We start from the raw sequence: 41,221 nt of genomic DNA on the forward strand, positions 1-41,221 counted from the left end.
GTGCGTTTCAAACCGGATGCGGTGAATGATCTGGTGGACATGCTGGGCTTGCCCAATTGGCCATTGCCTCGTCCGAAACCGGTGCTGTGGCTGGCGATCGATGACGGCAGCGGCCCACGTCTGGTGGGCTTGGGGCAGGCCAATGCCGCACGTTCGGTGCTGGACCAGGCCAAGGCGCGTGGGTATTCGTTGGGCTTGCCGGCCGGAAACGCCGCGGAGATGGCGGCGGTGGGTGCCATCTGGCGAGGCGACAGCACGGCGATTTCCACGCTTTCGCGGCGCTACAGTCCGCCAATCCAACTGGTCGGGAAGATGCGGCGCCTTCCCGGACAGTGGCAGGTGGACTGGATGCTGGTGGACGGCGGCAAGGTGCTCAATCGTTGGCAACCCAGTAGCGCGGATGCGCGGCGAGCCATGGCCGGAGGCGCCGACGGCGCCGCCGATGCGTTGTACCGGCGCTATGCGCGGGCCGGCAGTGGCGGTGGCGGCGGCATGTACCGCATCCAGATTGCCGGGCTGCGCGATGGCAACGACTACCTGCGGGTGGCTGGTTACCTCGGCGGGATGTCGATGGTCAAGCGCATCGTGCCGGTGGCGGCCACGCCTGATCGCCTGGAGTTGCAGCTTGAGCTGAACACCGGGATGGCGAATTTCGCTCGGTACGTGGGACGCGGGGATGTCCTCGTTGCGGTTCCATCCGATCCGACGGACACCGGCGCGACGGACGGTCCCTCGCGGTTCCGCCTGTCCGGAGACTGAAGCATGTCACATGCCGAGGACCTGGCGACGATCGCCAGTTTTTACCGACGCCTGCAGTGGGGCGTGCTCGCGGCCGGGTGCTTCTGGCTGGTCTGGATCCTCTCACCGGTGCTGGCGCCATTCGCGTTCGCGGCGATCCTCGGCTGGCTGGGCGATCCGATGGTGGATCGGCTGCAGTCGCGCGGGATCGGTCGGCATACCGCGGTGATCCTAGTGTTCACGGCGATCATCCTCGTGCTCACATTGGCGATCCTGTTGCTGATTCCGGTCCTCGAACAGCAAATCTCAACCCTGATCGATTCCATCCCACACTACCGCGACTGGTTCATCGGCACCTTGGTGCCGTGGATCGAAGACCGGGTACATTTCCAGTTGCATACCTGGCTGGACATGGATCACTTGCTCGCGTTGCTCCGTGAGCACTGGCAAAGCGCCGGTGGTGCCGCAGCGGTGGTGCTAGGTTACGTATCGGCTTCGAGCTTCACCCTGATCGGTTGGATGGTGAACATCGTGCTGCTGCCGGTGCTGACCTTCTTCTTCCTGCGCGATTGGGACCTGATCATGGGGCGCGTGGGTTCGCTGGTCCCGCGCGATCACTACCAGACCGTGCGCCGACTGGCGCTGGAGTCGAATGCGGTGCTGGGGGGCTTCCTGCGTGGCCAAATGATGGTCATGCTGATCCTCGGCATCATCTACGGTGTCGGGCTGTGGATCGTCGGCCTCGACCTCGGCATCCTGATCGGGCTGATCGGCGGTCTGCTGACCTTCGTGCCCTATCTCGGCCCGGCGTCGATCATCGTACTGGGTGGCTTGGCGGCGCTGGTCCAGTTCGGCGACTGGCAGCATCTGGTCGGGGTGGCAGTGGTGTTCTCGATCGGGCAGACCGTCGAAAGTTATTGGCTGACGCCGAAACTGGTCGGCGACCGCATCGGCCTGCACCCGATGGCGGTGATCTTCGCGGTGATGGCCGGCGGTGCCCTGTTCGGCTTCCTTGGCATGCTGTTGGCGCTGCCGGTGGCGGCGGTGGCCAACGTGCTGCTGCGCTACGCGCAGGACCGCTATCGCCACAGCGAGTTGTACGCCGGCGAGACGCCGGTGGGGCTGGTGGACGTCGAGGGTGTCGTGGGCGCACCCGAGCCAGTCAGGACGGAGGGCGTCGGAACAGATGCAGTCGGGACGGAGGCGGCGACAGATGTCGAGTCGGCGCCCCAGGACGACCGGAATGGCCTTGGCTGAGACCGCGGGGCCACAACTCCCGCTTGCGCTGCGTGCACCACCGGACCAGCGCTTCGATCGCTTCGTCGATGCGCCAGTGGGCCTGCTCGAGCAACTGCGCGCGCTGGCCGAGGGGGCACTAGGCCAGTCGGTGTTCCTGTGCGGGCCGCATTCCAGCGGCAAGACCCATCTGTTGCTGGCTGCCTGTGCCGATGCCGAGGCAGCGGGTCGCCGCGCCGTCTATGTGGGATTGCGCGACCTGCGTGGCAAGGCCCGCGCCCTGTTGCAGGCTGTCACCGCGGACCTGGTCGCGTTGGATGATCTGGAGGTGGTTGTTGGCGAGCGCGAAGACGCGCTGGCGCTGTTCGACCTCTACAACGCGCAGCAGGCCAGTGGCAGCGGGCTGTTGTTGGCGGCCGCCGATTCGCCGGATGCGCTGCCGGTGGCCTTGCCCGACCTGCGTTCACGGTTGGCCCAATGCACGCGCTGGACGTTGCCGACGCTGGATGATGGCGGACGCGTGCGGATGTTGCGCCTGCGTGCGGCTGCGCGTGGGCTGGAGTTCGACGATGCGGCACTGGACTGGATGTTGCGCCGTTGCAGCCGCGATCCCGGCAGCCTGGCTGCGTTGTTCGAGCAATTGGATCGCGCCTCGCTGGCGGAAAAACGGGGACGCCTGACGGTGCCTTTCCTGCGCCAGGTGCTGGAAGCCCAGGGATCGCCGGAGCGCAGCGGCGCGGCATGATCGGCGAAGGTGCGTGAGCCGCGGGGGCAGGATCAGGTCGATGTCGGATCGGATGACGGTCAGCCTGCGCCTTCCCGCAGCAGCACCTGCAGGGCCTGCGCCGCGCGCGACAGCGTTCGGCCGGCATGGGTGACGCAGCCCAGTTGACGATGCAGCCGGAGCCCGCTGACCGGCAACACCTGGAGGCCGTGATCCAGCATGCTGCGCGGCAGGACGCTCCAGGCCAGCCCGGTCGATGCCAGCATCTTCAGCGTTTCCAGATAGTTGGTGGTCATCCGCAGCTGCAGGCTGAGGCCATGGCGGGCGAAGGCATCGGCGATGATGCGATGGGTGAAGGTCTGCGGTTCCGGCAGCACCGCCGGGTGCGCGGCCAGTTGCGCCGGTTTCAGGCGCTTGCGTCGGATCAGGGGGTGGTCGGCACCGGCGACGCAGCAGAGTGAATCCTCCCACACCGGTGTTGCCCGCAGCGGCGCCGGCAGGGTCCAGCGCGTGGTCCCGAGTGTGGTCAGTGCCAGGTCGACGCGCGCCTGGAGGACCTCGTCCAGGGCCTGCTCCGATTCCATGAAGCGCAGCTCAAGGGCGACATTCGGGTACGTCGCCGTGTACCTGCGCAGCACGGTCGGCAGGCGATGCAGGCCGATGTGGTGGCTGCAGGCCAGGCGCAGGCTGCCGCCGACCTCGGCCTTGAGATCCTGCAGGGCATGCCGCGCCGCGTCGGCGTCCGCCAGCAGCGCGCGGGCCTTCGGCAGCAGGATCCGGCCGGCTTCGGTCAGGGAGGACTGTCGGCCGATGCGGTCGAACAGGCGTGCCTGCAGCCCGTCTTCCAGTTGCGCGATCCGCTTGCTGATCGCGGGTTGGGTCAGGTGGATGTGGTGGGCGGCGGCAGAAAAGCCACCGCAATCGGCCACGGCGATGAAGGCAGCAAGGTTGGCGAGTTCCATGTGCATTCCAGTTCGGAATCGAATCGATGAAAAATATCCATTTGAGCGATGGAATGAAAGCTGCCAGTCTGGGCGCCTGAATCCGCCACTGGTGCGCCATGCCCGGCCAAACCCTCTACGACAAGCTGTGGGCGATACACGAAGTGGTGCGCCGCGACGATGGCGCGTCGCTGCTGTACATCGACCGCCACATCCTGCATGAGGTGACGTCGCCGCAGGCGTTCGAAGGCCTGCGCTTGGCCGGGCGCACGCCGTGGCGCGTGCAGGCCAATCTCGCCACGCCCGACCACAACGTCCCGACGACGCAGGCGGAGCGCGCAGGCGGACTGGACGCGATCGTCGATGCGGTTTCGCGACTGCAGGTGCAGACGCTGAACGAGAACTGCAACGACTTCGGCATCCTCGAATTCAGGATGGACGATCCCCGCCAAGGCATCGTCCATGTGGTCGGCCCCGAGCAGGGCGCGACCCTGCCGGGGATGACCGTGGTCTGCGGTGACTCGCATACCTCCACCCATGGCGCATTCGGCGCACTGGCGCACGGCATCGGCACGTCGGAAGTCGAGCACGTCCTGGCCACGCAATGCCTGGTGGCACAGAAGATGAAAAACATGCGGGTGGAGGTGGAGGGTGTGTTGCCGCCCGGTGTCACCGCCAAGGATGTGGTGCTGGCGATCATCGGCACGATCGGGACGGCCGGCGGCAATGGCCATGCACTGGAATTTGCCGGCAGCGCCATCCGCGCTCTGTCGATGGAAGGCCGCATGACCCTGTGCAACATGGCGATCGAGGCCGGCGCGCGGGTCGGCATGGTGGCGGTCGATCAAACCACGCTGGACTACGTGCGCGGACGCCCGTTTGCGCCGCAGGGCGCGCAGTGGGATGCGGCAGTGGCGCTGTGGCGGGGGCTGGTGTCCGATGACGACGCGGTGTTCGACACGGTGGTGAGGCTCCGCGCCGAAGACATCCAGCCGCAGGTCAGCTGGGGCACGTCGCCGGAGATGGTGCTGCCGGTGGATGCACGCCTGCCGGACCCTGCGCACGAGGACGATCCCGTCAAGCGCGGCTCGATCGAACGCGCACTGCACTACATGGGGCTGCGCGCCAATCAGGCGATCACCGACATTCGGCTGGATCGCGTGTTCATCGGCTCTTGCACCAATGCGCGGATCGAGGATTTGCGTGCCGCCGCCGCCGTTGCGAAGGGGCGCAAGGTCGCGGCATCGGTCAAGCAGGCCTTGGTGGTGCCGGGCTCGGGGCTGGTGAAGGCGCAGGCCGAGCGCGAGGGCCTGGACCGGGTTTTCGTCGAGGCCGGGTTTGAATGGCGTGCGCCGGGATGTTCGATGTGCCTGGCGATGAACCCGGACCGGCTGGAGCCGGGCGAGCATTGCGCCTCCACCTCCAACCGCAATTTCGAAGGCCGCCAAGGCCCCGGTGGCCGCACCCATCTGGTCAGCCCGGCGATGGCCGCCGCGGCGGCGATTGCCGGCCGCTTCATCGATGTACGGGAGCTGCCATGACGCCATTCACCCAACATGCTGGCGTGGTGGCGCCACTGGATCGCGCCAATGTGGATACCGACCAGATCATCCCCAAGCAATTCTTGAAGTCGATCAAGCGCAGCGGCTTCGGTCAGAATCTGTTCGACGAGTGGCGTTATCTGGATGTCGGCCAGCCGGGGCAGGCGTGCAGCACCCGCCCGCTGAACCCGGAGTTCGTCTTGAATGCGCCGCGCTTCCAAGGCGCCAGTGTCTTGCTGGCGCGGGAGAACTTCGGTTGCGGTTCCAGCCGTGAGCACGCGCCGTGGGCATTGGCCGAATACGGCTTCCGTACCATTCTTGCCCCGAGCTTTGCCGATATCTTCTACAACAACTGCTGCAAGAACGGGCTATTGCCCATCGAGCTGGACAAGGACGTGATCGACGTCCTGTTTGCCCAGTGTGCGGAAACCAAAGGCTATGCCCTGGCGATCGACCTGGCTACGCAGACGGTCACCCGTCCCGACGGTGTCGTGCACGGGTTCGAGGTCGATGCCTTCCGCAAGCACTGCCTGCTGGGTGGGCTGGATGACATCGGTCTGACCCTGGAAGCGAGCGCTGCGATCCGTGCCTTCGAAGCACGCCACCGCACGGCTCAGCCGTGGTTGTTCGCCGAATGTCCGTCAGCCTGAGGTCGTAGGCGCTACCGGTTCCAACGGCCATGACGCCGCCCGCAGGCGGCGTCTGCAGGGTGCAGCGGCGAGCAGGTTCAGTCGCGAAGTTCGCACACGCGGCAGTCCTGCAGGCGTTCGAGCACGGCTGCCGTCGCGGTCTGGGTGCCCACGGCGGTTCCCGCGGGAGCCAGATCGGCGGTGAAGACGCCATCGTCCAGTGCGTCGCTGACCGCCTGTTCCACGCACCGTGCTTCCGTCTCCAGCCCCAGTGAATGCCGCAGCAGCAGGGCGGCACTGAGGATGGTGGCGTAGGGGTTGGCGATGCCGCGGCCTGCGATGTCGGGGGCGCTGCCGTGGATGGGCTCGTACAGCCCGGCCTTGCGTGCACCCAGCGATGCCGAGGGCAGCAGGCCCAGCGAGCCGGCCAGCATCGAGGCTTCATCGGTGAGGATGTCGCCGAACATGTTCTCGGTGACGATGACGTCGTAATCGCGTGGGCGTGCCAGCAGGTGCATCGCCATCGAATCGACCAGTTGATGCTCCAACCGCACATCGGGAAATTCGTCGTGCATCACCCGGGTGGTGACGTCACGCCACAGGCGCGAGGTTTCCAGCACATTGGCCTTGTCCACCGAGGTGAGTTTGCCGCTGCGTGCGCGCGCCAGCGCGGCGGCGTGGCGCACCACGCGTTCGACTTCGGTGACGCTGTAGCGGCACAGGTCGGTGGCGTCATCCTCGCTGCGGGTCTTGTCGCCGAAGTAGATGCCACCGGTGAGCTCGCGCACGACCAGCACGTCCACGCCCTGCAACAGGTGCGGTTTGATCGGGGAAGCGCCCAGCGTGGCCGGATGGGGCTTGACCGGGCGCAGATTGGAAAACAGCCCCAGTGCCCTGCGGATGGCCAGCAAGCCTTGTTCTGGGCGCACCTTGGCATTGGGGTCCGACCATTTGGGGCCACCGACGGCGCCCAGCAGGACGGCGTCGGCGCGCTGGGCGGCGTGCAAGGTGGCGTCCGGCAACGGGGTGCCGGTGGCATCGATCGCGGCACCGCCGATCAATTGCGTCTCGAACCGGAAGTCGTGGCCGTAACGTTCGGCCACGCGTTGCAGCACGGAGACGGCGGCTGCCGTCACGTCCGGGCCGATGCCATCACCCGGCAAGACAAGAATATTGGCGTTCATCAGTTTCTCGTGGTCAGGGATCAGGCGAAGGCGGGGATGCGCTGCATGGCATGGCTGCGCAGCAGGCGGTTGGCAACATCCAGCCAGGCGATGGCGGAGGCTTCCAGCACGTCACGGCTGGTGCCCTGACCGCTGAAGGATTCGCCTCCGATCCGTGCGCTGAGATTGGCTTCGCCGCGGGCGTCACGGCCGGTGCCCATGCTGTGCACTTCGTAGCTCTCCAATTCGAAATCCACGCCTGTGGCCTTTGCCAGCGCCGCGAACAGGGCGGCGATCGGGCCGTCGCCCTGGGCATCCCGTTTGACGGTGTGGTTGTCTGGATTGGACAGTGCCACGTGCGCACGGGTGTGCTGGCCTTCGTCGATCAGGCTCATCGAGTCGATTCGCCAGCCGGCGTCATCGGGGTTGCCGGTGACCAGCCGCAGCAGATCCGCATCACTGACCACATGCTGCGTATGGGTCAGGGCCTTGGCGTCCGCGATGAGTTGATCGAGTTTCGCGTCGTCCAGCACGAACCCCAAGGCGCGCAGGCGGTTGACCACGGCGGCGCGACCACTGTGGCGGCCAAGGACCAGTTGCGAATCCGGCCAGCCGACGTCGCGTGGGTGCATGATTTCGTAGGTGTCGCGGTTCTTCAGCATGCCATGCTGGTGGATGCCGGATTCGTGGGCGAAGGCATTCAGGCCGACGATGGCCTTGTTGCGCTGCACCTGGTTGCCGGTGATGCGCGACAGCAGGCGCGAGGTCTCCAGCAATTTCGGGGTGTCGATGCCGGTCTCGACGCCGAACCAGCCACCGCGCACCTTCAATGCCATGACCAACTCTTCCAGCGCGGCATTGCCGGCGCGTTCGCCGATGCCGTTGATGGTGCATTCCACCTGGCGTGCACCGCCTTCGATGGCAGCCAGCGAGTTGGCGACGGCCAGACCCAGGTCGTTGTGGCAGTGGGCACTGAAGACCACACCGTCGGCGTCCTTGACGTTGGCGCGCAGGTACTGGAACAGCGCGCGGATTTCATCGGGGGTGGCGTAGCCGACGGTGTCGGGCACGTTCAGGGTGGTGGCGCCTGCCGCCACGGCGACGTTGAAGACCTCCACCAGAAACTCACGCTCGGTGCGGAAGGCGTCTTCGGCGGAGAACTCCACGTCATCGACATGCGTGCGTGCCAGGGTGACGCCCCGATGGGCGTGTTCGATCACCTGCTCGCGGCTCATGTTCAACTTGAACCGGCGATGCAGCGGGCTGGTGGAGATGAATGCATGGATACGTGGCGACGCGGCCCCGTCCAGCGCGCGGGCGCAGGCTTCGATGTCGCCGGGGTGGCAGCGCGCCAATGCCGCGATGGTGGTGGCTCGCACCTCGCGGGCGATGGTCTGCACGGCGCGAAAATCCGCAGGCGAGCTGTTGGGGAAACCGGCCTCGATCACGTCCACGCCGAGGTCGGCCAGCGCGTGGGCAAAGGTGATTTTCTGCGCGCTGCTCATGGTGAAGCCGGGCGATTGCTCGCCGTCGCGCAAGCTGGTATCGAAGATGCGAACACGTGGGCCTGGAACGTTCATGCGGGGAGTTCTTCCTTGCGGTTGATGCGCGCCGTGCGCGGCATCGAATGGGTGGCTGTGGCGAGTGCAGGCAAGAGGCCGGCGGGCAGCGCGGTGTGCGTGGCCGCCGGCGGTGTAAGTCGGTCCTGCTTGCGCTGCCGTGGCTTGCGCGGCGGACGTGGGCGCACGTCCTGCAGCAAGGTGGCCAGCACGCTGGCATCCAGATTGCCGCCGGAGACCACGGCGCATTTGCGCTTGCCCACGACGCGCTTGCCGGCCGCCAGCGCCAGTGCCCCGGCGCCCTCGGCGATGACGTGTGCTTCCAGTGCCAAGCGCACCAAGGTTTCGCGCAATTCTGCTTCGCGCACGATCACGACATCGTCGAGCAATTCACCCAGCACCCGGCGGGTCAACTGGCCGGGGACCTTCACCTTCACGCCATCGGCCAGGGTGGTGACCGGCTCGATGATGCGGTCGTCACCACGCAGGGCGCGCGCCATCGCATCCACGCCTTCGACCTGGGCGCCGACCACGCGCACACCCTGCGATTTCAACGCCAGCACCACGCCGGCCGCGAGGCCGCCACCGCCGATCGGCACGATCACCACGTCCGGCGACACGGCGCTTGCGATCTCCAGCCCCACCGTGCCTTGGCCGGCGATCACGTCGGGATCATCGAAGGCGGACAGCAGGCGGTAGTCGTGTTGGGCGGCGAGCTCGGCGGCGAAGGCCTTGGCTTCGTCGTAGCTTTCACCGTGCAAGCGCACGGTGGCGCCCCAATGGGCGACGCCGGCGATCTTGGTCTGTGGCGCGCAACGTGGCATCACGGTGATGGCCTGTCGGCCCAGCCGATAGGCTGCCCACGCCAGGCCCTGCGCATGGTTGCCGGCACTGGCAGCGATGGTGGGACGCAAGTCGCCTCGTTCGCGCGCCGCCAGCAGTGCATTCAGCGCGCCGCGCACCTTGTAGGAACCCGTGCGTTGCAGGTTCTCGAGCTTGAGCCAGCAACCGAACCGCTCGGCGTAGTGGGTGGGCGTGACATCGAGATACCGACGCAGGCGTGCCTGCGCGGCGAGGACGTCACTGGCGGTGACGGTGGTTACGTCCGGGTCGGCGGTGTCCATCACACCGGCGTCAACCAATGGCGATACGTCGGATACTGTCCGCGCAGCACGCGCGCAAACCGTGCCGACAGCGTGCGGGTCACCGGGTTGTCGCCATAGCGTTGACCTTCGATCTCGGCAATCGGGGCCACTTCCGCCGCAGTACCACAGACAAACACCTCGTCAGCCTCCAGCAGTTCGTCCAACATGACCGTGCGCGCTTCGGCGCCGCTCAGGGCCAGCAGTGCGTCGCGGGTGATGCCGGGCAGGGCATCCGGGTGTTCGACGGCGGTGATCTGTCCGGCCTTCACCATGAAGACATTGGCGCCCGTGCATTCGACCACGCGTCCACTCCGGTCGCAGAACAGGGCTTCGTCGAAGCCGCGCGCCTTGGCCTCGCGTTTGGCGAGGATGGAATTGACGTAGCCGCCGCACAGCTTGAGCGGCGGCAGCGAATCGCAGGGATTGCGCCGCCACGGCGAGACGCCGACGCGGGTACGCTGGCCATGCAGGTGCACGGTGCTGGCGGTGGTGGCCACCATGAGATGTGCCCGGTGCCCGGCCAAGTCCAGCCCGAAGCCGCCTTCGCCGGCCCAGGCCAAGGGCCGGATATAGGCGTCGCGATGGCGATTGGCACGCAGGGTCGCGAGCACGGCATTGGTGACCTGCGCCGGATCGAAGGGCAGGCCCAGCAACTGGGCGCCCTTGCGCATCCTCTCCAGGTGTTCGGGCAGGCGGAACACCGCCGCACCGCCATCCGTGGTGGCATAGGCGCGGATGCCTTCGAACACGCCGCTGCCGTAGTGCATGGCGTGGGTGTCCAGCCCCGCTTGCGCGGTATCCAGGCTCACCAATCGACCGTTGAACCAGGCCCAGCGATCGTGCGTTTGGGTGTCGACGGGGGCGGCCTCGACGTCATCGGCAGGTGCCGCAGGCGTGTTCAGTTGCATGGGCGCACCTCGACGGCCAGGCAATCGACCAATTTGGCCAACTGCTGTTGCAGGAGCTCCGGCGCGCGCTCGCCCTGCATGGTCATGCGCAGGTGCCAGCGATCGCCATCCGGCTGGGCTTCGCCTTCCACCGCCACGGGTTGGAAGCCGCGTCGTTCGGCCGCGCCAAGCACGCGGGTGAGGGCGCCTTCGACGAGGCGCAGGGTGAGGTCAAGCTGGTAGCGCATGGGCAGGTTCTCGCAAGGTTGGGTTGGAATCGAGCATCTGGGCGTTGTTGCGGTTGGGCGGCACCAGTGGCCAGACATTGGCGGCGGTGTCGATGGCGACGTGCAGCAACGCCGGGCCCTTGGCCGCGAGCAGCGCGGCGAGGGCCGAATCCATGTCCTCGGCGCGTTCGAGGTGCAGGGCTTCGATGCCGTAGGCCTGGGCGAGGGTGAGGAAATCCGGGTTGTCTCGCAGGTCGATTTCCGAATAACGCTGGTCGAAGAACAGCTCCTGCCATTGCCGCACCATGCCAAGGGCCTGGTTGTCCAACAGCACGATCTTCACCGGCAGGTTGTAGCGGCGCAGGGTGGCCAGTTCCTGGATGTTCATCTGGATCGAGCCGTCGCCGCTGACGCAGATCACCTGCGCGTCGGGGTTCTGCAGTTGCGCGCCGATCGCGGCCGGCAGGCCGAAGCCCATCGCCCCCAGAGATCCCGAGGTGAGGTGCTTGCGCGGATGATCGAATTGCCAGTGCTGCGCCACCCACATCTGATGCTGGCCGACATCGCAGCTGACGATGGCGCTTGGCGCCAGTTCCGACAGCCGTTTCAGGAGTGCAGGGGCGTACACCGCATTGCCCGGCGCGTCATAACGCGCGGCGTGCTGTTGCGCGCGTTGCCGGCATCGTGATCGCCAGTCCCTGCGCGCCGCCGCGTGGCGACCATGCACATGCGCCGCGCAAGGAAGGGTCAACGTGACCAGGGTCTTGCGCAGATCGCCGCGCACGCCGGCATCGGCCACCCGCAGCTTGCCGATCTCGCAGGCGTCCAGATCCATGTGGACGACGTGCGCATGCGGGGCGAACTCGGCCAGCTTGCCAGTGGCACGGTCATCGAACCGTGCGCCGACCACGATCAGCAGGTCGGCTTCCTGCACGGTCAGGTTGGCCGCACGCGAGCCGTGCATGCCCAGCATGCCCAGGTTCAGCGGGTGCGTGCCGGGCAGGGCGCCCAGGCCTTTCAGGGTCAGCACCGTCGGGATCTGGGTGGCATCGACGAAGGTGCGGAAATCCGCCACTGCATCCCCCAGCGCGATGCCGCCGCCACCGTAGATCACCGGTCGCTGCGCGATTGCCATGAGCGCCAGCGCTTCATGCAGCGAGGCATCCCTGGGGACTTCCACGGCATCGGTGGGCTGCGGCGCATGGGCGGGCAGGTGCGAGGCATCGGCGTTCTGCACGTCCTTCGGCAGGTCGATCAGAACCGGCCCCGGGCGGCCGCTGCGGGCAATGCGGAAGGCTTCACCCACGATCCGCGGCAGCTCGTCGACATCGCGCACGATGTAGCTGTGCTTGACCATCGGGAAACTCATGCCGAACACGTCCAGTTCCTGGAAGGCGTCGGTGCCCATCAGCGGCGTGGCCACCTGCCCGGTGATCGCCACCATCGGCACCGAATCCACCAGCGCATCGGCGATGCCGGTAAACAGGTTGGTGGCACCGGGGCCGGAGGTGGCCACGCACACGCCGACGCGCCCGCTGGCACGCGCATAGCCGTTGGCGGCGAAGGCTGCGCCCTGTTCGTGGCGGACCAGCACATGCTTGAGCTGGGGCACGTCGTGCAGGGCATCGTAGAACGGCATGATCGCGCCGCCCGGATACCCGAACAGCGTATCGACGCCTTCGACGACCAAGGCGTGCGCCAGCCAGTGGGCACCGTTCATCACGCGGCCTCGCTGTGTTTGGATGTATTGGCGGCCTGCGACGTGCCCAGCCATTTCATGTTGGCGCGCAGCTTCTTGCCGATGGTTTCGATCGGGTGGTCCAGGTCGGCCTGTTTCATTGCCTTGTAGTGGGCGTTGCCGGCGGCGTATTCGGCGATCCACTGGCGGGCGAAGGTGCCGTCCTGGATCTCGGCCAGGACTTTGCGCATCTGCGCGCGGGTGTTGTCATCCACCACGTAGTTGCCGCGCGTCAGTGCGCCGTATTGCGCGGTCTCGCTGATGAATTCGTGCATGCGAGTCACGCCGCCTTCGTAGAACAGATCCACGATCAGCTTCAGTTCGTGCAGGCATTCGTAGTAGGCCACCTCCGGCTGGTAGCCGGCTTCGACCAGGGTTTCCCAGCCGGCCTGCACCAGCTTGGTGGCACCGCCGCACAGCACCGCCTGTTCGCCGAACAGATCGGTTTCGGTCTCTTCCTTGAACGTGGTCCTGATCGCGTTCTGGCGGGCCCCACCAATGGCGGCGCAGTAGGTCAGGGCCAGTTGCTCGGCCTTGCCGGACACGTCCTGGTGCACGGCATACACCGAAGGCACGCCACGGCCGATCTCGTATTCGCGGCGCACCAGCGCGCCCGGGCCCTTGGGCGCCACCAGCACCACGTCGAGATCGGCACGCGGGCTGATCTGGCCGTAGTGGACGTTGAAACCGTGCGCGAACAGCAGGCAGGCGCCTTGGTCCATGTTCGGCTCGATCACCTCGCCATACAGCTGCGGCTGGACCATGTCGGGGGTCAGCACGGCGACGATCTGCGCGCCTTTGACCGCTTCGGCAGGTGTCTTGACGGTGAAGCCATCGGCCTTGGCCTTGCGTTCGGTGGGACCACCCGGTCGCAGGCCGATGGTGACGGCGAAGCCGGAATCGCGCAGGTTGAGTGCGTGCGCGCGACCCTGGCTGCCGTAGCCGACGAGGGTGATGGTAGGTGTGCTGTTGGTCATTGCGGGAGTTCCTTGGTTGGGCTGGTTTTCGGAGGGGAAAAACGAAAAACCCCGCACCTTTCGATGCGGGGTTTCGAGATTCTGGCGTTGAACTTTTGCGACTTACACGCCGGATCGACCCGCACCTGTGGGCGAGGTAATGAGTACGAGTACGAGCACGCGCGCCGCCGGATCGGCGGTCGCGGAAGTTGTGGGCAGGGGCATGTGGCGCTGCAACATATTTACAGGGGAACATGCCATGATCGGGTTTGTCAACTGTTTTTTTCGCGGGCCTCCTCAGCCCCGAGGTCACTGTTCTTCGAATCGCTGAAAGCAAGCAGGATCAAGGCTTGCAGCGATCCTTCCACCATTCGCCACCGTATCCACAAGGCGCGCTCACGATGCCCGACTACCGCTCGAAGACTTCCACCCATGGCCGCAACATGGCCGGCGCCCGCGCGCTCTGGCGCGCCACCGGCATGACGGATTCCGACTTCCACAAGCCCATCATCGCGATTGCCAATTCCTTCACCCAATTCGTGCCCGGGCATGTGCACCTGAAGGACATGGGGCAGTTGGTCGCGCGCGAAATCGAGCGCGTCGGTGGCGTGGCCAAGGAGTTCAACACGATTGCGGTGGACGACGGCATCGCCATGGGCCACGACGGCATGTTGTATTCGCTGCCCAGCCGCGAACTGATCGCCGACGCGGTGGAATACATGGTCAATGCGCACTGCGCCGACGCGCTGGTGTGCATCTCCAATTGCGACAAGATCACCCCCGGCATGCTGATGGCGGCGCTGCGCTTGAACATCCCGGTGGTGTTCGTGTCCGGTGGGCCGATGGAGGCCGGCAAGACCGCGCTGTCACCGCGCAAGCTCGACCTGGTCGATGCCATCGTGCAGGCCACCGATGCCAGCGTCAGCGATGCCCAGCTGGATGCGGTGGAGCGCAGCGCCTGCCCGACCTGCGGCTCGTGCAGTGGCATGTTCACCGCCAATTCGATGAATTGCCTGACCGAAGCATTGGGCCTGTCCTTGCCCGGCAACGGCACTACGCTGGCCACCCACGCCGACCGCGAAGCCTTGTTCAAGCAGGCCGGGGTGACCGCGGTGGAGCTGTGCCATCGCTGGTATGGCGCCGGTGATGCCAGTGCGTTGCCGCGTGGCATCGCCACCTTCGAAGCCTTTGAAAACGCGATGATGCTGGATATCGCCATGGGCGGTTCCACCAACACCATCCTGCATCTGCTGGCCGCCGCGCAGGAAGCAGGCGTGGACTTCACCCTGCGTGACATCGACCGGCTGTCGCGCAAGGTTCCGCAGTTGTGCAAGGTGGCACCCAACAGCGAGACGTACCACATCGAAGACGTGCATCGCGCTGGCGGGATCATGGCGATCCTCGGCGAGTTGGCGCGCGGCGGATTGCTGCATGCCGGAACCGCGACCGTGCATGCAAAGACGCTGGGTGAAGCCATCGCGCGCTGGGACATCACCCAGACCATCGATGCCAAGGTGCACGAGTTCTACAAGGCCGGGCCCGCCGGCATCCCCACCCAAGTGGCTTTCAGCCAGGCCACGCGCTGGCCGTCGCTGGATACCGACCGCGCCGCGGGCTGCGTCCGCGACATGGCGCACGCCTATTCGCAGGAAGGTGGATTGGCGGTGCTGTACGGCAATCTCGCCGAGGATGGCTGCGTGGTGAAAACCGCCGGCGTGGATGCATCCATCCATGTGTTCGAAGGTCGGGCGCGGGTGTACGAAAGCCAGGACGCGGCGGTGGCAGGAATCCTGGGTGATGAAGTGCAGGCCGGCGATGTGGTGGTGATCCGCTACGAAGGCCCCAAGGGTGGGCCGGGGATGCAGGAGATGCTGTATCCCACCAGTTACCTGAAATCCAAAGGCCTGGGCAAGGCCTGCGCGCTGCTGACGGATGGGCGTTTTTCCGGCGGCACGTCGGGACTGTCGATCGGGCACGCATCGCCGGAGGCGGCGGCCGGCGGAGCGATTGGCTTGGTACAGGACGGTGACCGCATCCGCATTGATATCCCGCAGCGTTCCATCGAGCTGCTGGTGGCCGATGACGTGCTCGCCGCACGTCGCCTCGCCCAGGACGCGCAAGGCTGGAAGCCCGCGCGGCCGCGGGCGCGCAGGGTGAGTGCAGCACTCAAGGCCTATGCCCTGCTGGCCACCAGCGCCGACAAGGGCGCAGTGCGGAATCTGGCGCTGTTGGAGCCGTGATGGAAGGGCGTGCAGAATTCCGTGTCAACGGAGCAGCCCTCAGCGCCGCAGTGCGGCATCAAGGTCCGCCAGCCGCTGCGGCGTGCCGACGTCGGTCCAGCGGCCTCGGTGGTGCTGGCCGCTGACGGCGCCACGCGCCATCGCCGCGCGCAGCAGTGGCGCGAGCTTGAAGCGGGGTGGCGTTTCGTCGGCTCCCGGTGCGGCCGCAATCATGTTGCGCCAGTTGTCGAGTAGCCCGTGCCGATACACGCCGATGCCTGCGAAGGTCAGTCGATGTGCGCCGTCCGACTGCACGCTGCCATCTCCTGCAAGTGCGAAATCGCCACTTGGGTTGTGTTCCGGGTTGTCCACCAGCACCAGATGCGCATCGCCCTGCGGTTCACGGGGCAAGCTGGTGTAGTCGAGATTGCTCCAGATATCGCCGTTGACGGCGATGAAGGGCGCATCGCCGAGCAGATGGCGTGCGTGCCACATGCCGCCGCCGGTTTCCAGCGGTCGGGGACCTTCGTGGGAATAGTGGATGTGCAGACCCCAGCGCGTGCCATCGCCCAGCACGTCCGGGAATTGCTCGGCAAGCCACGAGGTGTTGATGACGACGTGTTCGACGCCGAGGGCTGCGAACTTGTCCAGGTGCCAGACGATCAGCGGCTTGCCGGCCACGCGCAGCAAGGGCTTCGGTGTGGTGTCGGTCAGCGGCCGCATCCGCTCGCCGAGGCCGGCGGCGAAGATCAGCGCGTTCATGCGCCGCTGCCGGGCTTCATGCGGGAATAGGTCGGCAGCACGCGGGTGTTGATCAGGTGTGCCAGACCGGCCAGCTCCGGGTAGCGCGGCATCACCGCAGCGAGATAGCCGAAGAAACGCGACACGTCGCCGAGGTAATGCAACTTGCCGTCACGATGGTACAGGCGGGCGAAGATGCCGATGACCTTGAGGTGGCGCTGCACGCCAATCAGGTCGGCATCGCGACGGAAGCGTGCGTGATCGGGCACCGGCAGGCCGCAGGCCTCGGCACGTGCGTGGTAGTGGTCCAGCCATTCCCCGACCTGCGCCTCGGGCCAACTCAGGAAGGCGTCCTTGTAGAGGCTGACGACGTCATAGGCGATCGGCCCGCGCACCGCGTCCTGGAAATCCAGCACCGCCGGCCCGCCCTTCACCGGCATCAGGTTGCGCGGCATGAAGTCGCGATGCACCAGGACTTGCGGTTGCGCCAGCGCGGATTCGATCAGGAAGCGGTAGCAGGCCTCCAGCGTGTCGCGTTCGGACGGCGTCAGCGCCAGTCCGAGGTGGCGACCGCAGAACCAATCGTCGAACAGACGCAATTCGCGCGCCAGCATGGCGGCGTCGTAGGTCGGCAGGTCGGCGGGAGGCGGGATTTGCTGCAGGTTGAGCAATTGGTCCAGCGCGGCGTCGAACATCTCATCGGCGTTGCCGCTGTTGACGGTCTGCAGGTAGGTCCAGGGCCCGAGGTCTTCCAGCAACAGGAAGCCGGCCTCGACATCGCGTGCCAGCACCTGCGGCACCCGCACATCGCCGGCCTCCAGCAGGTCACGCAGGCGCAACCACGGGCGTACGTCTTCCTTGTCCGTTGGCGAATCCATCACGATCCGCGCCACCCCGCTGCCGGAGCTGCGCCAGTAACTGCGGAAGCCGGCATCGGTGGATGCGCGGTCAAGGCTGGCCTGCGGGTCGTCGAGCGCGGCACGGGCCCAGGCCAGGCGCTGTGCGGCGCGTGGATCGTCGATTTCGGGAATGGCGGTCATCCCCACAGGGTAAACTCCCACCCTGCATTCAGCGAGTCCTGTGGAAAGGGCTGAACAACGCCATTCAGTCGTTGTCAGCCCACGCCGAGCCCGGTCAAGGCCCGGATTCGGCTCACACGAATCGATCACCTGCATGATTGATTCGTGGCCAGCCATCCTTGTTGTTACAAGCGTGGCTGGCGGGAATCCCTGAACGCGTCATCGATTCCCTAGCGAGGTGTGCGTGGCGAAGTTGCAAGCTGTCCTGTTGTCCGGCGGTTCCGGCACGCGGCTCTGGCCGCTGTCGCGCGAGGCCTACCCGAAGCAATTCCTGCCGCTGGCGGGGGATGCCACCATGCTGCAGGACACCTGGCAGCGGGTGGCGGCGATCGCCGACAGCGCGCCGATCGTGGTCGCCGGCGAGGAGCATCGCTTCCTGGTGGCCGAACAACTGCGCCAGATCGGTGCGCCGGTGCCGTCCATCCTGCTTGAGCCCGTCGGTCGCAATACCGCCCCGGCGATCGCGGCGGCGGCGCTGCAGGCGATGGCCAGCGGCGAGGATCCGCTGTTGCTGGTACTGCCGTCCGATCATGTGGTGCGTGATCCCGAGGCCTTTCGCGCTGCCGTGCAGGCGGCCAGCCCTGCGGCGGAGGCTGGCGCACTGGTGACCTTCGGGATCGTGCCGAGCGCGCCGGAAACCGGCTTCGGCTACATCCAGGCAGGCGCTGGCGAGGGCGTGCGCAAGGTGCTGCGCTTCGTCGAGAAGCCCGACGCTGCCACCGCGCAACAGTATCTGGACGCCGGTGATTTCTTCTGGAACAGCGGCATGTTCCTGCTGCGCGCCTCGCGCTACCTGGAGGAATTGCGACGCTTCCGGCCTGAGATCGCCGACGCGGTGCGCAAGGCCTTCGATGCGGCGGCCCGCGACGGTGATTTCATCCGTCTCGACAAGGCCGCGTTTGCCCAGTGCCCGTCCGACTCCATCGACTACGCGGTGATGGAAAACACCGACGCGGCGATGGTGCTGCCGGTGGACTTCGGCTGGAGCGACGTCGGTTCGTGGTCGTCGCTGTGGGGCGTGAGCGCGCAGGACGCCAGCGGCAATGCCTGTCGCGGCGAAGTCATCGCGGTCGATAGCCGCAACAGCTATGCCTGGTCGCAGCGGATGGTCGCGCTGGTCGGCGTGGACGACATCGTGGTGGTGGAAACCGCCGATGCGGTGTTGGTGGCGCGCAAGGATCGGGTCCAGCAGGTCAAGGACGTGGTGGCGCAGCTGAAGGCGCAGCAACGCTCGCAGGCGGTGTTGCACCGCGAAGTCCATCGTCCCTGGGGCAGTTACGACTCGGTCGATGTCGGCAGTTGTTTCCAGGTCAAGCGGATCAAGGTCAAGCCCGGTGCGCGGCTGTCCCTGCAGTCGCATCGGCATCGCGCCGAGCACTGGGTGGTGGTCAGCGGCACCGCGCGGGTGACCCGCAACGATGAGGTCTTCGACCTGTGCGCCAACCAGTCGGCCTATATCCCGATCGGGGCCACCCACCGGCTGGAGAATCCCGGCCACGAGGTGCTGGAACTGATCGAAGTGCAGTCCGGCGATTACCTGGGCGAAGACGACATCGTCCGTTACGAAGACCAGTACGGGCGCGCTTGAGCGTTGCCATTCGTGGGTCATGGGCATGATGCGCCGGGCGCAGCGTGCCGCCGAATTTGATCTGGAGTCCAAGCAATCGATGGAACGCAATCCCTACCTGCCGCCCGAGGCGGACGTCCACGACATCGCCCGCGGCGACTGCTGGCGTGAATCCGGCGGTACCGTCTACGTTGCGCGCGGCAGCGACCTGCCGCAGCGTTGCGTCAAATGCAACACGCTGCTGGTCCAGCGGCCGAAGCGCAAGACCTACTACTGGCATGCGTCCGGTTGGTACCTGCTGATCCTGCTGAACATCATCCTCTATGCGATCGCCGCGATGATTGCGCGCAAGAAGATCGAGATTTCAGCGGGGCTGTGCGACCAACATCGCAAGCGCCGATGGCTCAAGGTGGGGTCCGCGCTGGGCCTGTTCGTCCTGATGTTCGTGGCTGGCGTGGTGATGTTCGGTGGCGAAACCTCGGGGATTTCGGTGGCCTGTTTCGCCGGCTCGGTGGTCGCCTTTGTGGCGGGCGTGATCTTCGCGCGGGTCATCTATCCGGTCGAAATCACCGAACGCGGTGGCCGCTTCAAGGGCTGCGGTCCGGAGTTCCTGGCTTCGCTGGCCGCGGTCACCCGCGGGAATCGCTGATGCGGAGTCGTTGATTCGGGGTCATGCAGCCCCTGGCTCACACGAATCAATCACTTGCGTGATCGATTCGTGGCCAGCCATCCTTGGCTGGCAGGAACCTCTGAATTGTTCGGAGCTTCCCCAAATCCGACCTGAAGTCGCATCGGCAGCACCGGGCTGGCGTGGAACTTCCACATGCCTCGGCCTGTCTGCGATTGACTTGCGAATGCGAATCGATATTATTTGTGCGGCGCGCGGGATCGCGATAGGTTCGCCTCGCGATTGCCCGCTACCCATGCAGGCTCTTGCCAATTCCAAGGAAATCGCGTGTCCTCCATCCGCCTTGTCCCAGTACGAGTGATCGCTGCCTTCGCCATGCTCTATGCCATGTTGCTGGCGTTGCCTGCCTTCGCTGCACAGTCTTCGACACCCGCGCAAACGGACCTGGGCGTGCTCGTGGTGACGTCGGATCGCGGCTTCCTCGGCAACGCCGAAATCGGGGATGCCTTCGCGGCATTCGCGCAGGGCCGCAATGCCGAATTGCTGTATGTCACCGACGGCCGCAGCGAGGCCGTGCTGGATGCCAGGCTGAAGGCGTTGCGCGAGCGGGGCGCACGCGCGGTCGCCGTGCTGCCGCTGTTTGTCTCCACGCAGGAAGCCCGCTGGCAACTGGCCTAGGGCTGGTTGCAGGCGCGCAAGGCGCAGGGCCTGGCCTTGCTGATGGCCAAACCCTACGGCGCCTCCTATCTGGCGGTCGAGGACCTGTCGGCGCGGCTGCGCGATACGCACACCGATGCGCAGCGCCTGTTGTTGGTGGGGTATGGCGCCGGCAGTCCGGGCGCGGCGGAAACGATGCGTGCCGAACTGCGCCGGATGGGCGCGGTTGCCAGCACCCTGCCTGCCGATGCCATTGATGCGGTGGTGTATCCGGAGCGCGGTGCGCAGGAATCGGCGGTGTTGCGCAGCCGCTTCACCGATGCGGTCAAGGCGGCACACGGTGCCGTGATCGTGCCGGTCGGGTTCACGCCGCGTGCCGACACGATGATGGATTTCAATGGGTGGTTCGCTTCCGATGTGCCCGCCGATGCCACCCTGGTGGCTTCACCGCAGGCAACCACTGATGCCTTGACGCAATGGATGCAACGGGCAGCGGCACAGGTCGCACTGCAGCAGGCAACAGTCGATCCTGCGCAATTCGGCGTGGTGGTGCTGACCCATGGCACGGACTGGTTCTGGAATGACGCCATTGAACAGGCGCTGGCGCCGCTGGCGTCCCGGCAGCCGATGGCATTTGCCTTTTCGATGGCTGATCCGCCAACGATCGAGCGTGCCGTGCGCGAGTTGGAACATGCGAATGCACGGGCGGTCGTGGTCGTGCGAGCCTTTGGCATGGCCGATTCGTTCCGCAGCGACGTGGATCGAATGCTCGGACTCGATGTGGAAAGCGGTGCCGCGCCGCCGGCACACAGCGACCACGCGATGGGCGGGATGGCTGGAATGCACGGCATGGGCGGCATGGACATGGGACACCACGGCGCCAGTGCGGGCATTGCGGCGGCGCCGCGAATTCGTTCTGCGCTGCCGATGGTGACGGTGGGCGGTGTCGACGCTGACCCGCTGTTCGCCAGGGCGCTGCTGGCCAATGCCCGCAGCGTGTCCACCGCCCCGGTCAAGGAGACCATCATCCTGACCGCGCATGGACAGGGCGATGACGCCGCCAACCAGCGTTGGCTGGACCTGCTGAACAGCTTGGCCAGCCAGATGCGCGCCATCGGCGGTGATCATTTCCGTGCCATTCGCGTGGCTACCTGGCGTGAGGACTGGCCGGACAAGAACAAGATCGCCGTGGCCCAGGTGCGCGCGATGGTGGAAGAGGCCGGTCGTGATGGTGGCCGCGCCCTGATCGTGCCGGCCCGGATCAATGGGCGTGGCGCCGCCGACCGCTATCTGGCCGGGCTGGCGTTCGGCTGGGGCCAGGGCTTCGTGCAGACGCCATATTTTGCGCAGTGGGTCGAACAGGAAATCGGCAAGGGTGTTGATGCGTTGCACGCACCGGTGCCCGCCGTACCGGCGGCCGCCCCCGAAGACGAAGGCAAGCCGCATGCGCACCATTGACGGCGGCCAAGCTCAGGCGAGGCCACGCGCGGCGGAGTCAGTGGACGCGCAATACGCGTAGGTATGTCGTGGCCGTCGTGCTTACAATCGGACGTTTACCCGGTTGATGCCCGACATGATCCGCGCCTCCTCGTTTTCCCGCGAACAATTGCTTGCCAGTGCCCGTGGCGAACTGTTCCCGACCAGCACCGCCCGTTTGCCCGCCGATCCAATGCTGATGTTCGATCGCATCGTCGAGATCAATGACGATGGTGGAAGCCATGGCAAGGGCTTCGTGCGCGCCGAGCTGGACATTCATCCGGACCTGTGGTTCTTCCAGTGCCACTTCCTGGGCGACCCGGTGATGCCAGGCTGTCTTGGGCTGGATGCGATGTGGCAGCTGGTCGGGTTCTACCTGACCTGGCTGGGCTCGCCCGGCCGCGGCCGCGCGCTGGGCTGCGGCGAGGTCAAGTTCACCGGCCAGGTGTTGCCCAGCGCCCGCAAGGTCAGCTATGAAATCGACATCACCCGCGTCATCAACCGCAAATTGGTGGTGGCCCAGGCCGATGCACGCACCTTGGTCGATGGCGAGGTGATCTATACCGCCAAGGACCTGCGCGTGGGCTTGTTCGAATCGAGTTCGGGAGGTTGATCATGCGTCGCGTCGCCATCACCGGAATGGGCATCACCTCCTGCCTCGGCAATGACCTCGACAGCGTTTCCAATGCGCTCCGCGCGGGGCGTTCGGGGATTCGGCTGCTGCCCGAGGCGGTCGAGGCCGGCCTGCGCAGCCAGGTCGGCGGCGCGGTCGATCTTGACCTCGATGCGGTCGTCGACCGCAAGCTCAAGCGCTTCATGAGCGATGCCGCCGCCTACAGCTATGTGGCGATGCGGGATGCCATCGCCGATGCCGGCTTGTCCGATGAGCAGGTCAGCGATCCGCGCACCGGCCTGATCGCCGGCTCGGGCGGCGGTTCCAGCCACTGGCAGGTGGAAACCGCCGATCTCCTGCGTGCACGCGGCGTGCGCAAGGTCGGCCCGTACATGGTGCCGCGCACGATGTGTTCGACCGTGTCGGCCAACCTCGCCACCGCGTTCAAGATCCGCGGCCTGAGCTATTCGATCAGTGCCGCCTGTGCAACCTCCGCGCACTGCATCGGCGCGGCCGCCGACCTGATCCGCCACGGCGCCCAGGACATCATGTTTGCCGGTGGTGGCGAAGACCTGCACTGGACCATGACGGTGATGTTCGACGCCATGGGTGCGCTCTCCACGGGCAGCAATGAAACCCCCGAAAAGGCCTCGCGCCCGTATGACGCCGGCCGCGATGGCTTCGTGATCGCCAGTGGCGGTGGCATCCTGGTACTGGAGGACTGGGACCACGCGGTCGCACGCGGCGCGCGCATCCATGCCGAACTGATCGGCTATGGCGTCACCAGCGATGGTGCCGACATGGTGGCGCCCAGTGGCGAGGGTGCGGTGCGTTGCATGCGCATGGCGCTGGAGGGCGTGGACCGTCCGGTCGATTACCTCAATACCCACGGCACCTCGACCCCACTGGGCGACATCACCGAGCTCAACGCCGTGCGCGAGGTGTTCGGTGACGCGGTGCCGCCGCTGTCCTCGACCAAGGCCCTGTCCGGCCATTCGCTGGGCGCGGCCAGCGTGCACGAGGCGATCTACTGCCTGCTGATGCTGCGTGACGGCTTCATCGCCGGTTCGGCCAATATCGAGACCCTCGATCCGGGCGCGGAAGGCTTCCCGATCGCGCGGGAAAGCCGCGATGCCAAGCTCGACGTGGTGATGTCCAACAGCTTCGGCTTCGGCGGCACCAACGGCACCCTGGTGTTCGCACGGGCACGAATTGCTTCGCCTTGAGGTCCACCCGGGGGCGGGATTCAAGCCGCCGGGTCCGGGTTGGTTGCCACCAGGCGTTCGGCCAGTTCCACCGCTGCGTCGAAATTCGGCACCCGATGCACGCCAGCAACGTCATCGCCGACGTCCATTTGTGCCAATACCCGCGCTGGTTGGCTTTGCAGTCCCGAGAAGATCAGGGTGATGCCGCGGCGCCGGCAGCGCGCGATCATTCCGCGCAGTGCATGCACGCCACTGGCGTCGATCATTGGCACCAGACGCAGGCGCAGGATGAAGACCTTGGGGGGCGAAATGAGGCGATCGGGCAGGTCATCAAGCCTGCCTGACGTCCCGAAGAACAGCGGTCCGTTGATTTGGAATGCCTCGGTGCCACGCGGCAGGCGTGAACGCTGGAGGGCGTCGTCTGGATCCTCTGGCGTTTCGCTTCCAAGGACCTGCACGCCGGACGACACCTCGACGGCCTCGGCCATGCGGAACATGAACACGAATGCTGCCACCACGATGCCAACCTCGATAGCCAGCGTCAGGTCGAAGGCCACGGTTAGGCCGAACGTGAGCAGCAGGACCAGGCGATCGCCCTTGGGGGCCGACAGCGTGCGCCGGAATGCTTCGACCTCGCTGATGTTCCACGCCACCATCAACAGGATCGCCGCCAAGGCTGCCAGCGGAACGTAACGCATCACTGGTGCCAAGGCGAATATGAACACCAGCAGCAGGACGGCGTGCAGCATACCTGCCACCGGCGTGCTGCCACCGGCACGGATGTTTGTGGCGGTGCGCGCGATGGCTCCCGTGGCCGGCAGCCCACCGAACAGGGCCGAGCCGACGTTGGCCGCACCTTGGGCGATCAACTCGGCATTGGAACGGTGGCGACGGCCGGTCATGCCGTCGGCAACCACGGCCGATAGCAAAGATTCCACGCCGGCAAGGAAGGCAATGGTGAACGCGCTGGGCAGCAGTTCGCGGGTGCGCTCCAGTGGGATGTGCGGAATGTCGAATGCCGGAAGTGCGGCAGGCAATGTGCCGAAGCGGGTGCCGATGGTTTCCACCGGAAGCGACAGTGCGAAGGCACCCAGCGTGCACGTCAGGAGTGCGAACAGGAAGCCCGGCCAGTTCGGTCGCCAGCGCCGCAGCGCGAGGATGGTCGCCAGACCGAGTGCCGTGAGTGCGATCGCCGCCGGCTGCGCGCTGCCGATATGGTCGAAGTAGGCCCGCCAGCGCGCCAGGAATTCACCCGGCACGGGACCCATCTGCAGCCCCAGCGCATCCTTGACCTGGCTGGAAAAGATGCTGACGGCAATGCCGGCGGTGAAGCCGGTGATCACTGGCTGCGGCATGAACTTCATCAACGCGCCCAAGCGCAGCAGCCCGGCAGCGATCAGCATCAGGCCGGCGAGCAGGGTGCACAGGATCATCCCGCCATAGCCGAAATTCTGGATGACCGTGAACACGACCGGTATGAAGGCCGCGGTCGGGCCGCCGATCTGTACCCGGGAACCACCCAGCGCGGAGATCAGGAAACCGGCGATGATCGCCGTGTGCAGGCCCTTTTCTGGTGGGGCACCGCTGGCGATCGACAGCGCCATCGCCAGCGGCAATGCCACGACCGCCACCGTCAGCCCGGCAATGGCGTCGTTGCGAAATGTGCCCAGCGAATAACCCTCGCGCAGCACCGTCACCAGTTTGGGTTCGAACTGCTGCAGCACTGTGCCGGAAACTGGATGGCGGGATGCGGACATCACTGCGGTGCTTTCAGTCGCACTCCGCGCCCGCGCCCTTGTCCGGGTTGGTCGTTGCCGATCAATTCGACGCCAGCCTCGTCCAGCGCCGCAGCGACCCGGGCCAGGGTGGCCACGACTCCGCGCACGTGCTCGTCGCGACTGGCCTCCATGCGCTGGATCGTCGGCAGTGAGACCCCAGCCATTCCGGCCAGAGTGCGTTGGTCGATGCCGAGCAGGGCGCGCGCGGCGCGCAGTTGGGAGGCAGAGATCATTCTGCGATTGCAGCAGACAGTCACTCACAGTTCAAGTAAAAAACGTCAACAATGATGCGTCTGACATCATCACAATCGCAGTGGCTTTGCCCGGGCGGAGCCGTTGCAGTTGCGGAATCGTGGCCCTGCGCTTCGATTCACCACTCAAGATCGACCAGTGCCGCAACGACCGCATCAGGCTGCTGCATCCAACCGTAGTGGTCGGCGCGCACGTTCAGCTGTCGGGCATCCAGTGTCTTCAGGTCGATCCGGGCCTGCGGCAGTTTGTCGGCCAGGTGGCGCAGTGCGGCCATCGGACCCAGCCAGTCATCAGCGAAGGCGATCCCGCGCATGTGGCCCGCATAGCGGGCCATGCCAGCTTCAAGGTCTGCATCGAAACCGCTGGGGCGATAGTGCCCTGACAGCCCGCTGCGCGCCCAATCGGCCATTACCCTGGCAGCTTCGTTGCCGCCAAACCCGATCCGACGGCCGGGCAAGTGGCCAACAAGGCGCGCAAGCCAGGGCAGGAAGCGATATGCCAGCGGCAACCACCAGCGCTTGCCCTGCGGGAAGCAGCGCCAGTACGGTGTGCCGCTGGCGACAACCCAGAGCGCAGCTGCGGCATGCGGATCAAGGCCGATCCGGCAGCAGGCGAGTTGGCCGCCGAGACTATGGCCGCCGAGGATTCGCCGTGACGTCGATGCCAGTGCATCAGCCGCGGCTTCGCTGGCGTGGATGTCGTCCAGCAATTCGCGGTAGCCCCAGTCGCAGCCACGGCTTGCGCGTGCATTGCTGCTTCCGTGGCCGCGCCATTCGTGCACGAAGACGGCGACGCCGCGTGCGGCCAGCGCGTCGGCAAACGGCAGGTAATGGCGTGCCGAAACGCCGAGTGCGGGCAGCCACAACAGGCGTGCGCACGTGCGATCAGGTAATCGCGCCTGCAGCACGAAGCGGTGGCCATCCGCGGCAGTGACCGGCAGTTCAGCCGCGCGCGTTGCGTCCATTCGGGCTGGGGTTACAGCAGCGCCTCGGATGCGAAGTCGGCCAAGCGTGAACGTTCGCCGCGGCGCAGGGTGACGTGGGCGCTGTGCTCCCAGTGCTTGAAGCGATCCACGGCGTAGGTCAGGCCCGAGGTGGTCTCGGTCAGGTAGGGCGTGTCGATCTGCTGCACGTTGCCGAGGCAGACGATCTTGGTGCCCGGGCCGGCGCGGGTGATCAGGGTCTTCATCTGCTTGGGCGAGAGGTTCTGGGCCTCGTCGAGGATCAGGAAGCGCGACAGGAAGGTGCGCCCGCGCATGAAGTTCATCGAACGGATCTTGATCCGCGAAGCGAGCAGGTCATTGGTCGCGGCGCGGCCCCAGCTGCCGCCATCCTGGTTATGGGTCAGCACTTCGAGGTTGTCGGTCAAGGCGCCCATCCACGGGGTCATCTTTTCCTCCTCGGTGCCGGGCAGGAAGCCGATGTCCTCGCCGACGCTGACGGTGGCGCGGGTCATCACGATCTCGCGGTAGCGCTGCACGTCCATGGTCTGCGCCAAGCCAGCAGCGAGCGTCAGCAGGGTCTTGCCGGTGCCTGCGGTGCCGAGCAGGGTGACGAAATCGATCTCCGGGTCCATCAACGCGTTGAGCGCGAAGTTCTGCTCGCGGTTGCGCGCATTGATGCCCCAGACCGCATGCTGGCTGTGGCGGAAGTCATCGACGATCTGCAAGGTCACCTTGTCGTCATTGAGCTTCACCACTTTCAGCTCGGACTGCTCGTCACCGGGCAGGAAAGCGAATTGGTTGGGATGCCAGTCTTCACCGTCGACGCGGGTGATCTCGTAACAGGTGCGTCCTTTCTCGGTCCACGAGCGCAGGTCCTTGCCGTGCCGTTCCCAGAAGTCTTCCGGCAGCGGTGTTGCGCCGGTGTAGAGCAGGTTGAAATCGTCCAGCGCGCGGTCGTTTTCATAATCCTCGCTGGCGATCCCGGCGATCGAGGCCTTGATCCGCAGGTTGATGTCCTTGGACACGAACACCACCGGCGCGCCCGGATCGGATTCCTTCAGCGCGAGGATCGCGCCGAGGATGTGGTTGTCCGGGATGACCGTGCCGAAGCGCTTGCCGGCATCGAAATTCGCGGTCTGGAAGCGCAGCAGGCCGACGCTGTCGGCATTGCGCAGGCGCAGGCCCTGCGGCCGCAGCAGCTGCACGCCGTGGGTGACGTCGGTGCTGCCGTGGGCCTCGATCAATTCGTTGAGGAAGCGGCTGACCTGGCGGGCGTTGCGGCTGGCCTCGCTGGTGCCCTTCTTGCCGTTGTCCAACTCCTCCATCACCTGCATCGGCAGGTACACATCGTGTTCCTCGAACTTGAACAGCGCGGTCGGGTCGTGCATCAGCACATTGGTGTCGAGGACGTAGATGCGTTTGCCGTGGGTCATGCGGGTGGCCTTGGTGTGGATTCCGTGGATGGGAGCGTGGTCGCTTGACCGTGCCTGCCGCGCCATCGGGAGATGGCGATTTGAGGATTGGGCAGGGGATGCGTGGTCACTGGGCTTGCGCGGCCAGGAGTGCGTCGAGCACGGCTTGTGCGTGACCGGGGACCTTCACCGGCTGCCACTTTTGGTGCACCGCGCTGTCGGGGTCGATCAAAAACGTGCTGCGGACGATGCCAACGTGCTCGCGGCCGTACAGCTTCTTCGGCTGGATCACGCCGAAGGCGTCGCACAGGCTGCCGTCGGCATCGCTGGCCAGGTCGAACTTGAAGCCTTGCTTCGCACAGAAATTCTGGTGTGATTTGATCGAATCGCGCGACACGCCCAGCACGCGGGCGCCAGCGCGCTGGAACTTGGGTAGCAGGGTGTTGAAATCCAGCCCCTCGGTGGTGCAGCCGGGGGTGCTGTCCTTGGGATAGAAGTACAGGACCAGCCATTTCCCGGCGTAGTCGCCAAGCGTGGCCACCTTGCCGCTCGAGAGCGAAAGGGGCAGGTCGGGGACGCGGTCGCCGGGTTCGGTGCGTGCGGTCATTTGGCTCAATACTTCATCGGATCCATGATCGCGTCGAGATTGAGGTGGTCGCAGAATTCGAGGAAATCGTCGCGCAAGGTGGCGATGTGCATGTCGGCCGGGATGCCGACCGTGAGCTGGGCCGAGAACATGTCGGCGCCGGTCTGCATGGCCCGGTAGCGGGCGCAATGCAGGCTCTCGATGGTGATGCCCTGCTGGTCGAAGAAATCGGCAAGTTGGAACAGGATACCCGGCTTGTCGGCGGCGATGACTTCCACCACATAGGGCAGCAGGCTGGATTGCAGCGGCTTGGGGCCGGTGCGGTACCAGACCAGCTTCAGGCCCTCCTCGCGTTCAAGCTTGGCCAGCATGGTCTCGAGCTTGGCCACCGCGTCCCATGAGCCCGACACCAACGCAGTCACCGAGACATCGCGGCCGACAGTGGCAAGGCGCGTGTCGACCAGATTGCAGCCGGAATCGGCGATCCGGCGGGTGACTGCGAGTAGGGGCGACTGTGGGTGCGTGGTGTACGCGTTGACCAGCAGGTGGTTTTCGGTCGGCGCGGGCCGGGCGGCGGTTTTGCTCAAAGCGCTCATCCAGAACAGGGGGAGCCGCGTGTCGATGGGCGGCGATGAGGCCAGCATAGCACCGGCAGCCGCCGATCCGTCGCGCCGGACCGCGTGGCCGGTGCAGGTTTCGCTTCGTCGCTCGCTCCGCTAAGATTCGTCGACACCGATCCACCGAACGCCATGCTCCCCCATCGCACGCGGCACGCGCCGCCGTGCCCGTTCTCCAGGCCATTCCCTTGCGACTTTCCGGCAGCATCACTGCGCTGGCAACGCCATTCACGGCGACCGGCGAACTCGACCTCCAGGCATGGCAGCGCCTGCTGCACGCCCAACTCGATGCGGGCACCCAGGCCGTGGTCGTCGCCGGCTCGACCGGTGAGGCGGCGGCCCTGATGGACGAGGAATACGACCAGCTCCTGCGGATTGCCGTGGAAGCCTGTCGTGGCCGGATTCCGGTACTGGCCGGTACCGGACAATCGAATACGGCCAAGACGATCCGCTTCAACAGGCGTGTTGCCGCACTCGGCGCGGACGCAGCCCTGGTGGTGACACCGCCTTACGTGCGCCCGACCCAGGCCGGCTTGCTCGCGCATTTTCGCGCGGTGGCTGACGAGGGTGGCTTGCCGGTCGTGCTCTACAACGTTCCTGGACGCACCGGCTGTGACATGCTGCCGGAGACCACCGGCGCGTTGGCCGATCATCCGGGGATCGTCGGGATCAAGGAGGCGCGGCCGGAGCCGGAACGCATGCAGGCGCTATTGGCCTGCCGCGGCGATGGATTTTCCGTGCTCAGCGGCGACGATCCGACCGCCGCGCGGGCCATGCTGGCCGGGGCTGATGGCCTGGTGTCGGTGGCCTCCAACGTGGTGCCGAAGTCGATGCGACGCCTTTGCGACTTGGCACGCAGCCACGACGCCGTAGGCGCGCAGGCGCTGGATGCTGCCCTCGCGGAGCTGTACGGCTTCCTCGGTGTCGAGCCGAATCCCATCCCGCTCAAGGCACTGCTCGCCCTCGACGGCATCGGCCATGGCCTGCGTTTGCCGCTGCAGACGCTATCATCGGCATATTCCGCGCAGGCCACCCGCCTGCATGCGGCTATTTCTGGCATCGAAGAACGCAGCCGCACCGCCGCGGCCTGACAGGAGACAGCATGCACCGTAACGCACGCGTGACCCGCACCATCGCACCGCTTGCCGCAGTTCTTCTGACGGTGGGCTTGTCTGGCTGCCATTGGTTCAGCAAGACCAGTGACGTCTATCTGCAGAGTTCGGAATCCCGTCCGCTGGAAGTCCCGCCAGACCTGGATCGTCCGGCTGCGGATCGTGCCATGGCGCTGCCTGCGACCACCGAGGGGAGTTCCTCGATGGCCAGCGGTGCAACTCCCGCCGTCCAGCCGATCGGTTTCAACGTTGCAGCAGATCGCGATACCGTTTTCGTCAGGGTGGGGGAGGCATTGGCCGCGGTCCCGGGTGTCAGCGTCGCCAGCAAGGCCGAGATCCTCGGAACGTACGATGTCGATTACATGGACAGCAAGTTCCTCGTTCGAGTCACCCGCGCCGGCAGTGGCACCTGGGTGTCGGCTGTCGATCCGCGCGGACTGCCGCCCACGGGCGAGGCCGCCAGAAAGCTGATCGCCACACTCAAGACCGCGCTCGGCGGACAGTAAGCGGCGAGCGAGGTGCAGATTGGCACCTCGTGGGGTGCTTCAATCGCTCGATGAAGAATCCGTGCCTTCCGGCGCGGATTCTTTTTTTGTGGAGGTCGGTTCGACGCCTGTTGTCGGGGTGTCAGCGTGGGGTGTTGTTTCAGATGCGGCCGTTGCATCACCCGCGTTGCTCAGGTCTTTGCAGACGATGCAGTTGGGGGTGACGACGAAGGGCATGGTTGAATGATGTCGATAATTCGGCGGTGTCTGGATATTACGCGCAGAGGCGAGCGTTCCCTACGGGATAGACGCGGTTCATCCCTGTGCCGCGCCCTGCGGGCAGCCTGCGGCTGTCCAGATTCGCTCCCGGCGAATCTGTCGAACCCTACGGGTTCGAACCAGAGGGCTGACAAAGAAAAACCCCTGGGCATAGGCCCGGGGGTTTTTCTTTATTGGCGCTCCCTACGGGATTCGAACCCGTGTTTTAGCCTTGAGAGGGCCACGTCCTGGGCCTCTAGACGAAGGGAGCAATGAGCTTCGGGACGGCGATTCTACCCTACGGGAGAGACGCGGCACATCCCTGTGCCGCGCCTCGCGCTCCGCGCGAGGCAGCCTGCGGCTGTCCAGATTCGCTCCCGGCGAATCTGTCGAACCCGTGTTTTAGCCTTGAGAGGGCCACGTCCTAGCTTGAAGACGGATGCGACCTCTAGACGAAGGGAGCAATGAGCTTCGGGACGGCGATTCTACCCTACGGGATGGACGCGGCACATCCCTGTGCCGCGCCTCGCGCACCGCGCGAGGCAGCCTGCGGCTGTCCAGATTCGCTCCCGGCGAATCTGTCGAACCCGTGTTTTCGCCTTGAGAGGGCCACGTCCTGGGCCTCTAGACGAAGGGAGCATGAGACAGCGGCGGAATCGTGGCGAACCCGAAGGTGCAGCGCATCAGTCCGTCGTGATTGCTCATCACTGCCCTGGGAAAGCGGAGCACCCGGCTCCAGCTTGCTAGTATGCGCACCAGCATCCGCCCTGTTGCAGGGCTGTCGCTTCTCCTTCATTCCAGTTCTTCCGCATGACCCCAAACCCACACGCCTCCGTCGTGCCTTCGCTGCGCGTGATCCCACGCGACGAGCACGACATTTCGCGCAAGCAGATGAGCCGCAGCGCGCTGAAAGTGCTCTACCACCTGCGCGAGGCGGGGTTTTCGGCGTATCTCGTCGGTGGCGCAGTGCGCGATTTGCTGGTGGGGCGTGCGCCCAAGGACTTCGATATCGCGACCGATGCCACGCCCGAGCAGGTCAAGTCGATCTTCCGCAATTGCCGATTGATCGGGCGTCGCTTCCGCTTGGCGCATGTCGTGTTCGGTCGCGAAATCATCGAAGTCGCGACTTTCCGCGCCAACGGCGGAAATGATGACGAGGAGGAAGGTCGCGAGGTGTTGGCCAGCGGGCGGCTGGTGCGGGACAACGTCTACGGCAGCATCGAAGATGATGCGCTGCGACGCGATTTCACTGTCAATGCCCTGTATTACTCGATCGCTGATTTCAGCGTGCATGATTACGTCGGTGGGTTCGCCGACGTGCAATCGCGCACGCTGCGCCTGATCGGCGAACCCGAAGCGCGCTACCGCGAGGATCCGGTGCGGATGCTGCGCGCGGCGCGGTTGGCCGCCAAGCTCGAATTCTCGATTGACCCTGCCACTGCCGCGCCCATTCCCAAGCTGGCGCCGTTGCTGGCAGATGCGGCACCGGCGCGCCTGTTCGAAGAGGCGATGAAGCTGTTCCTGGCCGGCCACGCCAAGTCCAGTTTCGAGCATTTGGAAGCGTTTGGCTTGCTGCCGGAGTTGTTGCCGGAAACCGCGCAGGCCTTGGCGTTGAACAAGTCCGGCGCGTTGCGGAGGATGCTGGTGCAGGGGCTGATAAACGCCGATACAAGGGTCGCGGCGGGAGAACCGGCATCGCCTGCGTTCCTGTTCGCCGTGTTGTTGTGGCCTGCGTACTGCAGGGCACTTGCGCAACTGCAGGCGCAGGGCATCCAGGCCGTTGATGCGCAGCGGCGCGCAGCCGATCGCGTGACCATGCGGCAAGTTGCGCGTACCGCGTTGCCACGAAGGTTCTCACTGCCGATGCAGGAGATCTGGTTGCTGCAGCCGCGCTTCGTGTTGCGCCAGAACAAACGGGTGTCGCGATTGCTTGCGCATCCACGGTTCCGTTCTGCGTTCGACTTCCTCGAACTGCGGTTGGCAGCTTCGGATACCCACGCAGCCGACGTGGGCTTCTGGAGGGAGGCGCAGTCGCGCCCGGGACGTGTTTTGGATGAGGATAATCGGGTGGCAGGCAACCGCCCGGATTCGTCAGGAGACCAGCAATGACCCCCGTGATTCGCGCCTGCATTGGTCTTGGCGCCAATATCGGACGCCCCGCGGAAGCCGTGCGTGCCGCCATCGCGGCATTGGGCGAGTTGCCCGGAAGCCGCGTGCTCGCAACGTCGCGCCTGTACCTCACACCCGTCTGGGGAGGGGTCGATCAGCCCGATTTTGTCAACGCCGCGGTTGTCTTGGAAACCCGGCTGGATCCCGAGGTCCTGCTGCGCCACCTGCTGGAAATCGAACGCCGTGCCGGGCGCCATCGTGATGCTGAGACCGCATCAATGCGTTGGGGCCCCAGGATCCTGGACATCGATTTGCTCCTGTACGGAAACCGGCGCATCAATGCCGTGGGCCTTCGCGTGCCGCATCCTTACCTGCACGAGCGAGCATTTGCACTGGTCCCGCTGGCTGAAATCGCGGCAGACGCCGAGTTTCCCGGACACGGCAGCGTGGGCGAGGCGTTGCGCCACGTCGATGCATCCAATATCGCGCCGTTGGTTGCCAATTTTCTCGACGTGGACGACAGGCCCGAGGGACATGGCCACGGTGCGCGATAATCGTCTGTTCCACAGTCGAGACCCGGAACCGCGATGAGCGTCCATGCCGAACAATCCGCACTGAGCGTGCCGCAGTTGGCGCGTGCGCGGGCCGAAGGCCGCAAGCTGGTGATGCTGACCTGCTACGACGCCAGTTTCGCGCGCGTGCTCGATGCCGCCGGTGTCGACCTGATCCTGATTGGCGATTCGCTCGGTATGGTGGTGCAGGGGCATGACTCCACCCTGCCGGTGCAGGTCGAGGATGTGGCCTACCACACCGCGGCGGTGGCGCGCGGTGCGCGCCGCGCGATCAAGATCGCCGATTTCCCTTTCGGCTCCGATGCCACCCCCGAGCAGGCGCATGCCGCAGCCGTGCGCTTCGTCCAGGCCGGCGCGGCGATGGTCAAGCTGGAAGGTGCGGGGCACAAGCTGGAGACGATCCGCTTCCTCGTCGAGCGCGAGATTCCCGTGTGCGCCCACCTTGGCCTCACCCCGCAGTCGGTGCTGCGGATGGGCGGCTTCAAGGTGCAGGGGCGCGAGCAATCGGCAGCGGACCAGCTGCGCGCCAGCGCATTGGCCGTGGCCGAAGCCGGCGCAAGCCTGCTGGTGCTGGAAGGCGTGCCGGCGACGCTGGCGGCCGAGATCACCGCGGCCAGTGCGATCCCGACGATCGGCATCGGCGCCGGTGCCGGTTGCGATGGCCAGGTGCTGGTGCTGCATGATTTGCTCGGGATCGACACCGGCCATCGCAAGCCAAAATTCGTCAAGGATTTCCTGGCCGAAGGCGGCTCGATCACAGGCGCGATCAGTTCCTATGTCGATGCGGTGCGCAGTGGCGCCTTTCCCGATGCGACCCATTCCTACAGTTAGCGGGCCTCGATGCCCGCCCGTTCCATGGGAGGGGCGCGTGGGGATGGTGTGCAACGATGCCGCCGTGGCCTACATCCAGAATCAATGGGGTCAGAGTCATTGATTCATTGACTTCGTGGCATCGCACGAAACATTCCTGAAAATCAATGACTCTGACCCCATTGATTTGACCCCATTGATTTGCATTGATTGATTGCCATTGATTGGACCCCATTGATTGAACGACAGCCGAGCAGTTTCGTGATCGAAACCATCACCCATCTCGACCCGCTGCGCGCCACCATCTCGGCCTGGAAACGCGCGGGTTTGCGCGTCGGCTTCGTCCCGACCATGGGCAATCTGCACGCCGGCCACTATTCACTGGTCAAGCTGGCACGCAAGCACGCTGATCGCGTGGTTTCCAGCGTCTTCGTCAATCCCACCCAGTTCGGCCCGAACGAGGACTTCACCCGCTACCCCCGCACGCCGGACGCCGACACCTCCGGGCTGGAAGCGGCCGGCTGCGATGTGCTGTGGCTGCCCGAAGTCGAGGCGATGTATCCCTTCGGCGTGGCGCTGGCCGCGAACATCCACGTCCCCGGCGTCAGTGCGGTGCTGGAAGGCGCGTGCCGGCCCGGTCATTTCGATGGCGTCTGCACGGTGGTCACTCGCTTGTTCAACCAGGTGCAGCCGGACGTGGCCGCGTTCGGCCGCAAGGATTACCAGCAGCTTGCGGTGATCCGGCAACTGGTGGCCGACCTGCACGTTCCGATCGAGATCCTGGCCGGAGCGATCGTCCGCGAGGACGACGGGCTGGCGATGAGTTCACGCAACCAATATCTGTCACCGGACGAGCGTGCCGCCGCACCGGCCATCCATCGCATCTTGCAGGCGATGCGCGCCGCCGCACAGTCCGGGACGCCGCGCGCGCAGGTGGAAGCTGACGCCGTGGTCGCCTTGCGCACCGCCGGCTTCGCGCCCGATTACGCTGCACTGCGCGATCCGGACCTGTGCGAGCCGGACGATGGCCAGCCCGGCCCGCGCGTCGCCTTGATCGCTGCACGGCTCGGCAAGACGCGGCTGATCGACAATCTCGAATTCAGGCTTGAGCACTGATCGCAGGTCCAGCCTTGCCCGATCATATTGTTGCAGTGCGCAAGCGACGGCCTATACTTTTCCCTTTCGATGCCTCAGCCCCGGAATGAAACCATGCAGCTAACCCTGCTCAAGGCCAAGATCCACCGCGCCACCGTCACCCACGCCGAGTTGCATTACGAAGGTTCGTGCGCGATCGACGGCCGCCTGCTGGATATTGCTGGCATCCGCGAATACGAGCGCATCGACATCTACGACGTCACCAGCGGCGAGCGCTTCTCCACCTATGCGATCCGCGCCGACGAAGGCAGCGGGGTGATTTCGGTCAACGGCGCGGCCGCGCACAAGGCGCACGTCGGTGATCTGGTCATCATCTGCGCGTATGGCCAGTGCAGCGAAGCCGAAGCGGCGCTGTACAAGCCCACCCTGGTGTATGTCGATGCCGACAACCGACTGACCCACACCACGCGTTCGATGGCCAAGCAGGCAGCCTGAGCGTGACCGGCGCGTTGGACGGCTTGGACGAACACGCCCGCCGGCTGTCCGCCTCCTCGCTGTCCAGCTTGATAGCCGGTGACCCGGCGCGTGCGACCGATTTCGCGCTGCGGGTCGGCCCGCTGTATGCGAATTTTGCCCGCCAGCACTACGACCGTGCGGCGCTCGAATCGCTGTTCGCGATGGCCACGCGCGCCGACCTGCTCGGTGCGATGCGGCGCATGTTCGATGGCGAATCGGTCAATGCGACCGAGGGCCGCGCGGCGTTGCACGCGGCCCTGCGCGGCGACTGTGGGTCGACCAGCACCGCACGTTCGGCACGCGCCGCGGCCCTCGATGCGCTCGCGCGCATGCGGGCGCTGGTCGATGCGCTGGCGGCCAGCGACGTCACCGACATCATCAGTGTTGGAATTGGCGGCTCGGACCTTGGGCCACGGCTCGTGGTCGATGCCTTGGCGCAGCCGAACGCACGATTCCGTGTGCATTTCCTGTCCAATCTCGACGGCCATGCCGCGCAGCGCCTGCTGGCGCGACTCGACCCACGCCGAACCGCGGCGGTCATTGTCTCCAAGAGCTTCGGGACCCGCGAAACCTTGCTGAACGGCGGTATCGTCCGTGCGTGGCTGGGCGACGACGCGCGCCTGCATGCAGTCAGCGCGGCACCGCAGCGCGTGGCCGAGTTCGGGATCGCCGCCGAGCGCAGCTTGCCGATGTGGGACTGGGTCGGTGGCCGCTATTCGTTGTGGTCGACGGTGGGATTTCCCGTCGCATTGGCACTCGGCTCGACGGCCTTCGAACGGCTGCTGGCGGGCGCGGCGACACTGGATGCCCACGCGGCCAGTGCGCCGCTTGGTGACAATCTGCCGGTCTGGCATGCCTTGACCGCGATTTGGAACCGCAATGCACTCGGAGCCGCGACCCAGGCCGTATTGCCCTACGACCAGCGCCTGCGCCTGTTGCCTGCGCACCTGCAACAGCTGGTGATGGAAAGCCTCGGCAAGTCGGTACGGATCGATGGAGCGGCGATTGGCGTCGATTCGGTGCCGGTGTGGTGGGGTGGCGTCGGCTCCGACGTCCAGCACAGTTTCTTCCAAGCCCTGCACCAAGGCACCCAAGTCGTCCCGATCGATTTCATCGGCGTGGCGCGACCCGATCATGCGCATGCGGACAACCATGCGACGCAGTTGGCCAATCTGTTGGCGCAGTCGGAAGCATTGGCGAACGGCCGCAGCGACGACAATCCGCATCGCCGCCATCCGGGCGACCGGCCGAGTACCTTGCTGTTGCTGGATGCGCTGACGCCGGAAACACTCGGCATGTTGATCGCGCTGTACGAGCACAGCGTCTATCTGCAGGCGGTGTTGTGGGGCATCAATGCCTTCGACCAATACGGGGTCGAGCTGGGCAAGACCCTGGCGGAACGTCTGCTGCCGGTCGTGGAAGGCCAGGGCGAGGCCGACGATCCGGTTACGCGGTCGTTGTTGGCGGAGCTGGCGCGGGCGCGCTGAGCAGGTCCGCTATTGCCGCGTCGAGTGCCTGCCATCGCTGCGTGTCCAGCGGTTCCGTGCGCAGGTCGCGTACGCTGCCCGCCAGTCGCGTGGCACCGACGAAACCGCAACTCGCATCCAGCCGATGCAGTTCCGCGCGCACGGCGGCTTCGTCCTGTTGCTGGACTGCAGATGCAATGCGCCTGCGCTGATCCGGCAATTCGGCCAGGAACATCCGTCGCAACGCGGCGACCTGATCAGCGCGGCCACCCATCACCGCCAGCGCGGCGTCATCGTTCCAACCTGGCGCGGCGCGGTCGCCAAGCTGACGGCGCAGTGCGGCGTGTAGCGTCGTCACCGGCATCGGCTTGCGCAGTACCTCGCAGAAACCGGCGGCCAGCAACTGGTCGTGCAGTGCGCTGCCGGCCTCGGCGGTATGCGCCAGCGCCGGCACTTGCACGCCTGCGGCACGCAGCTCGTTCAGCAGATCGGCACCGTTGCCATCCGGCAGATGGGCATCAATCAGCAACAGGTCGAAGGCATGATTCCGGCAGGCAGCGCGGGCCTCCGCAATGCATTTGGCGATGTGGACCTGCGCCGGCAACTGTGCGGCAGCATCGGACAGGAACGCGGCGCTTGTGGGGTCGTCTTCGACCAGCAGCAGGTTCGGCAGGGTGCAGTCTTGCGGATCCATGGCTGGCGCAACGTTCATCGTGAAACCCCCGGGACTTTGTATCCTGCCGCCATGCGCCATCCGTATCCATTGCTGAGTCTGTGCATCGCCGCCGCGCTGGTCGCGCCCAATGTGCAGGCGCGCACCGCGAAACTGCGTATCGCCAGGCTGACCACGCCGGTGGCGACATTGGAGCATGTGCAGGTGCAGTTGTCGTGGCAGGAGGGGGCCGAGAGCGGCGATCTGCGCATCCATGCCGATCGTGTCGATGCTCCGGACCTCGGCTACCACTATCGTGACGTGGCGTGGCAGTGCCAGTTGCGGCGGGTGCCGAACAACGGCTGGCAATGCGCTGGCGCTGCACGCAGTGGCGGCTCGGCACCGTTGCAGCTGGCCCTGCGCTTCGATGATTCGGCACTCACGGCGCGGCTGAGTCAAGGCCAAGCCGGGCTGGTCTTGGAGCGGCGCACCCTGACGCCGGAGTTGACCACGCTGGTGCTGACCCACGCGCCGCTGCAGTGGGCGCAGGCGCTGCTGACGCAGGCATGGCCGGGGGCGAGCTTCAGCGCGGGAACCTTGGACGGACGGCTGGCGATCACCGCACCGTCGTCCGCGCCGCTGACGGTCAGCGGACCTTTGCAGGTGCAGGGCTTGGCGCTGAGCAATGCCGACAGCAGCATCGCCGGCGACAAATTGGGCGGCAGGTTCACGCTGGACTACGCCAACGGCGCGGACACGCGAGTTGCGCTCGCGGGGGAATTGCAGGGCGGCGAGTTCCTGGTCGGCTCCACCTATGTCGCACTGCCGCCGACCCCGGTCGGCCTGCTTATCGAGGCGCGCAGCAACGGTGTCTCGGGCTGGAATCTGCCGAGGATCGAATGGAGGGACGGGGATGTACTGGCCACGACCGGACGTGCCAGCCTCGCGTCGGATGGCAGCCTGCGTGCACTCGACCTGCAGACGCACAGCGGCGATCTTGGGCCGGTGCGGCCGCGTTACCTGTCGGGCTGGCTGGGCTTGCTTGGGATGGGCGAGGTGGAACTGCGCGGCGCGGTCGATATCCGCACGCGGGTGGCCGATGGTCAATTGGCCGAGGTGACGGCCACATTGCGCGATACCGGCCTGCACGATCCGGCCAGCCGGTTTGGCTTCAGCGGGTTGCGCGGCGAGCTGCGCTATTCGGCGGCCGCGCCGGTGGACAGTGCGCTGCAATGGGATGCCGGCGAACTCTACGGGCTGCAATTCGGTGCCGCGGTGTTGCCGTTCACCAGCAGCGACGGCAGCTTGCGCTCGCGCCAGCCGTGGAGCGTGCCGATGCAGGGCGGCACCCTGCGATTGAACGACGTGGTGATCCGTCCGGCACATGCCGACAAGGGTGCCGACATCCGCTTTGGCATGGCACTGGAAGGCATCGATTTCGGCAAGGTCTCGCATGCACTGGGTTTGCCTGCGTTCACCGGCGTGCTCGCAGGCGAGATTCCAAGTGCGCATTACGCGAATGACCGCATCGATTTCGATGGCGGGTTGGCGCTGCATCTTTTCGATGGCAAGGTCGCGTTCTCCTCGCTGGCGCTGGAGCGTCCGTTCGGCAGCGCGCCCAGCCTGAGCGCCGACATCGCGCTGGCCGGCCTCGACCTGCAACGCCTGACCGAGGTGCTGGGATTCGGCAGCATCAGTGGACGGCTCGCCGGCCGCATCGATGGCCTGCGTCTGGTCGATTGGACACCGGTCGCATTCGATGCGCAGTTCACCACGATGACGGCGCGCGGTGTCCCGCAGCGGATCAGCCAGCGCGCGGTGCAGGACATCGGCAGCGTCGGTGACAGTTCGTTCGTGAGCAGTCTGCAGGGCAAGGCGATCGCCTTGTTTTCCGACTTCGGTTATCGCCGGATCGGGATTGGCTGTCGGCTGGAGAACGAGGTGTGCACGATGTCCGGATTGCCGGATTCAGGCGGCGCTCAGGGCGCAAACGCCTTTACTATTGTCGAAGGCAGCGGCGTGCCGCGGCTCGACGTGATCGGCTTCAACCGTGCGGTGGATTGGAAGACGCTGGTGGAGCGGTTGATCGCGGCGGGCAAGGGCGAGGTCGCGCCGGTCATCAAATGAAGAACCATGGAGTGAAGGCGATGCGCAAGTGGATGGGTGTTCCGGTGGCCAGCGCGATGCTGCTGTCCGCATGCGTGACGATCAATGTGTATTTCCCGGCGGCGGAAGCGCGCGATGCGGCGCGTGAGTTCGTCGAGAAGGTCATCAGTGATCCCACTGCCAAGCCAGCCGAGGACGGACCGGCATCCGGGGGTGGCGGGATGGCGGCACTGTCGCGTCGACTCGATCTGGGCACCACCCGCTTCGATCCGTGGATGCTGCTTGGCATCGGCAGCGCACAGGCACAGTCGGCCGCGCCCGACATCACCATCAAGACGCCGGCCATCCAAGCCATCCAGTCGCGGATGGAAGCGCGCTTCAATTCGACCCTGCGCTCCGGCTTCGACAGTGGTGCGCTGGGCTTCACCAGCGACGGCCTGATCGCCGTGCGCGACCCCTCGAAGATCGCGCTGAAGGATCGGGTGGGAATGAACGCCGCGGTCGCGGACGACAACCGTGATCGCAAGGCCGTCTACCGTGAAGTGGCGGTGGCCAATGGCCATCCCGAATGGGAAGACCAACTGCGCGGGATCTTCGCCAAGCAATGGATCTCCAGTGCGCGTGCGGGTTGGTGGTACCAGCAGGGCGGGGTCTGGAAGCAGAAGTAACCGAGAAGTAACCGCGATTCCGTTGCGTTCACGCGGCGTGTCCATGCGTAGCGATCGTCTGCGCTTGTGACCCACCTGGCCGAGCAATGCACTGACCGGGCAATCCCCGGTGGTC

General features: G+C 65.8%; 38 protein-coding genes, 1 tRNA gene and 2 pseudogenes (1 of these 41 cut by a window edge). 22 read left to right on the top strand and 19 right to left on the bottom strand.

Features of this window, described 5'->3' with window-relative positions; all coding sequences use genetic code 11:
* The 3 genes in view from IT472_RS01160 to hda are tightly spaced (at most 3 nt apart) and all read left to right on the top strand, a layout consistent with a single transcriptional unit that may run on beyond the window.
* Nucleotides 1-759: the 3' portion of a DUF2066 domain-containing protein gene (locus tag IT472_RS01160; protein ID WP_297177132.1), read on the top strand. 360 nt of this gene lie to the left of the window's left edge; only the last 759 of its 1,119 coding nucleotides appear in the window; its start codon lies beyond the left edge, outside the window; it ends in the stop codon at nucleotides 757-759.
* A 3-nt stretch (nucleotides 760-762) separates the two neighbouring features.
* Nucleotides 763-1,995, top strand: a complete 1,233-nt coding sequence (locus IT472_RS01165; protein WP_297177135.1) for an AI-2E family transporter — start codon at nucleotides 763-765, stop codon at nucleotides 1,993-1,995.
* Nucleotides 1,988-2,719: a DnaA regulatory inactivator Hda gene (gene hda, locus IT472_RS01170; protein WP_297177137.1), complete on the top strand. Its 732-nt coding sequence runs from the start codon at nucleotides 1,988-1,990 to the stop codon at nucleotides 2,717-2,719. Before IT472_RS01165 ends, hda begins: the two co-directional genes overlap by 8 nt.
* Before the next feature lie 59 nt (nucleotides 2,720-2,778).
* Here the strand turns inward: hda and IT472_RS01175 are convergent, their stop codons facing one another.
* The gene (locus IT472_RS01175) at nucleotides 2,779-3,660 is read right to left on the bottom strand and encodes a LysR family transcriptional regulator (protein WP_297177140.1); all 882 of its coding nucleotides are present in this window, start codon (nucleotides 3,658-3,660) and stop codon (nucleotides 2,779-2,781) included.
* Nucleotides 3,661-3,758: 98 nt separating this feature from the next.
* Here IT472_RS01175 and leuC point away from each other — a divergent pair, with 98 nt between their 5' ends.
* On the top strand, nucleotides 3,759-5,180 hold the full coding sequence (gene leuC / locus IT472_RS01180) for a 3-isopropylmalate dehydratase large subunit (protein WP_297177143.1): 1,422 nt from the start codon (nucleotides 3,759-3,761) through the stop codon (nucleotides 5,178-5,180).
* Complete coding sequence (leuD, locus tag IT472_RS01185) at nucleotides 5,177-5,830, top strand: 3-isopropylmalate dehydratase small subunit (protein WP_297177146.1); 654 nt, start codon at nucleotides 5,177-5,179, stop codon at nucleotides 5,828-5,830. The genes leuC and leuD overlap by 4 nt, the downstream gene beginning before the upstream one ends.
* A gap of 77 nt (nucleotides 5,831-5,907) precedes the next feature.
* Here the strand turns inward: leuD and leuB are convergent, their stop codons facing one another.
* The 7 genes and pseudogenes from leuB to ilvC all read right to left on the bottom strand — a co-directional run bounded on the left by leuB (nucleotide 5,908) and on the right by ilvC (nucleotide 13,505).
* Nucleotides 5,908-6,993 (bottom strand): 3-isopropylmalate dehydrogenase, encoded by a 1,086-nt coding sequence (leuB, locus tag IT472_RS01190; protein WP_297177149.1) that lies wholly within the window; start codon nucleotides 6,991-6,993, stop codon nucleotides 5,908-5,910.
* 20 nt (nucleotides 6,994-7,013) lie between these two features.
* On the bottom strand, nucleotides 7,014-8,552 hold the full coding sequence (locus IT472_RS01195; protein ID WP_297177152.1) for a 2-isopropylmalate synthase: 1,539 nt from the start codon (nucleotides 8,550-8,552) through the stop codon (nucleotides 7,014-7,016).
* Between the two features lie 116 nt (nucleotides 8,553-8,668).
* Nucleotides 8,669-9,655, bottom strand: a pseudogene (locus tag IT472_RS01200) (threonine dehydratase); the annotation flags it as partial.
* Nucleotides 9,655-10,584 (bottom strand): aminotransferase class IV, encoded by a 930-nt coding sequence (locus tag IT472_RS01205; protein ID WP_297177157.1) that lies wholly within the window; start codon nucleotides 10,582-10,584, stop codon nucleotides 9,655-9,657. The gene IT472_RS01205 and the pseudogene IT472_RS01200, both read right to left, overlap by 1 nt.
* Entirely contained in the window at nucleotides 10,575-10,811 is a 237-nt protein-coding gene (locus IT472_RS01210; RefSeq protein ID WP_297177161.1) for an ACT domain-containing protein, read from the bottom strand. Before IT472_RS01210 ends, IT472_RS01205 begins: the two co-directional genes overlap by 10 nt.
* Complete coding sequence (gene ilvG, locus IT472_RS01215) at nucleotides 10,795-12,510, bottom strand: acetolactate synthase 2 catalytic subunit (RefSeq protein WP_297177163.1); 1,716 nt, start codon at nucleotides 12,508-12,510, stop codon at nucleotides 10,795-10,797. Before ilvG ends, IT472_RS01210 begins: the two co-directional genes overlap by 17 nt.
* Entirely contained in the window at nucleotides 12,510-13,505 is a 996-nt protein-coding gene (ilvC, locus tag IT472_RS01220; protein WP_297177165.1) for a ketol-acid reductoisomerase, read from the bottom strand. The genes ilvG and ilvC overlap by 1 nt, the downstream gene beginning before the upstream one ends.
* Nucleotides 13,506-13,885: 380 nt before the next feature.
* Between ilvC and ilvD the strand changes: the two genes are divergently transcribed.
* Nucleotides 13,886-15,724: a dihydroxy-acid dehydratase gene (gene ilvD, locus IT472_RS01225; RefSeq protein ID WP_297177168.1), complete on the top strand. Its 1,839-nt coding sequence runs from the start codon at nucleotides 13,886-13,888 to the stop codon at nucleotides 15,722-15,724.
* A gap of 39 nt (nucleotides 15,725-15,763) precedes the next feature.
* On the opposite strand, the gene murU is transcribed toward ilvD, so the two are convergent.
* Nucleotides 15,764-16,465, bottom strand: coding sequence for an N-acetylmuramate alpha-1-phosphate uridylyltransferase MurU (murU, locus tag IT472_RS01230; RefSeq protein WP_297177171.1), 702 nt, complete (start codon nucleotides 16,463-16,465; stop codon nucleotides 15,764-15,766).
* Nucleotides 16,462-17,484 carry a phosphotransferase gene (locus tag IT472_RS01235; RefSeq protein WP_297177174.1) on the bottom strand — a complete coding sequence of 341 codons (1,023 nt, stop codon included), beginning with the start codon at nucleotides 17,482-17,484 and terminating at the stop codon, nucleotides 16,462-16,464. The genes murU and IT472_RS01235 overlap by 4 nt, the downstream gene beginning before the upstream one ends.
* A gap of 223 nt (nucleotides 17,485-17,707) precedes the next feature.
* Between IT472_RS01235 and IT472_RS01240 the strand changes: the two genes are divergently transcribed.
* The 6 genes from IT472_RS01240 (at nucleotide 17,708) to fabB (ending at nucleotide 23,690) form a co-directional block, all read left to right on the top strand.
* The gene (locus IT472_RS01240) at nucleotides 17,708-19,111 is read left to right on the top strand and encodes a mannose-1-phosphate guanylyltransferase/mannose-6-phosphate isomerase (protein ID WP_297177177.1); all 1,404 of its coding nucleotides are present in this window, start codon (nucleotides 17,708-17,710) and stop codon (nucleotides 19,109-19,111) included.
* Between the two features lie 19 nt (nucleotides 19,112-19,130).
* On the top strand, nucleotides 19,131-19,739 hold the full coding sequence (locus tag IT472_RS01245) for a hypothetical protein (RefSeq protein ID WP_297177180.1): 609 nt from the start codon (nucleotides 19,131-19,133) through the stop codon (nucleotides 19,737-19,739).
* 306 nt (nucleotides 19,740-20,045) lie between these two features.
* Nucleotides 20,046-20,396, top strand: a complete 351-nt coding sequence (locus tag IT472_RS01250; RefSeq protein WP_297177183.1) for a hypothetical protein — start codon at nucleotides 20,046-20,048, stop codon at nucleotides 20,394-20,396.
* A gap of 6 nt (nucleotides 20,397-20,402) precedes the next feature.
* Nucleotides 20,403-21,833, top strand: coding sequence for a hypothetical protein (locus IT472_RS01255; protein WP_297177186.1), 1,431 nt, complete (start codon nucleotides 20,403-20,405; stop codon nucleotides 21,831-21,833).
* A gap of 115 nt (nucleotides 21,834-21,948) precedes the next feature.
* Nucleotides 21,949-22,464 (top strand): 3-hydroxyacyl-[acyl-carrier-protein] dehydratase FabA, encoded by a 516-nt coding sequence (gene fabA, locus IT472_RS01260; RefSeq protein WP_297177238.1) that lies wholly within the window; start codon nucleotides 21,949-21,951, stop codon nucleotides 22,462-22,464.
* Nucleotides 22,465-22,466: 2 nt separating this feature from the next.
* Entirely contained in the window at nucleotides 22,467-23,690 is a 1,224-nt protein-coding gene (fabB, locus tag IT472_RS01265; protein WP_297177189.1) for a beta-ketoacyl-ACP synthase I, read from the top strand.
* Nucleotides 23,691-23,710: 20 nt separating this feature from the next.
* On the opposite strand, the gene IT472_RS01270 is transcribed toward fabB, so the two are convergent.
* The 6 genes from IT472_RS01270 to IT472_RS01295 form a co-directional block, all read right to left on the bottom strand.
* A complete protein-coding gene (locus IT472_RS01270) occupies nucleotides 23,711-25,426 on the bottom strand; it encodes a SulP family inorganic anion transporter (protein WP_297177192.1) in 1,716 nt (571 codons plus the stop codon).
* A complete protein-coding gene (locus IT472_RS01275; RefSeq protein WP_297177195.1) occupies nucleotides 25,426-25,680 on the bottom strand; it encodes a helix-turn-helix domain-containing protein in 255 nt (84 codons plus the stop codon). The genes IT472_RS01270 and IT472_RS01275 overlap by 1 nt, the downstream gene beginning before the upstream one ends.
* 137 nt (nucleotides 25,681-25,817) lie before the next feature.
* Nucleotides 25,818-26,663, bottom strand: a complete 846-nt coding sequence (locus IT472_RS01280; protein ID WP_297177198.1) for an alpha/beta fold hydrolase — start codon at nucleotides 26,661-26,663, stop codon at nucleotides 25,818-25,820.
* Between the two features lie 11 nt (nucleotides 26,664-26,674).
* Nucleotides 26,675-28,075: a PhoH family protein gene (locus IT472_RS01285; RefSeq protein WP_297177201.1), complete on the bottom strand. Its 1,401-nt coding sequence runs from the start codon at nucleotides 28,073-28,075 to the stop codon at nucleotides 26,675-26,677.
* Nucleotides 28,076-28,181: 106 nt separating this feature from the next.
* Nucleotides 28,182-28,661 carry a peroxiredoxin gene (locus tag IT472_RS01290; RefSeq protein WP_297177204.1) on the bottom strand — a complete coding sequence of 160 codons (480 nt, stop codon included), beginning with the start codon at nucleotides 28,659-28,661 and terminating at the stop codon, nucleotides 28,182-28,184.
* A 5-nt stretch (nucleotides 28,662-28,666) separates the two neighbouring features.
* Nucleotides 28,667-29,236 carry a glycine cleavage system protein R gene (locus tag IT472_RS01295; RefSeq protein WP_297177207.1) on the bottom strand — a complete coding sequence of 190 codons (570 nt, stop codon included), beginning with the start codon at nucleotides 29,234-29,236 and terminating at the stop codon, nucleotides 28,667-28,669.
* A 209-nt stretch (nucleotides 29,237-29,445) separates the two neighbouring features.
* On the opposite strand from IT472_RS01295, the gene dapA reads away from it, so the two are divergent.
* Both dapA and IT472_RS01305 read left to right on the top strand, forming a co-directional pair.
* On the top strand, nucleotides 29,446-30,348 hold the full coding sequence (gene dapA, locus IT472_RS01300) for a 4-hydroxy-tetrahydrodipicolinate synthase (RefSeq protein ID WP_297177240.1): 903 nt from the start codon (nucleotides 29,446-29,448) through the stop codon (nucleotides 30,346-30,348).
* Between the two features lie 11 nt (nucleotides 30,349-30,359).
* Nucleotides 30,360-30,875, top strand: a complete 516-nt coding sequence (locus tag IT472_RS01305; RefSeq protein WP_297177210.1) for a hypothetical protein — start codon at nucleotides 30,360-30,362, stop codon at nucleotides 30,873-30,875.
* Nucleotides 30,876-30,914: 39 nt separating this feature from the next.
* Here IT472_RS01305 and IT472_RS01310 read toward each other — a convergent pair whose 3' ends face one another.
* Nucleotides 30,915-31,091 (bottom strand): hypothetical protein, encoded by a 177-nt coding sequence (locus IT472_RS01310; RefSeq protein ID WP_297177212.1) that lies wholly within the window; start codon nucleotides 31,089-31,091, stop codon nucleotides 30,915-30,917.
* 216 nt (nucleotides 31,092-31,307) lie between these two features.
* Nucleotides 31,308-31,383 (bottom strand) — tRNA-Glu (locus IT472_RS01315).
* Nucleotides 31,384-31,922: 539 nt separating this feature from the next.
* Here IT472_RS01315 and pcnB point away from each other — a divergent pair.
* The 6 genes and pseudogenes from pcnB to pgi all read left to right on the top strand — a co-directional run.
* Nucleotides 31,923-33,143: pseudogene (pcnB, locus tag IT472_RS01320) on the top strand (polynucleotide adenylyltransferase PcnB); the annotation flags it as partial.
* 74 nt (nucleotides 33,144-33,217) lie between these two features.
* Nucleotides 33,218-33,775 carry a 2-amino-4-hydroxy-6-hydroxymethyldihydropteridine diphosphokinase gene (gene folK / locus IT472_RS01325; RefSeq protein WP_297177215.1) on the top strand — a complete coding sequence of 186 codons (558 nt, stop codon included), beginning with the start codon at nucleotides 33,218-33,220 and terminating at the stop codon, nucleotides 33,773-33,775.
* Nucleotides 33,776-33,808: 33 nt separating this feature from the next.
* Nucleotides 33,809-34,624, top strand: coding sequence for a 3-methyl-2-oxobutanoate hydroxymethyltransferase (gene panB, locus IT472_RS01330; RefSeq protein WP_297177218.1), 816 nt, complete (start codon nucleotides 33,809-33,811; stop codon nucleotides 34,622-34,624).
* Nucleotides 34,625-34,864: 240 nt separating this feature from the next.
* Entirely contained in the window at nucleotides 34,865-35,719 is an 855-nt protein-coding gene (gene panC / locus IT472_RS01335; RefSeq protein WP_297177220.1) for a pantoate--beta-alanine ligase, read from the top strand.
* A 93-nt stretch (nucleotides 35,720-35,812) separates the two neighbouring features.
* Nucleotides 35,813-36,193 (top strand): aspartate 1-decarboxylase, encoded by a 381-nt coding sequence (panD, locus tag IT472_RS01340; protein ID WP_297177222.1) that lies wholly within the window; start codon nucleotides 35,813-35,815, stop codon nucleotides 36,191-36,193.
* A 2-nt stretch (nucleotides 36,194-36,195) separates the two neighbouring features.
* Nucleotides 36,196-37,701 (top strand): glucose-6-phosphate isomerase, encoded by a 1,506-nt coding sequence (pgi, locus tag IT472_RS01345; RefSeq protein WP_297177224.1) that lies wholly within the window; start codon nucleotides 36,196-36,198, stop codon nucleotides 37,699-37,701.
* On the opposite strand, the gene IT472_RS01350 is transcribed toward pgi, so the two are convergent.
* A complete protein-coding gene (locus IT472_RS01350) occupies nucleotides 37,661-38,374 on the bottom strand; it encodes a hybrid sensor histidine kinase/response regulator (RefSeq protein WP_297177226.1) in 714 nt (237 codons plus the stop codon). The genes pgi and IT472_RS01350 overlap by 41 nt on opposite strands.
* 51 nt (nucleotides 38,375-38,425) lie before the next feature.
* On the opposite strand from IT472_RS01350, the gene IT472_RS01355 reads away from it, so the two are divergent.
* Both IT472_RS01355 and IT472_RS01360 read left to right on the top strand, forming a co-directional pair.
* Nucleotides 38,426-40,459 (top strand): hypothetical protein, encoded by a 2,034-nt coding sequence (locus IT472_RS01355; protein WP_297177228.1) that lies wholly within the window; start codon nucleotides 38,426-38,428, stop codon nucleotides 40,457-40,459.
* A gap of 20 nt (nucleotides 40,460-40,479) precedes the next feature.
* Nucleotides 40,480-41,106, top strand: a complete 627-nt coding sequence (locus tag IT472_RS01360; protein WP_297177230.1) for a YdbL family protein — start codon at nucleotides 40,480-40,482, stop codon at nucleotides 41,104-41,106.
* The last annotated feature ends 115 nt before the right edge of the window (nucleotides 41,107-41,221 follow it).

It is taken from the genome of Thermomonas sp., assembly GCF_020850895.1.
Lineage (GTDB): Bacteria > Pseudomonadota > Gammaproteobacteria > Xanthomonadales > Xanthomonadaceae > Thermomonas.

Excerpts from the sequence above, each read along its gene's own strand:
- IT472_RS01165 (WP_297177135.1), top strand. The coding sequence starts at position 763 with ATGTCACATGCCGAGGACCTGGCGACGATCGCCAGTTTTTACCGACGC.
- IT472_RS01175 (WP_297177140.1), bottom strand. The coding sequence starts at position 3,660 with ATGGAACTCGCCAACCTTGCTGCCTTCATCGCCGTGGCCGATTGCGGT.
- leuC (WP_297177143.1), top strand. The coding sequence starts at position 3,759 with ATGCCCGGCCAAACCCTCTACGACAAGCTGTGGGCGATACACGAAGTG.
- leuD (WP_297177146.1), top strand. The coding sequence starts at position 5,177 with ATGACGCCATTCACCCAACATGCTGGCGTGGTGGCGCCACTGGATCGC.
- leuB (WP_297177149.1), bottom strand. The coding sequence starts at position 6,993 with ATGAACGCCAATATTCTTGTCTTGCCGGGTGATGGCATCGGCCCGGAC.
- IT472_RS01195 (WP_297177152.1), bottom strand. The coding sequence starts at position 8,552 with ATGAACGTTCCAGGCCCACGTGTTCGCATCTTCGATACCAGCTTGCGC.
- IT472_RS01205 (WP_297177157.1), bottom strand. The coding sequence starts at position 10,584 with ATGCAACTGAACACGCCTGCGGCACCTGCCGATGACGTCGAGGCCGCC.
- IT472_RS01210 (WP_297177161.1), bottom strand. The coding sequence starts at position 10,811 with ATGCGCTACCAGCTTGACCTCACCCTGCGCCTCGTCGAAGGCGCCCTC.
- ilvG (WP_297177163.1), bottom strand. The coding sequence starts at position 12,510 with ATGAACGGTGCCCACTGGCTGGCGCACGCCTTGGTCGTCGAAGGCGTC.
- ilvC (WP_297177165.1), bottom strand. The coding sequence starts at position 13,505 with ATGACCAACAGCACACCTACCATCACCCTCGTCGGCTACGGCAGCCAG.
- ilvD (WP_297177168.1), top strand. The coding sequence starts at position 13,886 with ATGCCCGACTACCGCTCGAAGACTTCCACCCATGGCCGCAACATGGCC.
- murU (WP_297177171.1), bottom strand. The coding sequence starts at position 16,465 with ATGAACGCGCTGATCTTCGCCGCCGGCCTCGGCGAGCGGATGCGGCCG.
- IT472_RS01235 (WP_297177174.1), bottom strand. The coding sequence starts at position 17,484 with ATGACCGCCATTCCCGAAATCGACGATCCACGCGCCGCACAGCGCCTG.
- IT472_RS01245 (WP_297177180.1), top strand. The coding sequence starts at position 19,131 with ATGGGCATGATGCGCCGGGCGCAGCGTGCCGCCGAATTTGATCTGGAG.
- fabA (WP_297177238.1), top strand. The coding sequence starts at position 21,949 with ATGATCCGCGCCTCCTCGTTTTCCCGCGAACAATTGCTTGCCAGTGCC.
- fabB (WP_297177189.1), top strand. The coding sequence starts at position 22,467 with ATGCGTCGCGTCGCCATCACCGGAATGGGCATCACCTCCTGCCTCGGC.
- IT472_RS01270 (WP_297177192.1), bottom strand. The coding sequence starts at position 25,426 with ATGTCCGCATCCCGCCATCCAGTTTCCGGCACAGTGCTGCAGCAGTTC.
- IT472_RS01275 (WP_297177195.1), bottom strand. The coding sequence starts at position 25,680 with ATGATCTCTGCCTCCCAACTGCGCGCCGCGCGCGCCCTGCTCGGCATC.
- IT472_RS01280 (WP_297177198.1), bottom strand. The coding sequence starts at position 26,663 with ATGGACGCAACGCGCGCGGCTGAACTGCCGGTCACTGCCGCGGATGGC.
- IT472_RS01285 (WP_297177201.1), bottom strand. The coding sequence starts at position 28,075 with ATGACCCACGGCAAACGCATCTACGTCCTCGACACCAATGTGCTGATG.
- IT472_RS01290 (WP_297177204.1), bottom strand. The coding sequence starts at position 28,661 with ATGACCGCACGCACCGAACCCGGCGACCGCGTCCCCGACCTGCCCCTT.
- IT472_RS01295 (WP_297177207.1), bottom strand. The coding sequence starts at position 29,236 with ATGAGCGCTTTGAGCAAAACCGCCGCCCGGCCCGCGCCGACCGAAAAC.
- IT472_RS01305 (WP_297177210.1), top strand. The coding sequence starts at position 30,360 with ATGCACCGTAACGCACGCGTGACCCGCACCATCGCACCGCTTGCCGCA.
- IT472_RS01310 (WP_297177212.1), bottom strand. The coding sequence starts at position 31,091 with ATGCCCTTCGTCGTCACCCCCAACTGCATCGTCTGCAAAGACCTGAGC.
- folK (WP_297177215.1), top strand. The coding sequence starts at position 33,218 with ATGACCCCCGTGATTCGCGCCTGCATTGGTCTTGGCGCCAATATCGGA.
- panB (WP_297177218.1), top strand. The coding sequence starts at position 33,809 with ATGAGCGTCCATGCCGAACAATCCGCACTGAGCGTGCCGCAGTTGGCG.
- panD (WP_297177222.1), top strand. The coding sequence starts at position 35,813 with ATGCAGCTAACCCTGCTCAAGGCCAAGATCCACCGCGCCACCGTCACC.
- IT472_RS01350 (WP_297177226.1), bottom strand. The coding sequence starts at position 38,374 with ATGGATCCGCAAGACTGCACCCTGCCGAACCTGCTGCTGGTCGAAGAC.
- IT472_RS01355 (WP_297177228.1), top strand. The coding sequence starts at position 38,426 with ATGCGCCATCCGTATCCATTGCTGAGTCTGTGCATCGCCGCCGCGCTG.
- IT472_RS01360 (WP_297177230.1), top strand. The coding sequence starts at position 40,480 with ATGCGCAAGTGGATGGGTGTTCCGGTGGCCAGCGCGATGCTGCTGTCC.